The sequence below is a fragment of the Pedobacter glucosidilyticus DSM 23534 genome (genome assembly GCF_000425145.1).
Lineage (GTDB): Bacteria > Bacteroidota > Bacteroidia > Sphingobacteriales > Sphingobacteriaceae > Pseudopedobacter > Pseudopedobacter glucosidilyticus.
Genome location: NZ_AULF01000030.1, coordinates 1 through 57,671 on the forward strand (window position 1 = coordinate 1; position 57,671 = coordinate 57,671).

The 57,671-nt window shown below is 33.3% G+C and carries 52 protein-coding genes (1 of these 52 running past the window's edge); 25 read left to right on the top strand and 27 right to left on the bottom strand.

Going from position 1 to position 57,671, the window contains the following annotated elements:
• Nucleotides 1-963: 963 nt before the first annotated feature.
• The 12 genes from H510_RS18650 to H510_RS0110070 form a co-directional block, all read right to left on the bottom strand.
• Entirely contained in the window at nt 964-1,503 is a 540-nt protein-coding gene (locus H510_RS18650) for an RNA polymerase sigma factor (protein ID WP_036692535.1), read from the bottom strand.
• Between the two features lie 226 nt (nt 1,504-1,729).
• Nucleotides 1,730-2,305 carry an RNA polymerase sigma-70 factor gene (locus H510_RS0110015; RefSeq protein ID WP_026904200.1) on the bottom strand — a complete coding sequence of 192 codons (576 nt, stop codon included), beginning with the start codon at nt 2,303-2,305 and terminating at the stop codon, nt 1,730-1,732.
• Between the two features lie 356 nt (nt 2,306-2,661).
• Complete coding sequence (locus H510_RS0110020; protein WP_026904201.1) at nt 2,662-3,855, bottom strand: porin; 1,194 nt, start codon at nt 3,853-3,855, stop codon at nt 2,662-2,664.
• 138 nt (nt 3,856-3,993) lie between these two features.
• Nucleotides 3,994-5,319, bottom strand: a complete 1,326-nt coding sequence (locus H510_RS0110025) for an MFS transporter (RefSeq protein ID WP_026904202.1) — start codon at nt 5,317-5,319, stop codon at nt 3,994-3,996.
• A 154-nt stretch (nt 5,320-5,473) separates the two neighbouring features.
• Nucleotides 5,474-6,361, bottom strand: a complete 888-nt coding sequence (locus H510_RS0110030) for a glycerophosphodiester phosphodiesterase family protein (protein WP_026904203.1) — start codon at nt 6,359-6,361, stop codon at nt 5,474-5,476.
• Nucleotides 6,362-6,390: 29 nt separating this feature from the next.
• Nucleotides 6,391-7,530: a glycerophosphodiester phosphodiesterase family protein gene (locus tag H510_RS19605; protein ID WP_162143070.1), complete on the bottom strand. Its 1,140-nt coding sequence runs from the start codon at nt 7,528-7,530 to the stop codon at nt 6,391-6,393.
• 80 nt (nt 7,531-7,610) lie between these two features.
• A complete protein-coding gene (locus H510_RS0110040; RefSeq protein ID WP_036692536.1) occupies nt 7,611-8,966 on the bottom strand; it encodes a RagB/SusD family nutrient uptake outer membrane protein in 1,356 nt (451 codons plus the stop codon).
• 17 nt (nt 8,967-8,983) lie between these two features.
• Complete coding sequence (locus H510_RS0110045) at nt 8,984-12,436, bottom strand: TonB-dependent receptor (RefSeq protein WP_155977933.1); 3,453 nt, start codon at nt 12,434-12,436, stop codon at nt 8,984-8,986.
• A gap of 112 nt (nt 12,437-12,548) precedes the next feature.
• A complete protein-coding gene (locus H510_RS18660) occupies nt 12,549-13,688 on the bottom strand; it encodes a FecR family protein (RefSeq protein ID WP_036692538.1) in 1,140 nt (379 codons plus the stop codon).
• A gap of 184 nt (nt 13,689-13,872) precedes the next feature.
• Complete coding sequence (locus H510_RS0110055) at nt 13,873-15,153, bottom strand: T9SS type A sorting domain-containing protein (RefSeq protein WP_026904206.1); 1,281 nt, start codon at nt 15,151-15,153, stop codon at nt 13,873-13,875.
• Between the two features lie 476 nt (nt 15,154-15,629).
• The gene (locus H510_RS18665; protein WP_051291148.1) at nt 15,630-16,184 is read right to left on the bottom strand and encodes an RNA polymerase sigma factor; all 555 of its coding nucleotides are present in this window, start codon (nt 16,182-16,184) and stop codon (nt 15,630-15,632) included.
• A gap of 235 nt (nt 16,185-16,419) precedes the next feature.
• A complete protein-coding gene (locus H510_RS0110070; RefSeq protein WP_026904208.1) occupies nt 16,420-17,583 on the bottom strand; it encodes a THUMP domain-containing class I SAM-dependent RNA methyltransferase in 1,164 nt (387 codons plus the stop codon).
• A 65-nt stretch (nt 17,584-17,648) separates the two neighbouring features.
• On the opposite strand from H510_RS0110070, the gene H510_RS0110075 reads away from it, so the two are divergent.
• The 6 genes from H510_RS0110075 (at nt 17,649) to H510_RS0110100 (ending at nt 24,484) form a co-directional block, all read left to right on the top strand.
• Entirely contained in the window at nt 17,649-18,020 is a 372-nt protein-coding gene (locus H510_RS0110075; protein WP_026904209.1) for a DUF3127 domain-containing protein, read from the top strand.
• A gap of 366 nt (nt 18,021-18,386) precedes the next feature.
• Nucleotides 18,387-19,184, top strand: coding sequence for a hypothetical protein (locus tag H510_RS0110080; RefSeq protein WP_026904210.1), 798 nt, complete (start codon nt 18,387-18,389; stop codon nt 19,182-19,184).
• A gap of 17 nt (nt 19,185-19,201) precedes the next feature.
• Entirely contained in the window at nt 19,202-19,912 is a 711-nt protein-coding gene (locus H510_RS0110085; protein ID WP_155977936.1) for a hypothetical protein, read from the top strand.
• 134 nt (nt 19,913-20,046) lie between these two features.
• Nucleotides 20,047-21,918 carry a sensor histidine kinase gene (locus H510_RS0110090; protein ID WP_026904212.1) on the top strand — a complete coding sequence of 624 codons (1,872 nt, stop codon included), beginning with the start codon at nt 20,047-20,049 and terminating at the stop codon, nt 21,916-21,918.
• Between the two features lie 10 nt (nt 21,919-21,928).
• Complete coding sequence (locus H510_RS0110095) at nt 21,929-22,627, top strand: response regulator transcription factor (RefSeq protein WP_026904213.1); 699 nt, start codon at nt 21,929-21,931, stop codon at nt 22,625-22,627.
• A gap of 36 nt (nt 22,628-22,663) precedes the next feature.
• Nucleotides 22,664-24,484, top strand: coding sequence for a DUF4153 domain-containing protein (locus H510_RS0110100; protein ID WP_026904214.1), 1,821 nt, complete (start codon nt 22,664-22,666; stop codon nt 24,482-24,484).
• A gap of 65 nt (nt 24,485-24,549) precedes the next feature.
• Here H510_RS0110100 and rplS read toward each other — a convergent pair whose 3' ends face one another.
• The 3 genes from rplS to rimM all read right to left on the bottom strand — a co-directional run bounded on the left by rplS (nt 24,550) and on the right by rimM (nt 26,392).
• A complete protein-coding gene (gene rplS / locus H510_RS0110105; RefSeq protein WP_026904215.1) occupies nt 24,550-24,897 on the bottom strand; it encodes a 50S ribosomal protein L19 in 348 nt (115 codons plus the stop codon).
• A gap of 286 nt (nt 24,898-25,183) precedes the next feature.
• On the bottom strand, nt 25,184-25,858 hold the full coding sequence (gene trmD, locus H510_RS0110110) for a tRNA (guanosine(37)-N1)-methyltransferase TrmD (RefSeq protein WP_026904216.1): 675 nt from the start codon (nt 25,856-25,858) through the stop codon (nt 25,184-25,186).
• A gap of 6 nt (nt 25,859-25,864) precedes the next feature.
• Nucleotides 25,865-26,392: a ribosome maturation factor RimM gene (gene rimM / locus H510_RS0110115; protein ID WP_026904217.1), complete on the bottom strand. Its 528-nt coding sequence runs from the start codon at nt 26,390-26,392 to the stop codon at nt 25,865-25,867.
• Between the two features lie 98 nt (nt 26,393-26,490).
• On the opposite strand from rimM, the gene H510_RS0110120 reads away from it, so the two are divergent.
• Complete coding sequence (locus H510_RS0110120; RefSeq protein ID WP_081659252.1) at nt 26,491-27,549, top strand: alkaline phosphatase family protein; 1,059 nt, start codon at nt 26,491-26,493, stop codon at nt 27,547-27,549.
• A 38-nt stretch (nt 27,550-27,587) separates the two neighbouring features.
• Here the strand turns inward: H510_RS0110120 and msrA are convergent, their stop codons facing one another.
• Together msrA and H510_RS0110130 are read right to left on the bottom strand one after the other, a co-directional pair.
• Nucleotides 27,588-28,238: a peptide-methionine (S)-S-oxide reductase MsrA gene (msrA, locus tag H510_RS0110125; protein WP_026904219.1), complete on the bottom strand. Its 651-nt coding sequence runs from the start codon at nt 28,236-28,238 to the stop codon at nt 27,588-27,590.
• A 65-nt stretch (nt 28,239-28,303) separates the two neighbouring features.
• Nucleotides 28,304-29,845 carry a YifB family Mg chelatase-like AAA ATPase gene (locus tag H510_RS0110130; RefSeq protein ID WP_026904220.1) on the bottom strand — a complete coding sequence of 514 codons (1,542 nt, stop codon included), beginning with the start codon at nt 29,843-29,845 and terminating at the stop codon, nt 28,304-28,306.
• Nucleotides 29,846-30,330: 485 nt separating this feature from the next.
• On the opposite strand from H510_RS0110130, the gene H510_RS0110135 reads away from it, so the two are divergent.
• Genes H510_RS0110135 through ybeY form a run of 3 tightly spaced genes read left to right on the top strand, consistent with a single transcriptional unit; the run spans nt 30,331 to nt 34,521 of the window.
• Nucleotides 30,331-33,621: a DUF4175 family protein gene (locus H510_RS0110135; RefSeq protein WP_036692551.1), complete on the top strand. Its 3,291-nt coding sequence runs from the start codon at nt 30,331-30,333 to the stop codon at nt 33,619-33,621.
• 2 nt (nt 33,622-33,623) lie between these two features.
• The gene (locus H510_RS0110140; RefSeq protein ID WP_245584817.1) at nt 33,624-34,052 is read left to right on the top strand and encodes an ATP-binding protein; all 429 of its coding nucleotides are present in this window, start codon (nt 33,624-33,626) and stop codon (nt 34,050-34,052) included.
• 28 nt (nt 34,053-34,080) lie between these two features.
• Nucleotides 34,081-34,521, top strand: coding sequence for an rRNA maturation RNase YbeY (gene ybeY / locus H510_RS0110145; protein ID WP_026904223.1), 441 nt, complete (start codon nt 34,081-34,083; stop codon nt 34,519-34,521).
• Between the two features lie 27 nt (nt 34,522-34,548).
• Here the strand turns inward: ybeY and H510_RS0110150 are convergent, their stop codons facing one another.
• Nucleotides 34,549-35,262 carry a pirin family protein gene (locus H510_RS0110150; RefSeq protein ID WP_026904224.1) on the bottom strand — a complete coding sequence of 238 codons (714 nt, stop codon included), beginning with the start codon at nt 35,260-35,262 and terminating at the stop codon, nt 34,549-34,551.
• A gap of 116 nt (nt 35,263-35,378) precedes the next feature.
• On the opposite strand from H510_RS0110150, the gene H510_RS0110155 reads away from it, so the two are divergent.
• The 4 genes from H510_RS0110155 (at nt 35,379) to H510_RS0110170 (ending at nt 41,585) form a co-directional block, all read left to right on the top strand.
• The gene (locus H510_RS0110155) at nt 35,379-36,035 is read left to right on the top strand and encodes an NAD(P)H-binding protein (RefSeq protein ID WP_026904225.1); all 657 of its coding nucleotides are present in this window, start codon (nt 35,379-35,381) and stop codon (nt 36,033-36,035) included.
• Nucleotides 36,032-37,897: an ABC transporter ATP-binding protein gene (locus H510_RS0110160; protein ID WP_026904226.1), complete on the top strand. Its 1,866-nt coding sequence runs from the start codon at nt 36,032-36,034 to the stop codon at nt 37,895-37,897. Before H510_RS0110155 ends, H510_RS0110160 begins: the two co-directional genes overlap by 4 nt.
• A gap of 75 nt (nt 37,898-37,972) precedes the next feature.
• The gene (mnmG, locus tag H510_RS0110165; protein WP_026904227.1) at nt 37,973-39,835 is read left to right on the top strand and encodes a tRNA uridine-5-carboxymethylaminomethyl(34) synthesis enzyme MnmG; all 1,863 of its coding nucleotides are present in this window, start codon (nt 37,973-37,975) and stop codon (nt 39,833-39,835) included.
• Between the two features lie 121 nt (nt 39,836-39,956).
• Entirely contained in the window at nt 39,957-41,585 is a 1,629-nt protein-coding gene (locus H510_RS0110170) for an Ig-like domain-containing protein (RefSeq protein ID WP_026904228.1), read from the top strand.
• Here H510_RS0110170 and H510_RS0110175 read toward each other — a convergent pair.
• Both H510_RS0110175 and nadB read right to left on the bottom strand, forming a co-directional pair.
• Nucleotides 41,569-42,090 carry a gamma carbonic anhydrase family protein gene (locus tag H510_RS0110175; protein WP_026904229.1) on the bottom strand — a complete coding sequence of 174 codons (522 nt, stop codon included), beginning with the start codon at nt 42,088-42,090 and terminating at the stop codon, nt 41,569-41,571. The genes H510_RS0110170 and H510_RS0110175 overlap by 17 nt on opposite strands.
• Nucleotides 42,090-43,679: an L-aspartate oxidase gene (nadB, locus tag H510_RS0110180; protein WP_026904230.1), complete on the bottom strand. Its 1,590-nt coding sequence runs from the start codon at nt 43,677-43,679 to the stop codon at nt 42,090-42,092. The genes H510_RS0110175 and nadB overlap by 1 nt, the downstream gene beginning before the upstream one ends.
• Before the next feature lie 452 nt (nt 43,680-44,131).
• Between nadB and nadA the strand changes: the two genes are divergently transcribed.
• From nadA to H510_RS18670, 4 genes are all read left to right on the top strand, one after another.
• Nucleotides 44,132-45,124 carry a quinolinate synthase NadA gene (gene nadA, locus H510_RS0110185; RefSeq protein ID WP_026904231.1) on the top strand — a complete coding sequence of 331 codons (993 nt, stop codon included), beginning with the start codon at nt 44,132-44,134 and terminating at the stop codon, nt 45,122-45,124.
• Between the two features lie 62 nt (nt 45,125-45,186).
• Nucleotides 45,187-46,665, top strand: a complete 1,479-nt coding sequence (locus tag H510_RS0110190; RefSeq protein WP_081659253.1) for a S41 family peptidase — start codon at nt 45,187-45,189, stop codon at nt 46,663-46,665.
• 49 nt (nt 46,666-46,714) lie between these two features.
• On the top strand, nt 46,715-47,764 hold the full coding sequence (thiL, locus tag H510_RS0110195) for a thiamine-phosphate kinase (RefSeq protein WP_026904233.1): 1,050 nt from the start codon (nt 46,715-46,717) through the stop codon (nt 47,762-47,764).
• Nucleotides 47,764-48,288, top strand: a complete 525-nt coding sequence (locus H510_RS18670; protein WP_081659254.1) for a GNAT family N-acetyltransferase — start codon at nt 47,764-47,766, stop codon at nt 48,286-48,288. The genes thiL and H510_RS18670 overlap by 1 nt, the downstream gene beginning before the upstream one ends.
• Here H510_RS18670 and H510_RS0110205 read toward each other — a convergent pair.
• The 3 genes from H510_RS0110205 to H510_RS0110215 form a co-directional block, all read right to left on the bottom strand.
• Nucleotides 48,285-49,520 (bottom strand): M16 family metallopeptidase, encoded by a 1,236-nt coding sequence (locus H510_RS0110205; RefSeq protein ID WP_026904234.1) that lies wholly within the window; start codon nt 49,518-49,520, stop codon nt 48,285-48,287. The genes H510_RS18670 and H510_RS0110205 overlap by 4 nt on opposite strands.
• A gap of 85 nt (nt 49,521-49,605) precedes the next feature.
• A complete protein-coding gene (locus H510_RS0110210) occupies nt 49,606-49,794 on the bottom strand; it encodes a hypothetical protein (protein WP_026904235.1) in 189 nt (62 codons plus the stop codon).
• A 48-nt stretch (nt 49,795-49,842) separates the two neighbouring features.
• Complete coding sequence (locus H510_RS0110215; RefSeq protein ID WP_026904236.1) at nt 49,843-50,301, bottom strand: MaoC family dehydratase; 459 nt, start codon at nt 50,299-50,301, stop codon at nt 49,843-49,845.
• Nucleotides 50,302-50,420: 119 nt separating this feature from the next.
• Between H510_RS0110215 and hpt the strand changes: the two genes are divergently transcribed.
• Complete coding sequence (hpt, locus tag H510_RS0110220; RefSeq protein ID WP_026904237.1) at nt 50,421-50,966, top strand: hypoxanthine phosphoribosyltransferase; 546 nt, start codon at nt 50,421-50,423, stop codon at nt 50,964-50,966.
• On the opposite strand, the gene H510_RS0110225 is transcribed toward hpt, so the two are convergent.
• Nucleotides 50,961-51,305, bottom strand: a complete 345-nt coding sequence (locus H510_RS0110225) for a DUF5615 family PIN-like protein (protein ID WP_245584818.1) — start codon at nt 51,303-51,305, stop codon at nt 50,961-50,963. The two genes, hpt and H510_RS0110225, sit on opposite strands and share 6 nt — an antisense overlap.
• Nucleotides 51,306-51,319: 14 nt before the next feature.
• Entirely contained in the window at nt 51,320-51,550 is a 231-nt protein-coding gene (locus H510_RS0110230) for a DUF433 domain-containing protein (RefSeq protein ID WP_026904239.1), read from the bottom strand.
• Nucleotides 51,551-51,702: 152 nt separating this feature from the next.
• Between H510_RS0110230 and aspS the strand changes: the two genes are divergently transcribed.
• Nucleotides 51,703-53,490, top strand: a complete 1,788-nt coding sequence (aspS, locus tag H510_RS0110235; RefSeq protein WP_026904240.1) for an aspartate--tRNA ligase — start codon at nt 51,703-51,705, stop codon at nt 53,488-53,490.
• Between the two features lie 37 nt (nt 53,491-53,527).
• Here the strand turns inward: aspS and H510_RS0110240 are convergent, their stop codons facing one another.
• On the bottom strand, nt 53,528-54,640 hold the full coding sequence (locus tag H510_RS0110240) for a DUF4407 domain-containing protein (RefSeq protein ID WP_026904241.1): 1,113 nt from the start codon (nt 54,638-54,640) through the stop codon (nt 53,528-53,530).
• A gap of 192 nt (nt 54,641-54,832) precedes the next feature.
• Between H510_RS0110240 and H510_RS0110245 the strand changes: the two genes are divergently transcribed.
• The 5 genes from H510_RS0110245 to H510_RS0110265 all read left to right on the top strand — a co-directional run bounded on the left by H510_RS0110245 (nt 54,833) and on the right by H510_RS0110265 (nt 57,571).
• Nucleotides 54,833-55,147 (top strand): rhodanese-like domain-containing protein, encoded by a 315-nt coding sequence (locus H510_RS0110245; RefSeq protein WP_026904242.1) that lies wholly within the window; start codon nt 54,833-54,835, stop codon nt 55,145-55,147.
• Nucleotides 55,148-55,149: 2 nt separating this feature from the next.
• Nucleotides 55,150-55,380, top strand: coding sequence for a DUF6358 family protein (locus H510_RS0110250; protein ID WP_026904243.1), 231 nt, complete (start codon nt 55,150-55,152; stop codon nt 55,378-55,380).
• 76 nt (nt 55,381-55,456) lie between these two features.
• Nucleotides 55,457-56,653, top strand: a complete 1,197-nt coding sequence (locus H510_RS0110255; protein WP_026904244.1) for a sensor histidine kinase — start codon at nt 55,457-55,459, stop codon at nt 56,651-56,653.
• A complete protein-coding gene (locus H510_RS0110260) occupies nt 56,637-57,149 on the top strand; it encodes a DinB family protein (protein ID WP_026904245.1) in 513 nt (170 codons plus the stop codon). Before H510_RS0110255 ends, H510_RS0110260 begins: the two co-directional genes overlap by 17 nt.
• Nucleotides 57,146-57,571 (top strand): hotdog fold thioesterase, encoded by a 426-nt coding sequence (locus H510_RS0110265; RefSeq protein ID WP_081659255.1) that lies wholly within the window; start codon nt 57,146-57,148, stop codon nt 57,569-57,571. The genes H510_RS0110260 and H510_RS0110265 overlap by 4 nt, the downstream gene beginning before the upstream one ends.
• Here the strand turns inward: H510_RS0110265 and H510_RS0110270 are convergent, their stop codons facing one another.
• Nucleotides 57,572-57,671 carry the 3' end of a DUF6249 domain-containing protein gene (locus H510_RS0110270; protein WP_036692567.1) on the bottom strand. It continues 266 nt past the right edge of the window, so 100 of the gene's 366 nt are visible here — the last part of the coding sequence; its start codon lies beyond the right edge, outside the window — the gene reads right to left on this strand; it ends in the stop codon at nt 57,572-57,574.

The following is a 57,671-nucleotide window of genomic DNA, read 5'->3' on the forward strand; positions in this document are numbered from 1 at the left end:
TTCCCGATAGGAGGATGTGAATGTTCGGAAATTACGTACGGGCTGTTCTTCTACAGAAACAAAAACTTTCTCGCTGCCGATATCTATACCAGCGCTGTTTGGATAGATTTTACTTAAACTACTCATACAAATAAGCGGCCTTTTTAAAAACCTTGAGCCTAGGGCATCTTAAAAAAGGATATTGCTACCATGCGGGATATCATAAGATTCACCAATATTGTTTAATATCATGCCCTAAAACAAAGCTCAACAACAGGCTATAGCACTATTAGAACGACTGTTATGCTGCTCTTGGTTTTTTGCCGCTGCAAAGTTAACGTCATTTCATATTGATTTATATGAAATATATTAGACCTCAAGATGACGTTTTTTTCCAGATATTAAAAATTAGGCATTTGCGCTCATGGCTCTCCGGCCTTATAGCAGGCCAGGCCTAGTTACTTTTTTCCGCAAAAAGTAACCAAAAACTCTCCGCTACGCCGCTTGCTTCTTAAGGTTCTGCGAAGGCTAGTTCTGTAGATACCGCAACCGCCAAGGCGGAATTGGGCGTAAACGGTGGGTATTGCTGGGGGCTTTATTATCAAAATACCCGAACACCTCATTTCCATATTGATTTTATAAAATATATTAATCTCAGGTTACGATTAAAGGACGGTCTATGAAGATTTGGAGAAGTCCAATAAATCTTGGTGTAGAAGCTTTAATAAATCACAGCCAAGCAATCCGCAGAAGTGGTAGGCAATTTAATTAGCTTCTACCTTTCACACGGCTTGGATTGAGCTCATTAAGGTTTTTTGAGGCTTATCGAACAAATATTCATCAGCCTTGAATTTTGCTTCTTTTTTTCAAGAAAAAGAAGAAGGCCATTGCCTGGCTAAGGCAGGAAAGCCATTGAGCGTAATGGCAAAATTCACATTAGTTTATTTATCGGTTTAAATAACAGCTTCCTCTAAAAATTTATTTTTACCCCACTTTCTGCCTCAAATAAGAAAATGCTTTTGTAATATGTGCTTCCACGCACTTTAAAGAAACATCTAAATGCGCTGCTATTTGCTTGTTCGAAAATCCATCCTCTTTGCTTAACAAAAATGTTTGCTTGCATTTGGGTGGTAAATTTTCAATTTCCCGCTTAACCAGGTATAATAATCTTTCTGAATGGCTTTCTTCTTCTTCTTGTACAGTAGTAGCTAAAGCATCAAAATATATTTTATCTAAAGCTAATGCCGATTTTCTTTTTCGGTACTGATCAATAAACTCGTAATATACGCATCGGTATAAATAGCTGTTCACTATAAAATCATCTTTAAGCTTGTGTCTTTGATTCCAAAACTTCATATATACATTTTGTACAATGTCTTCAGATAACTCTCTATTCTTTGTTAAATTCAACACGTACCTTAAAAGCTTTTTACGGTAGGTTTCTACCAAATAAGCATAAGCTTTCGGCTCAGACTTTTTTAAAGATTGTATTAATTCTTTGTCATTTGTAAATTTTGTATCCATATCAAGTCATAAATGGTTTTATTGAATTTATTTGAGAGACATTAAGACATTAGATATTTTAAAGGATAAAATTATTGTTGTATGATGTACTTACAGCCAACGAGACTTTAGTATGACCATAATTAAGTTTATAAAACATGGTTTTCGCTTATACATGGATACGACAGGAAAAGAGAGGCATAGGGTACCATTATTTAAAAAATAATTAAAACCCGCCGTGAATTGGTTAAAAAAGGTTGGTATATAACCTGGTTATTATCAGTATAAGAGGGCCTAAGTCTTTTCTAAGCAGTTCTTTTAAAACTTTCATGGCTTTTACCATGTTTTTCTTTACGGCACTTTGGGTGATACCTAATACTTTAGCAGCTTCCCGGTATGTCTTCCCCTCTACCCTGCAAAGTTTAAAAACAGCTCCGTTTTGGGTAGTGAGTTTCTCTAGGTAATAATTAAATAGCTTTTGATATTCCAGATCAGTAATATCCTCTTCTATTGACCTTTGCAGATTATCATATTCCCGGTAAAGAGTTTCTCTTAATTGCTCCTCTTTACTTAATTTTCTTAAATAATTGAGGGCTCTATTTTTTGCAGATGTAAATAAATAGGCTTCTATATTATTTATAGTAATTTCCTGATTTTCTCTTTCTACTAAGTTTAAAAACAAATCCTGAGTAATATCTTCTGCTACATCTGTTAATTTTACATAGCTTGTTATGAAACCTAAAATTGCCTGATAGTAATCCTTGTATAGATCCTGGAAATCTTGCCTGATATCAGATAGTTGAAGTGTTAAGCTTTCATCCATAATTCCTACAATTTTACTATAGAAATTGTAAAATAGCAGGCACTAATAATTCTAATATGGTATGTTTTGATTCCAATTATTGAATATCTATATCAGAAACAATTACTTAGGCATACCTTAATTGAGTAGTATAAGCACCAATGCTTTGCTTACATTATTGGGCCCTCAAATAAAAAATTTTTAAAAACGTTAAGCTGCATAGCTTTAAGTGTTTGGTAATAACTAAAAATTTATCATTATTGATACTTAATTTTCATCCCTATAATTAACAACTTGAATTAATGAGTCATTTAGTTTAGATAAATAATTTATCTTGAAAGAGACTTTGTTGTAAAGATGGTGTTATGCTATTTTAATTATATGCCTAACTCTATCTGAAATACAGCACCCCAAAAGTTTCTGTCATTTTGTAAACTGTAATCTCCATCAATGGTATTATAACTGATGTTTAACTGCGCCTTTACACGATGACCACGTAGATATTTTGTTAACCCCAGTTCTATAACTTCTTTACGATCCTCTAAAAGGGACAATCTTTCTGACGGATTTAAAATAGAATAACGAATAGCTGTTTCTATATCATTCTTAAAAATGTAAGACGCTTGCTGATTAATTCCCTCCCCCTCATAAGCATAGCTTAAATCTCCTGTATTATCATAGGTAAACGGATCATCTGTTTTCCGACTAATATACTCCATAGCATAGGCAAAACCTTGATATTTGACTATAGCATCTGCTATAAAAGTACTCATATCTACACCCGAATACAGATCTCTTCCTAACTGCCCACCTGTATTAGTTGTTGATTTGTTAAAAGAATATCCGGCAGCTAAACTCAATTTTATTTTTTCTTCTCTTTCCAGATCTCCCTCAGAATAATCGCCTCCATTGGTAAAATTACCAAATGGCAACCATTCTGCCCTAGTTGTATAAGCTAAGCCTTTGTCTGTAGTATTTACTGATCTTCCTTCCCCGGTAGATACAGCTCCTTTAAGGTGATACACTGTTTGCCCTATTTTGTTGCTATAATATGCTTTTAAGCCAAAATCTCTGTCTAAGGTTAAAGCAGCATTTACGATAGATCGTTCTGCAAATTGTAATTGCCCCGATGAATTAACGCGTTGCCTATTACCAGGTAATTTATTTTGACCAAATGCGACATAAAAATTATCACTAAAATTATAAAAGATAACAGCATCTCTTACAATATTGGCAACACCTGTGTTTTCAAAATCTTGATCTCCTTTTGAAAAAGATAATTGAACGCTGTAACCCAACTTTTCTCCTAAAATATAACCATCGCCACGTAAACGCAACCTTCTTACTCGGGCATCCCATTCGTTAATACCAAATTTATCAGCAGAAACAGTAGAAAAACCAACCCGGTTTTGCATCCTAAAACGAAAATTCATGTAAAAAAGAGAGTCTTTTGATTGATACTGAATACCCTCAAATTCTACAGGGCGTTCGTCGCTCTCGGTTTGAGACTTGCATGTTAAAACTATTGCAAAATTTAAAAGGAATACAAAAAATAATGATTTGTTGAACATAGTATATGATTAAAACTTGATTAAAAAAACTTCTGAACAATGAAATAAAGGATGATTCAAAACTTGACTATCAAAATTTTTTAAACAATGTTTATGGATTATAATTTTTTAAGTATTAAAGTATCTCCTATATGATTACTATTTCTCACTTACTTTAACATTCCAGATGAACAAGCATAACACAAAGGATAAGACTGCAGAACCTATCCAAAACAACATTAGACCATTAAAATCATAGACAACTTTACCATTTACCAAATGCTTTCCCTGTTCTATCAGTATGCCGCTTGTAATGTCTTGCAAGCCAGCACCTAAATAACTTGCTATACCTACTACACCTATAGCTGCTCCGCTTACACTTTTTGGAACAATATCTACAGCCATTAAGCCGGCTAGGTAGCAGATAAGTACACCAATAGAAAATCCAAAAACAATCATGGCCGCAACCTCAGCCCACTCATATCCTGCTGGTAACCATAAAAATGTGGCTAAGGATGCGGCGTTTAATACACCAAACAAAAGTGCTGGGGCGTTTCGTTTTCCTTTAAAAACTTTATCACTTAACCAGCCGGAGAAAATATTACCAAAAATTCCACTGATAGAACTCACAGAAATGATAGAACTTGCTACCAGCTCGTTATACTGCCTATGTTCTTGAAGAAAAAATATACCCCAACTGGTTACTGCATAACGCCCAACATACATAAAAGCACTAGAAAAGGCCAAAACCCAAATAGCTGGATTTTTTAATACCGATAATTGCATAAACCCAATTTCTTTTTTGGCAACGGGTACAATAATAGGGGCTAAACCCTTAGATTCAGGACTGTCATGTAAAAAAAGTAAAATAAGTACAACACCTAGAAAGCCTGCTCCGGCAGCACTAATAAAGCCCCATTGCCACCCTAAATAGGAAACTACTAAAGCGGTAAATACATAAGTAAAAGCTTCACCTATATTATGGCTAGCACTGAAAAAACCATAATAAGTCCCTCGCTCTTTATTATTAAACCATCTGGATAATGAAACTATAGAAGGTGGTGCGCCCATACTTTGAAACCAACCATTTAATGCCCATAGTACAGCAAAAAATATAAAGCTATCAACAAAGCCTAAGCTAAAGTTGATGATTGCAGAAATGAATAATCCAAAAGCCATAAAGGTTTTGATATTACTTCTATCCACTAAAAAACCATTTACAAACTTACCTACTGCATAAGCTACAAACAGGGCCGAACCTATAATGCCTAGTTGTGTTTCAGTAAGGATCTGATGATCTACCAAAGGTTTTTTCATCACATTAAGGCTTAAACGGCAAACATAATACAAGCCGTAACCAAAAGTAGCTGAAAGGAATACCTGTGTTCTTATTTTTTTGTATCGTTTATCTACCTCCGATTTATCCATAGTAGGGTCAAGACCTAGCTTTGGAGCAGGAGCAAAAAAGTTGAATAACTTATGCATTAAAGATTAATATTAAAATGAATAACAGATAATTAATAGAAAAATGTTATGCCCAAGCCATACGTTACCAGCTTAAAATAACAGGCTTGAGCTAACACAACCAACTATTAATATGATTAACAGCAATTAGTTAAATAAGTAAACAGTAATAATTTTACTTGTTTATTTTCTTTAAATACTGTTTTAACTCTATAGGTCTATCACTTTGAATGATATTTGCCCCCTTAGCAACTAACCAGCCCCAAGTTTCATCAGGCTTGTTTTCTTCTACAGCAATATCATCATCGTGTCCTCCACAGTGTTCTGGCCATAAAGAGTTAAACCAAATCGGATGTCTTTTTTTAAACTCTGGTACTTTTGAAAGCAGAGGAGAAGTATCATTATCGAATATGATTTGGATAATTGTCCTTTTACGGTTTTTATAAGTATCAATAATCTTTTCAGCCTCTGGGTTCTTAGGGTTTATAATCAGTTGTAAGGTAAGTTCCTCTGGAATATTTTGATGTTTAATTAACAAACTATCATAAGGAAGTCCATAAATATTATAGATGGTTTGTTCCAACATCTTCTGCTTTTTTAGCTCAAGGATAACCTCATCAAAATATTCATAACCCTTATCAATATCGATAATAATTTTATCCTTTGCAGTAACTAACATTTCTTCCAATGTTGGGATAATATGTCTTGTAGGATGCCCCGTTCCACTTAGTAAATAGAATTTACGTATCTCCTCTAAGGTAAAATCTTGTGGTTTACCCTTTCCATTAGTAGTTCTATTAATGGTCTTATCATGCATGATGATAAGCTTACCATCTTTAGTTTTTGCTAAGTCAAATTCAGCAACATCAATATCTCTATCAATACAATTTTTTAAGCTCTGTACGGAGTTTTCTGGAGAGTTTCTCCAATCACCTCGATGAGCTGCAACTAATACTTTTTCAGTTTTCTTTCTAAAAATTTCGTTCAATTTTTCTTGAGGTGTTTGTGCGTTTACCCCCAATTGTATAAATAGGAGAAGAGCAACCCATATATTTTTCTTCATAATTCTTATTAAAAGTTGTGTGCAATAACTCATGGTAACCAAATGTTTTTAGCTTGTAGATAGGAGATGATTTCTAAAGGATAATCTGATTGAATGAGTGAAATTTGATTATCTAATAATCTGTCTACCACAGTATCAGAACCTTGTATAGGTGGAGATGTAGGGCTATTTACATAGGCATTTGCCCATAATTTTATACCATTGTTAGTTGGCCAATTAGTAAAGCTAGGAGATAAGGTACCAGATGACATGTGCCAAATAGCTGCTTTAGGGTTCATATTAAAAGCATTATTATAATCTGTTATTGACCCCGCACCTAACAATACAATTACTTCACTATCCATTTCTAATAAAGCTTTTGCTACTTGTGGCGATTCTGTGTAAATCATCACCATATTAACCATATTTAAAGCGGCAACAGTATTGTAAATTCTATTGTAGTATTCCATGGAAGTATCCCATGATGCATCTATATCTACATAAATCTTTCCTTTGGCTGCTTCTAACGACTCTTTTAGGGTTGGTATTACATAATTAGTTGGTGTACCCTTAAATAATAATTTCAGTTGTCTTAGTTCTGAAAATGTTCTTTGAGAAACATTATAATTGGCATTAGCTGTTCTTGCTGTGGTTGCATCATGCATCAATATCAACTCTTTATCTAATGTAAGCCTGACATCTAATTCAACAATATTAATTTGATTTAAAATAGCATCATTGATAGCTTCAATAGAATTCTCCGGAAAGTTTTTATGATAAGCCCGGTGTGCAGCTATCATAACTTTTGGATATAATTGAGCGATTTTCTCTTTCAAACCTATGAGGTTTCCATAATTAGGTGCTGTTGCGTTTTTTACTAATATTCTTTTAGAAAAAGTTGCCGTTTTTCCAGAATTATTTTTTACGGTCAGCTTTACTAAATAGCTACCTGCAAGAGAAAAACTATGATTTACTGTTTTCTCTGTTTTTATTGGAGAACCATCTGCAAAATCCCATTCCCAAGATACTATATTACTTTCTGTATCGGTTGTGCTACCTATAAACGTAACCGAACTATTTACTGTGGTCTGGTTTACACTGATAGAAAAGCTTGCATCAATTTCAGCAACAGGAGGAGTAATAACTCCACCATCATCTGATTTTGAGCATTGCACAAAGGCAATGCTCAAAAAAATAAGGTATAATCTTATGAAAAGTGAGTTTTTCATATTCCAAACTTCAAAAATCTTTATTTAAATAAAATTTGACATTAGTCATAACCAATATTCTGCCCATATTTAGCAAGATCTATTTCTACTTGTGGTATAGGATAAAACAACAAATAATTCCTACCAGCTAATGAAGGTAATAGGTCTAGTCGGTTAGTTCTTTTTATATCATACCATCTGTAGCCCTCTCCATAAAACTCTCTTTGTCTTTCGTCTAAAATCAAATTTTGAAAATCAGTAGCATTCAAAGCGGCTATGCTACCAGTTACAGGGGCAACGGTATATCTAGCTGTAAAATATGGTGCTAATGCAGTTTCTGCGGCAGAACCAACACCTAAAGCTTCTGCTTTAATCAATAGCATCTCAGAAAACCTACTCACCATAATGGGTGTAAAATCCGCATTTGATGTACTTACCAATTGCTGCCCGTTTCTACCATTAGGATATTTTATAAGTCGTGTATTATCATTAGAAAACACAGCTGTTCTTCGTTTGTCGCCCGTACGTAATGGATTGATAGCATTTGCATATAAATTAGCATGAAGGTTTATCGTAGGAGAATACTCCCATGTAGGATCTACATCATTAACCCTTTGATAAAAGACTTTACGATTATTAGAATTGTTATTAACAAATGCAAAAATGACTTCTCTGCTAGGAGTATTAGCAATAAAATTTGATGCGTATCCGTTAGCATCTGTTGCTAATGAAAAACTTGAAGTTGTAACAGTACCATAGGTAATTACCCTATCTGAATAAATTACGGCATTAGGTTTATCATTAGTAGCTAAATAAACTCTTGCTAATAAGGCTTGTGCTGCTTGCTTAGATACAAAAAACTTATTTGAAAAATTTGGTAATAAATTTTCTGCTGCAATTAAATCATCAATAATTTGCTGCCAAACCTGTGCTTCTGTAGAGCGTTGTACAACATCAAAAGTTCTACTGGTCAATAAAGGAACACCACCCCAACGAGTTACCAGTTGGTAATACATTAAAGCTCTGAAATATAAAGCTTCTCCTCTGAAAGTTTGTAAGTTCCCCGTTTGATTTGGAGACTTATCTAAAGTCTCTAATAAAAAGTTGATGTCTGCAATACGATTATAGGCGTTTCTCCATAAACTTAAAACACTAGGATCTGATGGATTCATGTTTACAGGGTCTACTAAGCTAAAACCTGGTCCACCTCTAAAATTATCAGCTCTTATATCAAAATCAAATGTAAAATTAAAAATACCGGTTTCAACCGAAGCATATACACCATTACGCAATTTACCGATATCAGAATCTGTTAATTGGTCCTGGCTGATAGCATCTCTAGGTAGTATTTTATCTAAATTGTTTGAACAACTACTTGACAAAAATGCTATTACGATTATTAAAATATATTTCTTCATCTTAGAATTTTTTATAGTTAAAATTTAACATTAAGGCCAAATAAAAACGTTCTTAGGGTTGGTTGTAAACCAAAATCAACACCGTAGTTAGAACTTCCTGGGCTATTATCAAAAGATTGCTCTGGGTCATATCCTGAATAATTAGTAATCGTAAATAGGTTGTCAACAGAAGCAAAAACTCTTACACCATTAATGTATTTACTCTTAAAAACTTTACTAGGAATATTGTAAGCAAGAGTTACTGTTTTAAATTTCAGATATGATGCATCTTCTAAAAAACGAGTACTGGTTAAGAAATTATATCCTGCATTACCATAACCGCTATGAACTCCTCTTCTAACAGGTCTTGGAGTAGTATTACTTGTGCCTGGCCCGTTCCAGTAATTAGTGGCCACTTCTCTTCTAATACCAAAAAATTGCTCCACAGAAGTACCATCTAGTAATCTGGTGTTTCCAAAGGCATTTCCTAGATGGTCTGTTCCCTCCGTACCATTTACCCCTCTCCAAGAGGCCATTACTTTATTGCCCAAAGAAAATTGTCCAAATACACTTAAATCAAATCCTTTGTACGATAGTTCAGAGGTAAAACCACCATATAAATCTGGTATGGCCTTCCCTACATTTAAACGATCTGCTTCTGTAATGTCATTATCACCATTAACATCTCTGTAAATTACGTCACCAGCTCTAACACCTTTATTAAATAAAGCTGTTGGAACATCAGCATCATTCTGGTAAATTCCTGTTTGTTCGTAAATGAAATAGGTACTAATAGGCTGTCCAACAATTAATGCTTTCATTTGCCCACCATATAAACCACTACCATCAGAAGGTACAATTAAGAAATCAGTACCATCTATTAAAGAAACTAACCTGTTTTTAATCAATGAAATATTACCACCAAGTTGCCATTTAACTGCTTTATTGATAATCTTCCCTAATGCAGAGAACTCTAAACCTTTGTTCTCCATTACACCAATATTTGAATTAATACTGGTATAACCTGAGGTTGCTTGTATAGGTCTTTGGTATAACAAATCAGTAGTTCTTTGTTGAAAGACATCAAAAGTAAACGATAGCCTATCATTTAAAATGCTAGCATCAAGACCTAGATTTGCTTGTTTTGCTTTCTCCCAAGTTAATGGCTGGGCTATTTGATTTAAAGAAAAGCCTGAAGAACCATTATAAGAATTATTAGCACCAGCTCTTACTAAAGATCTTGCAGCAAAGTCCCCTACACCAGAAATACTACCTGTTACACCATAACTGGCTCTTAGTTTTAATTCATTAAAAAAGTTTTGTTTTTCCATGAAACCTTCTTTATGAATTAACCATGCCGCAGAAATAGCAGGAAAGGTTCCATATCTTTGGTCTTCAGAGAATTTAGAAGCTCCATCTATTCTTAAACTGGCATTTAACATATATTTTCCTTTATAAGCTAAATTCAACCTACTGATGTAAGATTCTAATGCAAAACCACCATAGTCAAATCCACTAGCATAAATATTCGGACCAGTATTAACCAAGCCGAAACTGCTGGAAGGGAAAGCATCATTTCTGTAATTATCACTCCTTACTCCAAAATCTTCACTTATTGATTTTTCGAAAGAATGTCCTGCAAGAACAGTATATTCTAAATCTCTAAAGTTATTATTGTACTGAAATAGGTTTTCTACAACATATCTCAATCTGGTATCTTTACTTTGTTCAATGGCACCCCAATCAGCAGATTGAGCTCTTGCCACCATTCTTTCTGTAATGCTTTTTTTCTCTTCAAATAAAGTCCCAAAAGCTCTTATTGAAGGGGTATATTTAAACCCTTTAAAAGGTTTGATATCTAAGCTTACTGAGCCAATTCCTTCATATCTTTTAGAATTCCATTTCTCCTCATTAATAAGCATTAATGGATTGTGTCTTAACAAAAGTGTCCCGTTAACCTTATAATCACCAGTTGCGGTAAAAGGGCTATACCAAGGTTGTTCTTCTCTGGCAGTTCTCAGAACTTTTAAGCCAGAACCTTCTTCTTCTATTAAATCACGGTCTGTTAAGACTAAAGATAAATTGGTATTTAGCTGTATAAACGAATTTATTTTATGATTTACTTTTAAACGATAAGAGTACTGGTCGTATTCGCTTGTTTTTATAATCCCTTCTTGATTGAATATCCCAAATGAAGTAAAGAAAGTAGTTTTATCATTTCCTCCACTTACCGATAAATTATAATTAGAAGTTTTTGCACTTGGTCTTTGTATTACTTTTGTCCAATCAGTCTCTTCTATTTCATTTGCCGGAGGTCTGTAAAATGTTAAAGAAGTTCCTCGCTGTCTATTAAAGTTATCTACAGCAACTTGCATTACATTTGCATATTCTTCTGAATTAGCCATCGGAATATCATGAGCTATGGTGCCACTACCGTTTCTAACATCTAATTCAATAGATGTTTTTCCGGCCTTTCCAGCTTTGGTAGTAATAAGTACAACCCCACTATTCGCTCTACTTCCGTAAATTGAAGCTGCTGATGCATCTTTAAGTACTTCCATTGATTCAATATCATTGGGGTTTATGTTGGGATAGCCTCCTTCGTTTGGCACACCATCTACTACAAATAGAGGTGCACTATTACCACTAATTGAACCTACACCGCGAATTAACACAACCGGTCTAGCTCCCGGAATGCCAGAAGCGCTAGAGACATTGATACCACTTGCTCTACCTTGTAACATTTTTACAGGATTGTATCCTGCTCCTTGATCAACCGTATTCATTTTTACAGTTGAAACCGCAGAAGATACTTGTTGTCTGCTTTGTGTACCATAACCAACAACTACTACCTCGTTAAGCCCTTTTGTATCTTGCTCCATCGTTATGGATAATGTACTTTGACCATTATATACTAACTCTTTACTAACAAAGCCCAAATAAGAAAAAATCAAAATATCACCATCTTGCACTTGCAGAGAAAATTTACCTTCTGCATTTGTGGTAGTACCTTTTGTACTACCTTTTATGGATACAGAAACACCAATTAAAGGATTCTTAATTTCGTCTAAAACTGTTCCTGTTAAATCTATAAATTTAGATTGCTGGATATTAATTGCCTTTTTTAAGGTAGGTTTAACAATAATAGTCTGACTTTTAATATCAAAACTAAAAGGTTGATTCTTAAAACAAATTTCTAAAGCTGCTTTGACATCAACAGAGGATACATTTATAGTTACAGTTTTAGCATTTTTTAAAACTTCTGCATCGTATATAAAATTAAAGTTAGTTTGCTTTCTGATTTCATTAAAAATCTTTTCTAACTCAACACCCTTTTCCTTTAATGTTACTTTTTGAGCGTAACTACTGGAGAAGGCACTTACTTGTAAGGTTGCTACGATTAAAAAAGCGAGAGTAAGCTTCATTGTTTTAACAATAATTTCTGGTATACAGAATAAGTTTCTGTATACAAATGGTATGTAAAAATTCATACATTTGAATTGTTTAAGGTTATATCTTTAATTTAATTTACAATTGATTAGGTTTTTGCCTTAACATTTTCCGGAGGTGTTGCCGCACCTCTGGATTTTTAGGCTTCATATTTTAATTCATCACGATAATCCTCCTTCCTTGAATTTCAAATTTGACAGACCCTGTTGCCGCTAATACATCAAGTAGTTCATTCACATTATTGAACTTTGAAATTTTGCCACCAAGTTTCTTTTGTGGAATACCACTTTTATATACTACCTCTACATCGTACCAGCGTGATACTTTACGCATGATACTTTCTAAAGGTTCTTCATTAAACATAAAATAGCCCTCTTTCCAAGCTATGACTTCCTCAATATCAACCCGATTTACATTCAATTGATTATTAACAGAAGTCATTCTTGCTTGATCACCAGGTGTTAATAATTTACTTTGTAATGTTTGGGTATTAGCTAGTCTTATGCTGCCTTCTATCAAAGTTGTTTTTGTGATTTTTTCATCGATATAAGCGTTAATATTAAATTGCGTTCCCAAAACTTCTACCATTTGGTTACCATAACTCACCCGAAAAGGCCGTTTAGGATCTTTACTGATTTCACAATAAACCTCGCCGCTTATTTCTATCTTTCTCTGTTTTGAATCAAACCTAGTAGGGAACTTAATAGAAGAAGCTGCATTTAACCAGATTTTTGATCCATCTTCCAAAATCAGTTTATATTGCCCGCCTCTGGGGGTACTGATGGTATTATAGGTTATAGCTTCGGATGTAGAAGAGGCCGCACCCGCTTTATAAACCAGCGCTCCTTCCTTTGAATTGTACACCATTAAACCTGCTTCTTTAGAAAGCAGTTCATTATTTTGCTCTTTAAGAATTATTTTCTCTCCATTTGCTAAAGTTAAAACTGCTTTGTCTTCACCCGGAGTAATGATATTTGCTCTTGCAATTTCTGGCTGCTTAGATTTTTCATTTTGAGTATAATTAGATACAAAATAGAAACTTGCAATAGATATCATTAAAATAAAGCTCGCTGCAACACCAACCAAACGATAGCGTTTTTTACGAAGAGAAACTACTTTTGCTTGTTTGGCTTTTTCCATGTTTTGAAGCAGATGCTGATCCATGGTTTCGGCCATTACCTCACAAAATTCTTCATCATCCATTAAATGAAATAATAAATCTAGTTCTTGCTTTGAAGCTGTGGAGGCCACATACCTTTCAACTAATTGTTGATAGAAGGTTCTTTGGTTCATATATATTTGGTTATTGTATATAAGACAAAAAAATCGGCTTGTAGGGTACCCCTATTTTTGAAAAATAAATTTAAATTCGTGAAAGACAACCTGACATTCTAAATTGAATAATTCAGTTATGATTAAAAGCAAATTGAAGGTGGCTTCAATTTGCTTTTAATATAAAAAAAGTAAGTTTAAAATATTATTTAACGAACTTCTCGCTAAAAATGGTTTTATTATCATTAACAATCTTTAGCAGGTAAGTCCCTGATGGAAGCGTACTTAATGACAAAATTGTATCATTAGAATTTACGACTTGTGTTTTAATTTTAGCTCCTATCAGATTGTAAAGTTCAACACTATTTATACCATTAGGCATTCCATAAATGTTTATTTCATCTGTAAAAGGGTTAGGACCAGCTTTTATAAATACCGTATTACCTTTTGCATGAATAACTTCGCTATATTCGAAGTCTCCATTCAAATCCACAGATTTCAACTTAAAGTAAGCATCTCCATCATGGGCATAAGAAAAAGTATATTTAGAATTATTGCCTTTACCTTTTACAGTACCCACCTCATTAAAATCAACACCATTTTTGCCGTATAGTACTACATATTTATCAAAATCTATCTCTGTAGCAGCAGTCCAGCTTAGTTCAGTAGTGTTTAATTTTCTTTTGGAAGAAAAACTGGAGAGTTTAACTGGTGTAACAATTGCTTTTGGTGTAACACTTGCCCAAGTATTTCCCAATCGCAAATCATCCAAATACATTGGGTTAGTACCATTTGTTCCGCTACCACCCGTACCACATCGTAATATAAAACTGGCTACATTGGTTATGGCGCCACCCGCAACATTGGAGAAAGTTGGAGTTGGAGCAGAACCGGACTCGAAAGTTGGTGAAGAAGGATTAACCCACACATTCATAACGTTTGTACCAGGTGTATACTCTATGACCACCATAGTAGTGACACCCGGTGAAAAATTTTGAGCGGTTGTATTGGCAGCCAGAGGAGGTACTGTACCACTACTACCGCCATGAAAACCCAATTCATAAGTAACCCCATCGGCATTGGTAAGCACCCAAAGTGTACCGGCAAAATTACCCCCCGCAGCAGTGTTGCCAAAACCTACACTATACCTGCTATTGGCAGTGTTAAATTGTAAACTAGCCACTCTCATTAAAAAGGATGCATATACAGTACCAGTTTGATTAGCAATGGATAAAGGCTGGGTATTCGTACCTGTAGTACCACCAAAAAGAAGGGAATTGGTAGAAGCCCCGCTATTGTCTAATCCGGCGTAGTTAAGATTAACTGTGTTATCTACCGTTGCTAAGGCTCCGGATGCACCCCAGCCACCCTGAGTGCCCAATACACCTGTTGGGTAGTTAAAAGGCTCGTAGTAGGGCAGTGATTTTTGAGCCTGAGCAAAATGAACAGACACTAAAAATATGATAAATATTAAAAAAAATTTCATAATTATAAAAGGTTAATGATTTAAATATTGATTATTTACAAACAAGGCATAGGTATCAAGCTTGAGCCTATGCCTTGCTCAGTTCAACTAAAAAGCTTAAAAAAGCTATTGAAAACAGCATGTATACTGGGTATACAGAATAAATCTGCACTTAATTGGTATGTAGAAATCATACATTTTGCGGTGTTTAAAGGTTATAGCTTTGATTAATTTACAATTGATTAGGTTTGCCTTTAATTATTTCCGGAGGTGTTGCCGCACTTCTAGATTTTAGGCATAGGTATATCTTAATTCATAAAATCATCCTCCTTTCTTATAGTTTGAACCTTAAAAAGCAATAGCCGAATAAAATCAACTAATTCTGAAAGATTTTTTGTTAAATAAATAATTGGTTATTGTGTATAAGACAAAAAAAATAGGGCTAAGGGTACCCCTCTCCAAAAAATATTTTTAAGAATTGTCTGTTTGAAGAATTATTATAATTTGAATATAAAAAATAGCAAAAGCCCGAAATCTTTTTTTAGCAATAGCTTTAAGATCTTCATGGATTTTACCATGTGTTTTTTTACTGCACTTTGAGAAATGCCCAGCTCCTCGGCAGCTTCCTGATAGGACTTTCCTTTATCTCTGCAAAGTTTAAAAACTGCACTATTTTGTGGAGAAAGCTTTTCCAAATAATGATTTAGCAGTTTTTGATACTCCAAATCGGCGATATCTTCTTCTAAAGAACCATGTAATGTTTCATATTCCTTGTAAAGTGCATCTTTAATTTGAGCCTCTTTACTTACTTTTTTTAGATAATTTAAAGCTCTATTTTTTGCTGAAGTGAAAAGATAAGCTTTAATGTTTTCTACTTCTTTATATTCCTTTTCTATAATGTTTAGAAATAAATCCTGAGTAATGTCTTCTGCTATGTCAGCCAATTTTACATAACTTAATACAAAGCCCAAGATTGCCTCATAGTGATCCCTATAAAGATTATGAAAATCCTGTTTGATATTGCTAATATGGTCTATTGGTCTTTCTTCCATAATATTTGGCAATTATACCTTACCCACTTGCCAACTACATTTGATTATAAACGATGCTGATAATCTTTAATTTATTTAGAAAAAAATTAGCTCTTAATTTATTAAATAAGACATTTAGGTTTTTAACAACTAATATAATATTAAATCTAAGTTGATTTGATACATTAAAAAATATTTATCAAACTTATATTAAAATATCAGCTTTATTGTAAAATAGCTATTAAGTTTTAGTTAATCATCTCCTACTCCCATCATACAATTCATATTCTAACAACCTACAATCTAGCTTACCATTGTAAAATTCTATCCTTCGTGATGCTCTTAAACCTATTTTTTTGGCTAAATCTGGGTTTCCAGTAAAAATATAACCAGTATAACCTTTACATTCTTTTTTCATGAAATCGCCAATTCTAGCGTAAGTAGCTTCTAGTTTGCTGTGTACACCTAAACGCTCGCCATACTCGGGGTTAAACATAATCACCCCAGCTTCATCCTGAGGGATTCTGGTATCGGCAAAATCGCAAGCGTAAAACTCAATCAATTGGTCTACACCCGCTGTTTTAGCATTCTTTTTACTGATGTCTATAGCATCCTCAGAAATATCTGTAGCAATAATTTTTAAATCTTGGTTTTTAACCACTTGGTCTTTTAGCCTTCTTCTCTCTGTAAAGAAAACTTCTTCTTCATAGCCTAAAATGTGCATAAAACCATAATTCATACGTAACAATCCTGGCGTTCTGCCGGTTGCAATGAGGGCTGCCTCTATAGCTAAAGTTCCAGAACCGCACATAGGGTTTATAAAAGGAGATTTAAAATCCCATTGTGTAGCTAAAATGGTTGAGGCCGCAAGCGCTTCTAACATAGGCGCTTTGCCAGGTATTTTTCTATAACTGTGTTTAGCTAAAGTTTCTCCAGATGTGTCTAAAAAGATTTCTGCCTTTTCATTTTTCCAATATAAATGCACTACAGTTTTGGTGTAATCCGGACCAGAATTTGGTCTTATTTTGTGCACAGATTTAATCCTGTCTGCAATAGCATCTTTAACTTTTAAATTAGCAAACAAAGGTGTGGTGATGGTAGAATTATCCACATTTGACGTTACAGAGAAATAACCTCCAAAATCTATCAATTTCTCCCACGCTATAGCAGTAACTTTTTGGTAAAGCTCTTCACCATTTTCAGCATCAAATTCTTGAAGGCTATAAAGCACCTGACTGGCGCATCTGAGGTTGAGATTCAGCCTGATACAATCATTTAAACTCACTTTAAGCTCTAGCCCGGTAGAAAAAATTCTTACAGGTTTAAAACCTAAATTTTTTACTTCTAATTCAAGATAAGGCGATAATCTTTTGTTACAGGTTATGATAACCTTTGATGGGGTGTTGAAAACTTGATGCATAAGAATGCGCAATTTAATGATAAAAATATAGAGATTTGATTTTAGTTATTTAAAAACCTGTTGAAATGGAGATAAAAGGAAAAGTTCATGAAGTATCTGAAGTCATGAACGTTACTGATACATTTAGAAAAAGAGAGCTTGTTATAGAATTTGCCGAAAACCCTCAGTACCCGGAATACGTAAAATTTGAAGCCATACAAGACAGGGTTTCATTAATGGATAATCTTAAAATTGGTGATGATGTTGAAGTTTCTTTCAACTTGAAAGGAAGACCTTGGACAGACAAAACCGGTAAAAAACAATATTTCAATACTTTACAAGTTTGGAAAGTAAATGTATTAGGTGCTGATGCAGGTGCTCCTGCTCAAACACCACCATTTGCAGCACCAGTTGATATTAGTGCAGCACCAGAGGCGGACGACGATTTGCCGTTTTAAAGAGCCTATTTTCTGATTACAATGCGATAAAAAGCGGCACCAATCCCAAAGGTGACCGCTTTTTTTGGCTTCATCTCTAAACAGTAACAAAACTTCGACTTCTTTTTTGTGCACCAATAATTACTCCCATCTTATTCAGCATACTATTTCTTATTCTGAATTCTGATTATCGTTTTCTTTATAGCCAAGAAAAAAATGATTAGAAAGATAAACATTCAAATAGTTAAGATTTTGTTTCTAAGCATAAAAATTTCGGGTTAATATAAGTGAGACGAGCTTAAGGCAGAAGCTCAAATTAATTTTATTGATAAAATATTTTATTTTTTCATTTAATTATTTTATTTTTCAATATTCTATCTATGAATTATGAAGAAAATTTTATTTGTAGCATTAATAGCTCTATTGTTTTTTAGCTGTAGGAAAGATAATTCTGTATTATTGAATACCAATATCACTCAATGCTTAATTACAAATTCTCTTTCAACGGATGGTAAATATAGCGCAGAGGTTAAATATCAAGATGGCCTTGCAACTGAAAATATAATTAAAGAAAATGGTGTTATCAGCACCGCATGGTATACAACTGTAGAATCTCCTAAGCAGCTTATTATTTATAGCGATAGTAAATTACCCGAAAATGCTAAAACAAGAATTTATTTAAATGAATTTGGTAGTTTAGCTAAAGAAGTAGCACTAGAACTCAATCCTAATGGTACTCTTTCTGAAGATACTACGCAAAAAAGACTGTTTACTTACAACAGCAATAAATTACTAACCAAAATTATAACAAGTATAAATGATGAATATGCTGTGTTTGATATAAGTTATGATTCTAAAAGCCGACTAGAAAAAATAACTATAAGTGACGGAAATGGATTGGTTTTTATTATCTACGATAATTTTATCCATGATGATCACAAAAAAACAGATAACCTTACAACAATTGCACTGTTTGATTCTTTTTCTGCGCTTTATTTACCTTCTTTAAACAGTACTTATGTTAAATCATATCGGATATTTTATCCAGATATACCAGAACTAACTCTCTTAACATCAAATGAATTTAAATTTTCTAATCAAAAATTATCTCAAATAAAAAGTACTATAACATTGCTTGGTGTAGCTAATGTTTCTACAGTAAACGTAACACTCAATTGTAAGTAATTTCCTACAAAAATCTAATGAACAAATACTTATTAATGCTACTTTTTGTAGTAGTTCTACCTAAATTAACTACAGCACAAATTTATATTAACGGTGGCAACCCAAGCAGGTATGGCGCTAATTCATATAATGGTAGTTCTATAAGTTTAGCTTATGGCACTGTAATTTGGTTTGATGGAGCTTATACCCGACTTGAGGGTTATAGTCTGCCACTTGAACCTTTTTACAACCCTGAAAACCAAAGAGTAATAGAAAAATTAAATGTTGCATCAGGTGTATCAATTGGCTTTGAGACTAATCTTTCCAGAAGGTTATCTTTGTATACTTCGATTTTCACAGGATTTATGTCTACAGGAAGTACACTTAATGAGGCATTACTTGTTAGTGATGATAAATCTACACTTTCACAAATCGCTACTTATTTTCAACTAATATTAAGCAGCCCAGAAAAAAGATTAAAAATAAATTGGCTTATTGGTCCAGAGTTGCTGTATGCAAGAAAAAGACTTATTGTAGAAGATTATGTTACCCCAGAAAATCAAGAACCTAAACAATATAACGAAGACCTTAAAATTATAGAAGGTGCTTTGGTAACAGGTTTTGGATTATCTTATGATATTTCTAAATCTTTTATCCTTTTTAATAATAGTAGTGTAGGATTAGCCTTCCCTGGTAAAGGTTTTAAAGCAAACTTTACTTCTATTGGTATAAAGTATAAATTCCAGTAGTCCATACAACTCAACTTTAATAAAATATACTTCATAAACTTGCCCAATTCAAAGAGATTTAAATCTACCATTGCTTGTTAAATAATGTTAAACCACCTCAATATTAAAGCATTGGTGTTTATATTTGATTTGAGATGAAGCGTAAAAGTATATCGGTTATTATTGGTTTAATGAGTTTTGCATTGTTGGGAGTAATGGCTATGCAATATTATTTCTTAAAAGAATCTTATCAATTAAAAACTCAAATTTTTGATAGTGCGGTAAATGATGCTTTAAAAAGTGTGGCTTATAAATTAGAAAAAAATGAAGCCGCTGCTTTTTTAGCTCAAAAAGCTGCAAACGAGAAAAAATTAAGAGAAATTAATAGGTTAAATCAAGATTTGAAATTTAGCCAAAACATCAGGACATCAAAAAATATCGACCGAAATCCGCAAATTAAAGAAAATCCATCCTTAGCTTTTATCAGGCAACTTAAAAAAAATCAAGAAAAATCTGACAGTATTTTTAGGGTAAGAGATAGCATTTTAAGAAATAAATACCCTAATATTTTAGTATATAATGGCCCGGCGCAACAAGAAACTCCAGATAATGTAATTGCCGGCGTAAGATTTGATTTTGAGGAAGTTACAGACGAATTTGGTGTCAGACAAAATCTGGTTAAACAAGTTTATACAGAGCGATTACCTTCCAGAAAAAGACCCAAAAGAGGTAACGTTGTAGTAGATTCTATCAAACAATATGTTATTGTTGACCCTGTATTAGGCCCTGTTGTTCGTACCATTGGTAAACCTAATTACTTATCAGAAATTAGTGAAACCGAGCTTGCAGCAGCAGAGAAACCCATCCATAGCAAAGAAAAAGTAAAAGATGTTAAGCTATACTTAGACTCGGTACAAAAAATCAGCAACAAAAAGGAGATTTTAAATGATTTAGCTTCAGAGTTTCAGCAAGCAAATGTACCTCTGCATAAACGTATTAAACCAGAATTGCTAGACTCTTTGCTATTGATAGAGTTGGCCAATAACGGCATCATGCTCAAGTACAATTATAAAATAAGCTCCAACAAAAGCTCCAGAATTTTATTCAGAAATGCCTCGGATAATAGAATGGATTTTGAGCCAGAAAACACCTACAAGGCCGCACTTTTTCCAAAAGATATGGTACGTGAAGGCGGTTACTTGATGGTAAGTTTTCCAGAAAAAAATAGTCTTATCCTTAAAAATATGAACTCTATTTTAGCCTCATCCATAGGTTTATTGTTGATTTTGACCGGAAGCTTCGCTTATACCATTTTTTCTATCTTAAGACAGAAAAAGATTTCTGAGATGAAGACAGATTTCATTAACAACATGACTCATGAATTTAAAACTCCGGTAGCCACCATCATGATTGCCAGTGAAGCTTTAAGAGACCCCGACGTTAATGAAGACCGCAAACGCGTAAATAAGTTGGCAAGCATTATTTATGATGAAAATATACGTCTTGGAGACCATATTGAAAGGGTACTTAATATTGCCCGTATAGAAAAAGACGATTTAAAAATAGAGCGTAAAGAAGTTAATATTCATGATTTAATTCATGCCGTTTCTGATAGTATGAACTTGCAACTACAAAAGAGAAATGCTATTGTAAACATGAACCTTATAGCCACAAAATCAACCATCATGGGCGATGAGCTACACCTTTCTAATGTATTTTATAACCTTATTGATAACGCCATAAAGTACAGTAAAGAAGCTCCAGAGATTACCATCAACACTACTAATACCCAAACAGATTTTATAATTACCGTTACTGATAAAGGAATTGGCATGGGAAGAGACCAGCAAAAGAAAATTTTTGAGCAATTTTACCGTATACCAACAGGTAACTTACATGACGTAAAAGGTTTCGGACTAGGCTTAAGCTATGTAAATAACATGGTGAAAAGAATGGGCGGAACTATAAAAGTGAAAAGCGAAAAAGATAAAGGCTCGGAATTTGAGCTCAAATTTCCATTAGCATAATACCATATAAATGAGTGCAAAAAAAATTCTTTTAGTAGAAGACGATCCTAACTTGGGGATGATTTTAGAAGACTACCTTTCTTTAAAAGGAAAGTTTGAGGTTACCCTTTGTGATGATGGAGATGAGGGCTTAAAAGCATTTACATCTTCAACTTATGATATTTGTATCCTGGATGTGATGATGCCTAAAAAAGACGGATTCACGCTGGCAAAAGACATCAGAAAGATAAACAAACACATACCTATTATTTTTGCCACAGCCAAAGGTATGATGGAAGATAAAACCGAAGCTTTTGGTTTGGGTGGTGATGATTATATTACCAAACCTTTTAAAATAGAAGAGCTTTTATTACGCATTAATGCCCTCTTAAAAAGAGCCGGCAACCAGGAAAAAGCTGAAGAAGAGAAACCTAAAATCTTCACCATTGGCAAGTATACCTTTGATTACCAGCATCAAATTATTATAAATGGTGATGAGCAACAAAAGCTAAGCACCAAAGAAGCGGAACTGTTAAGGTTATTATGCCTTAAAATGAATGATGTTTTAACCCGTGAAGAAGCACTTTTACAAATTTGGCATGATGATAATTACTTTAACGGCCGCAGTATGGATGTTTTCCTAAGCAAATTGCGTAAATATCTTAAAGAAGATGCCAGAGTAGAAATCATCAACGTACATGGAAAAGGTTATAAACTCTTGGTAAATTAGTAAGTAAAAGCTAATTTCATAAGAAATATTTTACTTATGAAGTTTCCTTCACTCAAACAACTTGGTTATACTGCGCTGGCTGTATTAAAAAGATTCCCTATCCCTATACTTTTTGCAGTTTTAGGAACCAGTTCTTTAATTGCGCTTACCGTAAAAGATCTTAACAATACTTATAACGAAGAACTTGTAAAAGGCGCTTACATAGGCAATTTAGGTCTCGCACTTACCTTAGCTTTTGCATTATTTGCAGAAAAGCGTAAACTTAAAAATCCCATTAAAATAGGCGTTAATATAGCGCTTATAGCTTTCCTGCTTTCTTTAAGTTTTATCTTAAATCCTTTTGAAAAAGAAGCGCATATTTTAATGCTAGTCATTCTTGCATTTGCTTTTCATTTATTGGTTTCTGTCGCTGCTTTCCATAAAGCAGAAGAAAATCAAGCTTTTTGGCAACTTAACAAAAGTTTATTTCTACGTTTTTTAACATCTGCCCTGTACAGTGCGGTATTATTTATTGGGATAAGCATTGCCTTATTAAGCATTGAAGAATTGTTTAAAGTAAATTGGGATGATAAAATCTACTTACGTCTGTGGCTCATCATCGCAGGTGTATTTAATACCCTATTTTTTCTATCCGGCATTCCTAAATCTTTAGAAACACTTCAAGAAGAACAATCTTATCCAAAAGGGCTGAAAATTTTCACACAGTATGTGTTAATCCCTTTGGCAAGCATTTATTTAGTCATATTACTGGCTTATGAAGGTAAAATATTGTTAGAGTGGCATTTACCTAATGGTTTTGTTTCGGTATTAATTTTAGGTTATGCTGTTTTTGGGATGCTTTCTTTATTGCTAGTTCATCCACTCAGAAGTTTAGAAGAAAACAAATGGATAAAACTCTTTAGTAAGACCTTTTATCTGTTTTTAATTCCCTTAATTATACTTTTAGTACTCGCAGTTTATACCAGAGTATCTGATTATGGCATAACAGAAAGCAGATATATTTTAATTGTACTTACCCTTTGGTTAAGCTTTATCACCTTTTATTTCTTAATAAAAGGACAAGAACATATTAGGATAATTCCTATCAGTTTATGTGTGTTAGCACTTATAATCTCCTTTGGACCATGGGGTTTACAAAGTGTTTCTAAAAACTCGCAACAAAAAATATTAAGCACTCTTTTAGCCACTAAACCTAATAAAGAAAGAGACCAGCAAATCAGAAACATTGTTGATTATTTAAATGATTATCATGGTATAATGGCTTTACAGCCTTTTACTAAAGCATCGCTTAGCGATATTAAAACTTTTTTTAAGAATAGCCATAAAAAAGACTCCTTGAGTCAGTTTCAAAGTTATCAAGCTAAAGAAAACACCAAAGATTCTGTATTAAAGTTATTAGGACTTAATCCGCTTTATAACCCCACAATGAAAGGCAATTTTTACAACTTTGCTAATAAAGAAAAAGAAGTTTTAAGTATTGAAAAAGCAAGTATTTTGGTAACTATAGAAAACCAGTCTTCTTTTAGAGACAACCTATGCAAAGAAATAACTGCCTTTGGAAAAGCTTTTAAAATTTGTAAAGAGAAAGAACAAGAACTGTATCTGGTCTTAGGAAAAGAAAAGCTATCTCTACAACTTTATAAAATAGGAAAGCAATTGCTAAAAAAGAGCTATCCTATTACTGATAAAAATTACAATACTTTTCAAGTACCAAATAAAGATTTAACACTTACCCAGCACTGGAAAGGATTAAACATCACCACCAGAATAGAAGAAATGGGTATTGAGGAAGAAAAGCAAGAAACAAACATTATACATTATAAGGTTTATTTGCTGATAACGCCACAAACTCTATAAAAAAAGTGCATAAAAAAAGCCTTTCAGGAAATATTCTTGAAAGGCTTTTTTTTATTTTGAAAAAATTAAACTCTTTTAGATTTGATACGAGCTGCTTTACCAGTAAGCTCACGTAAGTAGAATAATTTTGCTCTACGAACTTTACCAACGTTATTAACTTCGATTTTATCGATGTTTGGAGAATTTACAGGAAATATACGCTCTACACCTACACCATTAGACATTTTTCTTACGGTAAAGGTTTCTGTAGAACCAGCACTATTTCTCTGGATAACTACACCTTGATAAACCTGAATACGCTCTTTATTTCCTTCACGAATTTTATAGTGAACGCTGATGGTATCTCCAGATTTAAATGCAGGTAACTGTTTTTTCTCTACAACCTGCTCTTCTACAAATTTTACTAAATCCATGATTTTATGCTGTTAAATTACGATTGAGATAAATACCAACCGCACCGAAATTTCGGAGTGCAATATTAGGGATAATTTTTGATAATAAAAAACATAATTAAAATTTTCCACAATTAACATCTTATCTACATCCGCAGGCAATACCAACTGTAGATGAGCCTGTTAGCTTGTTTTCTATTTAAAATCGAGCTTATTTATTTGAAGATTTGCAATTTATTTAATCTCAAAAAAAGAAAAAATAATTAATTTTTGAGTTCATCAATTAAAAAAAGCTTCCATTCTAAGCTTACTCCAACAAATCTGGTCTGCGTTTTTTAGTGCGTTCTAAAGCTTGTTCATAACGCCATTGTTCTATTTTAGCTTGGTCTCCACTTAATAAAATATCAGGTACTTTATAACCCTTCCAATCTGCCGGTCTGGAGTACACTGGAGCGTCTAACAACTCGCCTTGAAAAGAATCAGATAAAGCCGATGTTTCATCTGATAAAACGCCAGGTATTAATCTTACCACAGCATCAACAATTAAAGCAGCTGGCAGCTCGCCACCAGAAAGCACAAAATCTCCAACAGAAATCTCTCTGGTTACAAATACATCTCTAATTCTTTGGTCTATCCCTTTATAATGGCCACAAAGAATCATGATATTTCCTTTAATAGAAAGCTCGTTGGCTATTTCTTGTTTAAAAGTAACGCCATCGGGTGTCATAAAAATAATCTCATCATAAACCCTTTCTGCCTGTAATTTCTCTATACAAGCAGCAAAAGGCTCAATCTGCATCACCATACCACTACCACCACCGTAAGGATAATCATCAATACTTTTATGCTTATTGCTTGCGTAGTCTCTTAAATTATGAATATGAATTTCTGCCAGACCTTTTTTTTGTGCCCTTTGCATAATAGAGTGTGCAAACGGACTGTCTAGTAAAGCCGGTAAAACGGTTATGATATCAAATCTCATAGTTCATTAATCTTGAAGGTAAACATCCAACAAACCATCCGGAAGTTCGATATTTAAGACCTTATTGTCCATATCAATACCCAATATTAAATCCTCAGATAAAGGAAACAATACTTCTTTTTCCTGATACATAACCGTAGCTAAAAACTGCTGTGGATATGCTCTCACCTCTAAAATTTCTCCCAATTCACCCTCTTGTTCATCAATAACTGTAAAACCTTTTAAATCTTTAAAAGTAAACTCTTCTTTACTCTTTTTAGGCATCAGCCTTTTAGCAAGAAAAATTTTCTTCTTTGCCAAGGGCTGCGCTTTATCAATATGATTAATATCTTCAAACAAAAAGTAACCTAATTGCTTTTGCGATAGTTTAAACTGCGAAACAAAATAAGGTACCATTTTGCCTCCAATTTCTATATAAACAGATTTTAGTTTTAGCTTCTCAGGATTATCATAACTAAACGAAACTTGAAGCTCGCCTTTTAAACCGTGGGTTTTGGTAATAAAACCTATTTCTACATAATCGCCCGTACTCATGCTTTTTAATTATAATCTCCTGCAAAAGTAAAGTTTTTATGACGAGTTGATTTATAATCGTTTCATTAATTCATTCTTCTGTTTTTTCATTATTATTGATGATGCCTAAAAAGATTTTATTATCCTTTCTGATGTTTTTCCATTTTGCTGCTATTGCGCAAACAGAAAGCAAAGTTATTTTAGTTACTATTGATGGTTTACGCTGGCAAGAATTGTTTAGAGGCGCAGATTCTTCGCTTATTTATAGCAGGTATAACAACCAAAAAGATTATTTATTTAAAAAATTTTGGCATAAAGATGTACACAAAAGAAGAGCTTTATTGATGCCTTTTATGTGGAGTGAGATTGCCAAAAATGGTCAAATTATTGGGAACCGAGATTTAAAAAGTTATGTAGCGGTAAGTAATCCATCAAAGATTTCATACCCGGGTTATGCCGAGCTTTTTTCTGGTTTTGTGGATAGCAATATCACCAATAATAATAGGGTTTATAATAAAAACCCTAATGTGCTAAGATGGATAAACCAACAAGAAGATTTTAAAGGTAAAGTAGCTTCTTTTTCCTCTTGGGATGTCTTCAATTATATTTTAGATGATTCTGCTCAGGATTTTATAATAAACGCTGGTGTAGAAGATTTAAAGCTTCCCGATATGGATGAAAGTTTTAAAGCCTTAAATGAGATGCAGCATTTAGCCCCTCCCTTTATATCTGATAAAGTAAGACTAGATGTAATTACTTACCAATTGGCTAAGCAATATGTAAAGTTTTATAAGCCCAAATTTTTACATATTGGTTTTGATGAAACAGATGATATGGCTCACGCTGCCGATTATAAATTTTATATAGAGCAGACTCGTAAAAGCGATGATATGATTGCAGATTTATGGAATTACCTACAAAACGATGATTTTTACAAGAACCAAACCACGTTAGTGATTACGACAGACCACGGTCGCGGCGAAAAACCATTTGGCAATTGGACCAGTCATGGTAAAAGCATCTCCGGCTCAGAACAGGTTTGGATAGCAGCCATTGGTTCATCTATATCAGCAAAAGGCGAAGTAAAAAATACCGAAGAAATTTTCACCAGACAAATAGCGGGTACGCTGGCTAAACTTTTAGGATTAAACCTCAATAAAGACTATGTTTTTAAATAAATGAGGCGAGAAAAATCCCGCCTCATTTTCCACCCTCATCAATACCCCTTCTTCAATTTTCCTTTATATGTTTTCTTAAACTTCTCGAACCTTGGAATAGAAACCGCTCTTACATAAGATTGGTTTGGGTTATGTTCTATAAAATCTTGATGGTATTCTTCTGCCCTGTAAAAAGCCTTTAAAGTTGCAAGTTCTGTTACAATAGGCTTGCTAAACCTGTTGCTACTGCTTATTTTCTTAATAGCATTCATGGCGATATTTTTCTCGGCATCGGTTTGATAAAACAAAACCGAACGGTAAGAAGAACCCCTATCTGGGCCTTGTTGGTTTGGCGTGGTAGGGTCATGTGAAGAGAAAAATACTTCTACCAATTCTTCATAAGTGATGATTTTTGGATTATAATAAACCAAAACAGTTTCTGCATGGCCTGTAGTTTCAGTATTTACCAACTCGTATGTTGGATTAACAGCAGTACCTCCTGCATAGCCAGAAACAGCGGAGTCTACACCAACAACAGCTTCAAAAATATGTTCAGAACACCAAAAACAGCCCGATGCAAAAGCAGCTATAGCTTTACCTTTTGGAGCTACTAACTTAACAGCATTGTTTTTACGCACTTGTCCGTTAGTATTGCAAGAAATAATTAATAAAGCAAAAATGCTGGCACTTAATATTTTAACAAATTTCATGATCTTACAATTTTAATCATAAACGAAATTTAAGATAAAATGATTGTAAGTTTTAAGTCATGCTTTTAGCCAGCCCAATTTTCTCTATCCAAACTTCTAAAATGTATAGCTTCTGCTAAATGCTCTATCCCAATTTCATCGCTACCAGCAAGGTCTGCAATAGTGCGGGCTACTTTCAAAATTCTATCATAAGCTCGGGCAGATAAGCCTAATTTTTCCATAGCTGTTTTTAGCAATTGCTGCCCAGCATCAGAAACTACACAAATAGCTCTTACCATTTGCGGACTCATTTCTGCATTTGCATTGATACCTGGGTACTCTTTAAACCTTTCTGTTTGCATTAAACGGGCTTTGATCACCCTTTCTCTAATCAACTCGCTTGGTTCTGATTTTCTTTCTGATGCAAGTTCATCAAAATTTACTGGCGTAACTTCTACATGCAAATCTATACGATCTAACAAAGGGCCACTTACTTTACTAAGATACTTTTGTACCACACCAGGGCCACAAACACATTCCTTTTCGGGATGATTGTAATAACCACATGGGCAAGGGTTCATGGCAGCTATCAACATAAAACTAGAGGGATAATCTACAGACATTCTGGCTCGGGCTACCGTTACACGCCTTTCTTCTAAAGGCTGGCGCATAACTTCTAAAACAGTTCTTTTAAACTCTGGCAATTCATCCAAAAACAAAACACCATTATGCGCCAAAGAGATTTCGCCAGGCTGAGGGTTGCTTCCGCCACCTACCAAAGCTACATCTGAAACCGTATGGTGGGGCGAGCGGAATGGTCTTGTGGTAATTAAAGCATCGGAAGCAGAAAGCTTACCCGCTACCGAGTGTATTTTTGTTGTTTCTAAGGCTTCATACAAATTTAAAGGAGGTAAAATGGTAGGTAAACGTTTAGCTAACATGGTTTTACCTGCACCCGGCGGACCAATTAAAATAGCGTTATGCCCACCAGCAGCTGCAATTTCTAAAGATCTTTTGATGTTTTCTTGTCCTCTTACATCGGCAAAATCGGCATCGTAATTATTAATAGCTTTAAAAAACTCGTCTCGGGTATCCACAACTGTTAAAGGTGGCTTTTTGCTATTCTTAAAGAAATCTACAATTTCAGAGAGATGACTAACCCCATAAACTTCTAGTTTACTCACAATGGCGGCTTCTCTGGCATTTTGTATAGGTAAAATAAAACCTTTGATATTTTCTCTTTGAGCGTTTATAGCTATAGGTAAAGCACCTTTTATAGGTTTTACTTGTCCATCTAAAGAAAGTTCGCCCATGATCAGGTAATTTTCTAAATCCTCTTCATCAATTTGCCCAGAAGCGGCCAAAATACCTGTTGCTATGGTTAAATCGTAAGCAGAGCCTTCTTTGCGAATATCGGCAGGTGCCATATTCACCACAATTTTTTGACGTGGCATACGAAAACCGCTATTTGTTAGAGCGCTTTCTATTCTCAATAAGCTTTCTCTAACGGCATTATCTGGCAAACCTACAATTAAATAAGCGGCTTTACCCCCAGAAATATTTACTTCTATGGTGATGGTTTGGGCTTCTACCCCATACACAGCACTCCCAAATGTTTTTACAGGCATACATAAAAATTTATCGGAAAATTATAATTTATTACTTAAAAATCATAGATAAAGATATTTAAAATTAGCCTAGTCGAGTTTTAAAATAATAAAAGTTCAACATTTTTAGAGAAATGGCAGCTAAATATCATTTTCACTAAAAAATAAAAAACTATCCTTAATTAAAAGTTTTTTATTAATTTAGTTGATAAATACTCTTGCAAAAATTCTAGTTTCTATTTTATCTACTACAGCAACCTTATAGCAAGGTTATAGAAACCTTATAGCAACCTTATAGCAGGTGTTAAGTATATCTACCCTATATTCAGGCATACCTATACTTAACTTTATCTTAAACATATTATAGAGAAACATTAGATTAGCAGTAAACTATCTTAAAGCACAATAAGCTTTTTAAGTGAGTTACAAATTTTTGTGCCATAATAAAATCATTATTAAACGGTTAAATGTTATATTTCCAATGTGCTTAATATTTCTTCATTTTTATGGATTACGCTGACTTTCTAAAAAAGATAGACGATTTCATCAGGAAATATTACCTCAATAAAATTATTAGAGGTATGATATGGCTTTGCGCTATATTTTTAGCAGTTTTTTTACTGGTTATTACGGCAGAATATTACAGTTATTTTAATCCACTTACCAAAACAATTCTTTTTTACCTATTCTTGATTAGTCAGCTAACTTTAGCCTGGTTTTTAGTTGGTAAATACTTGTTAAAATATTTAAAGCTTGGTGCTTTTATTAATCATGAACAAGCATCAATCATCATAGGTAATCATTTTCCTGATGTAAAAGACAAACTCCTCAATACCCTACAACTACAAAAAGTTTTAAGCACTAACCCAGAACATGAAGCTTTAATTTTAGCCAGCATCAACCAAAGGGTACAGCAATTACAACCTATTCCTTTTGTATCTGCTATAAAAATCAGTGAAAACAAGAAATATCTACGTTATGCTATTGTTCCGGCTATGGTAATGCTGGTTTTGGCATTTACTACACCCGCTATTATAACCGATGGTACTACAAGAATTATCAAGCACAACCAACGTTTTATTAAGAAGGCTCCTTTCGGTTTCGAGATTTTAAACAAGAACTTATCTGGTGTACAAGGTGAAGATTTTCAGCTTCAAATTAAGCTTAGCGGAACAGAAATACCTCAGGAAGTTTATATAGAAGATGGCTTTAACAGCTTTAAATTGACACAAAAAGATATCATCCATTTTAACCATACTTTTAAGAATTTACAAGAGGATGTAAGTTTCAGATTTAAAGCTGGCGAATTTTATTCTGATACTTATACTTTAAAAATCAGTAAAAAACCAAGTATTACTGACATCAAGCTATCTTTAACTTATCCGGCTTACCTAAAAAAGCAAAACGAAGTTTTAGAAAATCCCGGAGATATGAGTTTACCAGAAGGAACAGTTGTAAAATGGTTAATTGGTGCAGAAAACACGACTACGCTAAACTTCCTTTATTTAAAAAATAATATCAGGTTAACACCTCAAAAAGAAAACCAGTTTAGCTATCAACTTAAGCTTACAAAAAGTGCTTTATATAGCTTAAAACCCCAGAATAATTGGGTTATACAAGATGCTTTAAATTATCATATCGAGGTTTTACCTGATGCTTTTCCTCAAATTGAGGCTACAGAAAAACCCGATTCGCTGAATAGCCAAGTACTATATTTTATTGGAAAAGCTAGTGATGATTATGGTTTAAATAGCCTAAGTTTTCATTATAAAATTACCGCTTCTAATGATAAAAGTAGGTTAGGAAAACAGTTTAAAGCACCTATAAAACTTCAAAAAGGAAGTTTAGAGAGTAGCTTCTTTTATTTCTGGCCTATTAGTAATACAGGTATAAAGGCTGGCGAAGAAATTAGCTATTATTTTGAAGTTGCTGATAATGACGGTATAAACGGACCTAAAACCAGTAGAACAAGTTTAAAAACATACCGACTTTTAAGTAAAACTGAGCTGATAGAAAAAGTAGAAGAAGGCACCCAAAATGTTAAGCAAAAAATTTCTGACGCTATAAAACAGGCTCAGAAAATTCAGGATGAAGCTAAAAAGTTGAACCAAGATTTACTAAACAGTAAAGGAATAGATTATCAGCAACAAAAGCAAGCGCAAGAATTGCTTGATAAGCAACAGAGGTTAGAAGAGTTGCTTAAAGAAATAAGTAAAGAAAATCAGAAGAATTTACTAGAGCGTAATCAGCTTGATAATAACAAAGAGCTTTTAGAAAAGCAAAAACAGATACAAAATCTTTTTGATAATGTATTGGATGAGAAAACTAAATCTTTATTGAAAGAAATTCAGAAAATGCTTGAAAAACAGCTTAATGAAATTCCTAATCAGGAGTTAAAGCAGTTACAAAGTGATGAAAAATCTCTAAAAAAAGAATTAGACCGTATTCTGGAGTTATACAAACAACTAGAAGTTGAACAAAAAATAAATCAAGCTATTGATCAACTAGAAGAGCTTGCAAAAAAACAAAACGAAAATGTTAATAAACCCGATTTAAATCAGCAAAAAGACATAAAAAAAGATTTTAATACACTAAAAGAAAATTTAAAAGAAATAGCAGAAAAAAATCAGCTTCTAGAGCAGCCAGAAAATTTTGACCAACAAAAAGAACAACAACAAGCTATTGAAAAGAAACTTCAGGAGGCAGAAGAGCAGTTAACACAAAACCGTAAGCAAAAAGCTAACGAAGCGCAGAAAGAAGCCGCTTCCGAAATGCAAGAAATGGCTAATAAGCTTAAAGAAATGCAAAATGAAGAAGAAACTGAAGAAAACCAAGTTGATGCGCAAGCTCTAAGACAAATTTTGCAAAACTTGCTAAAAACCTCTTTCGACCAAGAGAAATTGATGCTAGATATTAAGAATACCAATATCAACGACCCACGATTTAATGAAATTGGCCAAAAGCAAAGAAATATAAAAGATAATTTAAAACTTGTGGAGGATAGCTTGTATAGTTTAAGCAAAAGGGTACCACAAATATCTGCCACAGTTAATAAAGAAGTAACTCAAATTAACCAGCAAATTGCAGACGCTTTACAAAACCTTACTGAGCGGAAAATTGCTGAGGTAAACAGAAACCAACAATATGCTTTAACGGCTATCAATAACTTATCTTTAATGTTGAGCGAAGCCTTGCAACAGCTACAAAATGCCATGAAAAATGCTAAATCTGGCGGTAAAGGCAAGCCTAAACCAGGGATGTCTCAACTATCCAAGATGCAGCAGGAACTCAATAAAAATATGCAAAAAGCAAAAGAGCAAATGCAGCAGCAAGGCATACCGCAAGGCCAAAAAGGCAATAAACAAATGAGCCAGCAGTTTTCTGAAATGGCACAGCAACAACAAATGATTAGGCAGGCTTTACAAGAGCTTAATCAGCAACTGAATAAAGACGGAAAAGGGAAATTAGGAAATCTGGAAAAAATCATGAAAGACATGGAACAAACAGAAACCGATCTCGTAAACAAACGTATTACACAAGAGGCGATAAATAGACAACAAGACATACAAACAAGGCTTTTAGAGGCAGAAAAAGCGGAAAGAGAAAGAGAGCAAGACACACAAAAGGAAAGCAAAGCAGGTAAACAATTTGCGCCAAATTATAATTTAGTACTTAAAGAGTATGAAAAAATAAAAGAAAATGAAGCTGAAATGCTAAAAACTGTATCTCCAGCGTTAAATAATTTTTATAAATCAAAAATTAGTGATTACTTTAAAAAATTAAATAAGAGGAAATAATCATGAGTAATCTTTCAGGGATAATGGATAAAGGACTCTATTCTCTTCAACTTCCGTCAAATGAGAATAGTGTAGCAGTAGTTGAAAATTTTGTTGATGATCTTGTATCTACTTTAAATATAGGGGATGATGTTTACGCTAATTTAATGACTTGTCTTAATGAAGCGGTTACAAACGCCATTTTTCATGGTAATAAGCAAAATCCAAATAAATTGGTTTACTTAAATCTTGAAATTATCAATCAGAAAAGATTGGTTTTTACCATAGCAGACCAAGGCGAAGGTTTTAATTTTAATAACCTGCCAGACCCAACAGCGCCAGAAAATTTAGAAAATTTAAGCGGTAGAGGTGTTTTTATCATGAAGCAGCTGGCAGACCAATGTATTTTTAATACAAAAGGCAACGAAGTAGAGCTACATTTTAAGTTCTAATCTTCATCTTTGCATAAACAAAGATTTAATGAAAAAACTGCCCATAAATTTTTTTGAAGAAGACATCGTCCATCATCTTAAACAGAAAAACGCAGTTAGAAGCTGGATAAATGCTACCATAGAAGAAGAGAAACATCAGTTACAAGAACTCAATTTTATATTTTGTTCTGATAATTATTTGTTAAACATCAATAAGCAATACTTAAACCACGATACCTTTACAGATATCATCACCTTTGATCATAGTGAAGTAAAAGGAATTATTTATGGTGATATTTTCATAAGTATTGACAGAGTTAAAGAAAACGCCAAAACTTTTAAGGTTGCTGTAAGCGATGAATTACACCGTATTATCATACACGGTACATTGCACCTTTTAGGTTACCCCGATAAGAAAAAAGAAGAAAAAGCTAAGATGACTAAGATGGAAGACTTTTATTTGGCTAAGAGAGGGTTTATAAAGGGTTAAACCCAAAAGCTTAACCCATTATCATCATTAAGCCATTGGCACTTCTATAACCAAAAGCTTAGTATCTACATGAGCTTTTACAGCTACTGATGTTGTATCACAAATACCAATAGCGTCTCTGTTATCTAAAACTTGCTCTGCTACACCTAATTTGCCTTGTAATACAAAAATATATACGCCGGTATTATCTCCATGCGATTTATATTCTAGCTCTTTACCGGCATCTAAATTAGCTAAAGAGAACCAAGCATCTTGGTTAATCCAAACAGCTTGCTCGTTTTCTTGATTAGGAGAAACAACTGTTAAAAACTGATTATGCTTATCCTCTTCCCGAAAGGATTTTTGATCATACCTAGGCTGAATGTTATATTCCTTTGGAAAAACCCAAATCTGTAAAAATTTTACCGCCTCTATTTTACTCCCATTAAATTCTGCATGCTTGATACCTGTTCCGGCACTCATAATTTGTACGTCGCCAGTTTTAATTACAGCATCATTTCCCATACTATCTTGATGGTTTAAAGAACCAAAAAGCGGAATACTTACAATTTCCATGTTTTCATGACCATGCATACCAAATCCCATTCCAGGCTCTACATAATCATCATTTAAAACCCTTAATAAACCAAAACTCATTTTATTTGGGTCTTGATAATCGCCAAAACTAAAAGAATGGTAGCTTTTTAACCAGCTAATTTGTTTCGCTCCTCTATCAGAAGCTTTGTGTATAATCGTTTTCATGATGAAATATTTTTAAATGTTACGTGTCTTTTTTATATAAAATATTACATGTTTAAACATACAATATTTATTCCAAAGATACAAATGCGTACTTTTGCAGATTGATTTTAGATAAAATGAGTAGAAAAGCAATTATTATTGGCGCAAGCGGACTTATTGGCAGTGAATTACTGTCGGTATTACTGCATAGTAGCGCCTATACAGAAGTAATTGCGCTTGGAAGAAAACCCTTAAACATCCAAAATCAAAAACTAAAAGAAATTATTACAGATTTTTCTAACCTTTCGGAGATAAAAGACAAAATTAAGGCTGATGCTATTTTTTGTTGTATAGGCACCACAAGAGCCAAAACACCAGACTTAAATAATTACAGAAAAATTGATCACGATATCCCTATTCAAATAGCAAAAATTGCTGTAGAAAATCAGGTTCAACAATATCATCTGGTTTCGGCTTTGGGTGCTAACGCTAAATCATCAAATTTTTATAGCAAAATAAAGGGCGAAACAGAGGATGATTTAAAAGCGTTAAACATCCCTGCCATACACATTTATCAACCATCCCTTTTGAGAGGAAATAGAAAAGAAAAACGAGTGGCAGAGAAAATAGCTTTAGTATTGATGAAGGTTATAGACCCCCTACTAATAGGCCCTCTAAAAAAATATAGAAGTATTAAAACATTGGTTATTGCGTTAGCCATGTATCAACAATCATTAAAAGAGGATCAGGGAATTTTCACCTATCCATCAGATATCATAAAAGAAATAGTGTGAGTATAGTATCAGCAGAACAATTAGGCCATGCCTTTAACGATTATTGGCTTTTCAGAAATTTAACTTTTGGCATACAGCAAGGACAAAGAGTAGCTTTAGTAGGTATTAACGGAGCCGGAAAATCTACCTTATTGAAATTGCTAGCAGAAAGAATATTACCTAGCGAAGGAAAAGTTGTTAAAGCAAAGGATATCAGATTTGGTTATTTAGAACAAGATCCAAAATTTAGTGCCGATGCCAGTATCAGCGATTTTATTTTCAGTTTAGATAATAGGCAGCAACAAATTATTAGAGAGTACGAAGAACTTTTAGAAGAAGAAAACCCAGATTTAGATAAGATAAACGAACTTACAGAAGAATTAAGCAATCTTGATGCTTGGGAATATGAACATCAAATCAAAACTATTCTAGGTCGACTAGGCATTCATGATTTACATCAGAAAATATCTAACCTTTCTGGTGGGCAAAAAAAGAGGTTAAGTTTAGCTAAGTTATTGATAGATGAACCCGATGTTTATGTATTAGATGAACCAACGAACCATTTAGATATTGATACTATTGAGTGGTTAGAGAGTTTCTTAAATACTGGTGGTAAAACTATTTTAATGGTTACCCACGACCGTTATTTTTTAGATAATGTTTGTAATGAAATTATAGAATTAGATAAGGGACAAGTTTTTTCATACAAAGGTAAATACGCTTATTATTTAGAAAAAAAATCAGAAAAAGATGCCTCTGACCAAGCTACTTTAGCCAAAAACAGAAACCTCTTGAAAAAAGAGTTAGAATGGATGAGGAGGCAGCCACAAGCAAGGGCTACAAAATCTAAAGCCAGAATAGATGCTTTTTATGATTTAGAAGAGCGTTCTAAAGGTAATGGACCAAAAGAACAAGTAAAATTAGAAGTAAAAGTAAGCAGACAAGGAAATCAGATTCTAGAGATAGCACATATTCGTAAGACATTTAATGAAGTTGCCATTATTGAAGATTTTTCTTATACTTTTAAAAAGGGAGATAAAATTGGTTTAACAGGAAAGAATGGAACCGGAAAATCTACCTTTTTAAATTTAATTACTGGAGAGCTAACAGCCGATGCAGGAACCATTAAAAAAGGTGAAACCACTGTTTTTGGATATTACCATCAATCCGGATTAAGCTTTCAGCAAGATGAACGTGTTATTGATGTTGTAAAGAATATTGCCGAGTATATAACCTTAGCAGATGGCAGTGTAATTACAGCTTCTCAATTGCTTACACTTTTCTTATTCCCTCCTAAGAAACAACATGGCTTTGTAAGCTTATTAAGCGGCGGCGAAAAGAAAAGGTTACACTTAATGAAGGTGTTAATTAAAAATCCAAATTTCTTAATTCTGGATGAGCCAACAAATGATTTAGATATTGATACTTTAAATGTATTAGAAGAATTTTTAGAAAACTATCCGGGTGTTTTAATTTTAGTTTCACACGATAGATATTTAGTAGATAAATTAACCGAGCAGCTTTTTATCTTAGAAGGTAATGGCAAAATCAGAATATATAATGGTAATTATTCTTCTTACCGAGAAGAGCAAGAAATGCTTAAACAAATAGAAAAAGAGCAAGCAAAGAAACAACAAGTTAAAATAGATAGTCCTGCTCCTGCTAAAGAAAAAGCTAAACTTTCTTATAAAGAGAAGCAAGAACTTGAAGCCTTAAATAAAGAGATTGAAGCTTTAGAACAAACCATCCAGAAATTAACAAATGACTTGAATAACATTTCTAGTCCTGATGAGATTATCAAAACTTCACATTTGATTGAAGAAAAACAAAACGAGTTAGATGAAAAATCTATGCGTTGGTTAGAATTATCAGAACTTGCGTAACAAAACAACACTCATGTTCCACGTGGAACATGAAGATAAAAAAGAAGAAATTGTTTCACGTGAAACATTAAATATATGTTTGAAAAATACGATGTAATTATAGTTGGAGCCGGACATGCCGGATGCGAAGCGGCAACAGCTGCAGCAAACCTAGGCTCTAAAACACTCTTGATTACCATGAATATGGGGACAATAGCTCAAATGAGCTGTAATCCAGCTATGGGGGGTGTGGCTAAAGGACAAATAGTGAGAGAAATAGATGCTATGGGAGGCAAATCAGGCATCATTGCTGATAAATCAACCATACAGTTTAGAATGCTTAACCGTTCTAAAGGGCCCGCAATGTGGTCTCCACGTACTCAAAACGATAGGATGCGTTTTGCCAAAGAATGGAGACTAACACTTGAAAGCACTCCAAATTTGGATTTTTGGCAAGATATGGCAAGCGGTATCATCGTCAAAAATGATAAAGTTTGTGGTGTTAAAACATCTTTAGGAATAGAAATAGAAGCGGAAGCTGTAGTACTAACTAATGGTACTTTTCTTAATGGTGTTATCCACATAGGTGAGAAAAAAATGGGTGGCGGCAGAACAGGAGAAAAATCTGCTACAGGCATCACAGAACAATTGGTAGAATTAGGTTTCGAGGCTGGCAGAATGAAAACCGGAACACCACCAAGAGTTGATGGTAGGTCTTTAGATTACTCTAAAATGGAAGAACAGTGGGGCGATGAAGAAAGAGGTAAATTCTCTTTTACGGATACGCCTACTCCAACAGAACAGAGGTGTTGCTGGATAACCTATACCAATAGCGAAGTACATGAAACCTTAAAACTAGGTTTTGAAAAATCTCCTATGTTTACTGGAAGAATTAAAGGTTTAGGCCCTAGATACTGCCCTTCTATTGAAGATAAAATAAATCGCTTTGCAGAAAGAGAAAGACACCAAATATTTGTAGAACCAGAAGGATGGAATACAGTAGAAATATACGTGAATGGCTTCTCTACATCTTTACCAGAAGACATCCAACACAAAGCATTAAGATTAATACCGGGCTTTGAAAACGCAAAAATGTTTAGACCAGGCTATGCCATAGAATATGATTTCTTCCCTCCTACACAATTAAGTTTAACCCTAGAAACAAAACTGGTTAAAAATCTATTCTTTGCTGGCCAAATAAATGGAACAACTGGATATGAAGAAGCGGCAGCACAAGGATTTGTTGCAGGTATAAACGCACACCAAAAAGTGCATGATAAACATGAGCTGATTCTGAAAAGATCAGAATCATATATAGGTGTTTTAATAGATGATTTAGTAACCAAAGGAACTGAAGAGCCTTATAGAATGTTTACTTCTAGAGCAGAGCATAGATTACTTTTAAGGCAAGATAATGCAGATGAAAGACTCTCTCCTATTGGTCATCAACTAGGGCTAATATCCGAAGAACGTTTAAATATTGTAAAAGAAAAAATTAATAATGCACAAAGCATTATAGAACTAGCCAAAGAAATTAAAATAGATAAAGAAATTGCCAATCCAATATTAGAAGAATTAGGAACAAGTGCTATTAGCCAAAGCTATAAATTACACAATCTACTAGGCCGACCTCAGCTTGAAATGAAAGACCTTAGAAGAATGAGTAAACACTTTGATGAGGCACTAAACAAATACAATAAAGAAACTATTGAACAAGCCGAAATAAAAATCAAATACGAGAGTTATTTTGATAAAGAAATGGAGATTGTAGAGAAAATGAAAAAGATGGAAGACAAGGAAATCAATCCGGAATTTAATTATCATTCGTTAAATTCTATCTCCAAAGAGGCAAGAGAAAAATTGATGAAAATAAAACCAAGAACTTTAGGGCAAGCATCAAGAATTTCTGGTGTATCACCTTCGGATATATCAGTTTTAATGGTTCACATGAATAAGTAATTGATAATCAATATTTTAAATAAATAAAACGTAGATTTTAAAATATTCGATATAAACGACTTTTTTAAAATTTTAATGATAATCTTCATGAAAATGATAAAATGTCTTAAATCGCATAAAAATGCTTTCAAATAAAAAGGTAGTAAAAAATATCCATTTTGTTATTCTTTTATGGGTAACTCTATTTATTCAGGCTTGCGCAAGTATGCAACCTCCGCAAGGTGGACCAAAAGACGAACAGGCTCCAAAAGTTTTAAAAGAAACGCCTAAAAATCTATCTACTAATTTTATCAATAAAAGAATACTTATAGAATTTGACGAATACTTTAAACTGAATAATGAATATACAGAGATAGCTATTTCACCAGCTCAGGAAATTCCTCCTGTATATAAAATTAAACAGAAAAGTTTAGAAATTGAGTTAAAAGATACTTTGGAAGCCAATACCACTTATACTATAAATTTCGGAAATGCCATAACTGATGTTAATGAAAGTAACAAGTTGGTAAATTACAGTTATGTTTTTTCTACAGGTTCACAAATAGATTCCTTACAAATATCTGGTAAAGTTTTAAGTTCTGATGATAACCTTCCATTTAAAGGGGCAACCGTTTTTATTTTTCCTATTGAACGAGATACTTTGTTTGGCAAAAAAAGACCAGCTATTTTTACTACTACTGATTCATCTGGTGTATTTTCTATCAAAAATTTAAAAGAAGCTACTTACAAACTCTATGCTTTAAAAGAAGAATCAGGAGATAGAATATATAACTCACCTAAAGAAGAAATAGCCTTTGTAGGCGAGCCCATAAAACTTAATAAAGACACTGGAAATATCGTTTTAAAACTGTTTAAAGAAATACCTGAAAAATTTAGAGTACTTGACAAAAAGATAGAAAGTGATGGCAGAATAACCCTTATTTACAATAAAGGAATCAAAAATCCATCACTTAAATTTCTAGACAATACCATTAAAAATCCTATTGTATCATACTCAAAAAACGCCGATACCACTTTAATATGGTTAAGAGAACTAACTTTTGACTCACTTAAAATAGTAGTTAACGAAGAAAATAAAATCCTGGATACCATCAAACTAACTCGGAATAAAAAAGAGAATTATACCCGAAATATAAAGTTTGATAACAATCTATTATCAGGTAAGATAAAACCCGGTACATCTTTAGAATTAACTTCTAACCTCCCTTTGGCTAGTATCAATAAATCTTTAGTACAACTCATGGTAGACTCTGTAGCACAAACAAATTTTAATTTTGAAATTATTGATGCTAACAATAGAGTTGTTAAAGTAAATTATCCTTGGCGTATTAAAAAGCGTTATAATTTAACGTTTAAAGAGAATGCTATTACAGATATTTATGGCAGTAAAAATAAAGAAATAAACCTTGAAATTGAGTTAGATGAAATAGAGAACTATGGAAATTTAACTTTAAACATAGATAGAGCTGATAGCAGTAAAAGTTATATCATACAGCTATTAAATGAAAAAAAGCAAATCTTAAAAGAATCTCCCATCAATGTAAATACCTTACTAAATTATAATACCATTAGTAATGGTAAATACTTTATCAAAGTTATTGAAGACGCCAATAAAAACGAAATCTATGATACTGGGAGTGTTAAAAATAATACACAACCAGAAAAGGTTTGGCTTTATGATAAAGAACTCATTATCAGACCTAACTGGGATAGGGAAGAAAAAATTACTATACCTAAAGAGTTTCCTTAAACCAACTAGAATATAAAATATAATTGTTTGGTAACTTATCTAATAAAGTCTTTTGCTCATTTGTTAAAGGCTTTATTTTTTTTGCTGGCATACCTGCATATAAATAACCTGATTCGCAAACTGTGCTCTCCAAAACAACAGCGCCTGCAGCAATAATCACATATTCTTCTACTACAGCATGGTCCATTACAATGGCACCCATCCCTATCAAAACTTTATCTTTTAAAGTACAACCATGTACCAAAGCATTATGACCAATAGAAACTTGATTACCAATAGTAGTTGAAGCTTTTAAATAAGTAGCATGGATAACAGCACCATCTTGTATGTTAGTATCATTTCCTATAGAAATACTATTAACATCTCCTCTTATAACCGCATTAAACCAAACAGAACAATTATTACCCATGTTAACATCGCCAACAATAGTAGCATTTGGAGCAATAAAACAATTGGTACCCCACTTGGGTGATTTTCCTAAAACTGGTAATATTAACGGTTCCATTATAATATCGTATCTTTTAATTCATGAGCATGCTGAGGATAATCAGTTGTATAATGTAAACCTCTACTTTCTTTACGCTCTGTTGCTGATTTTATAACAATATAAGCTACTTGAATAAGGTTTCTTAATTCGCACAACTTTACAGATAACTTTGTTTTTTTATAGAATTCTTCGGTTTCTTCGTATAAAAGACGTAACCTTCTCATGGCTCTTTCTAACCTAAAATCCGAACGAACAATACCTACATAATCGCTCATCATCTTTTGCATCTCGCGGATATTATGTGTAACCAAGATATCCTCGTTAGAAAGTTGTGTGTTTTGATCATTCCAATCTGGAATATTTGAAGGAATGATAAACTCGTTTAACTTGTCTTTAGCATCTAAATAAATTCTATGAGCATATACCAATGCCTCTAGTAAAGAATTAGAAGCCAATCGATTAGCACCATGCAAACCAGTAGAAGTAACCTCGCCACAAGCATATAACCCTTTTATAGATGACCTTCCAAACTCATCAACCAAAACACCACCACACATATAATGGCAAGCTGGCGTAACGGGTATCATATCTTTGGTCATATCAATACCAATAGATAAACATTTGGCATAGATATTTGGAAAATGAGAAAGTAAATCTTCCTTTTTACGATGTCTGATATCCAGATAAACAAAGTCATCACCAGACTTTTTCATCTCCGCATCAATAGCTCTGGCAACAATATCACGAGGAGCTAAAGAACCACGCTCATCGTATTCATACATAAATTCTTCGCCGTTTCTTCTTTTTAAAACCCCGCCAAAACCTCTTACAGCTTCAGAAATTAAAAAAGATGGATACTCACCAGGATTATACAAAGCAGTTGGATGAAACTGAATAAATTCCATATTTCTAACTTTCGCTTTAGCTCTATAAGCCATAGCTATACCGTCACCAGTGGCAATAGTTGGATTGGTTGTAGAACTATAAATATGACCAGCACCACCAGCAGCTAATACCGTAATTTTTGATGTAATCTTTTCGATAGTATTATCAGCTGTATTTAAAGCATAAATACCATAACACTCGATATTATCAGAATGTCTATTAACAAACTCACCTGTATGATGTTGAGTAATTAAATCTACTGCAAAATAATGTGTAAGTATTTCTATATTAGGGTTTTGATGAATTTCTTCTAACAAAGAACGTTCAATCTCAAAACCTGTTATATCCTTATAATGTAATACACGATGTTCTGAATGACCACCTTCTTTGGCTAAATCATAAAAACCTGTTTTATTCTTATCAAACTTGGCTCCATATTCAATAATTTCTGAAATTCTATCTGGACCCTCAGTAACAACAATCTCTACAATATTTTTATCGCACAAACCGTCACCAGCAATTAAAGTATCATTAATATGCTTTTCAAAAGAATCTTCCTTTTTATCCACAACTACAGCCACACCACCCTGGGCATACTTAGTGTTAGATTCATCTTCATTAGACTTTGTAACTATCAGAACTTTACCATGTTTTGCAGCCTTAAGGGCAAAACTTAAACCAGCAATACCAGATCCTATAACCAGGAAATCAACATTTCTCATATTAAAATGGCTATGTTTTAAACAAGCCTTAGTTTTATGTGTATAAAAGTAAAAAAGATGTTAGTTTAATGTATGTAATAAATTAAAAGTATTTCAAAATGTTAACAAAGTAACTAAAACTGAAAGTCAATATTAAATTACCATTTACTTACTGCTAACAAATCAACACTTATTAACGTTTTAAATTTACTTAATAATAAACAGAATAATTTTATAAACTTTTTTTTGATATTTATAATATAACTGATAATCAATAAGATAAATACTAATAGATGTTAATAAATTGTTAGTAGTATTATCATAAATCAAAAAACAAGATGAATATCCTTAAAGATATACACCAAACTAACACCTTAATAAACAATAAGAATTTTATTTATAAATAATTAGTTATTATTAGAAAGTGGAGAAACCATTATTTTGAAATTTATACCTTTGGATAAGGAAAAAAAATGAACGTACTAGAAGAAATTAACATAAAAGGTTTTGTTGATGAATATATTGACCCAACCTTAGATTTATTCGCGGAGATAGAGCGATTAAAAAAAGAAAAAAATGCAGTAATTCTGGCTCATTATTACCAAGATGCTGATATACAAGATATTGCGGATTATATTGGTGATAGTTTAGGCTTATCACAAGAAGCTGCTAAAACAGATGCTGCTATAATCGTATTTGCAGGTGTACATTTTATGGCAGAAACAGCCAAAATATTATCACCAAACAAAAAAGTATTGTTACCAGATAGTAAAGCTGGTTGTTCTTTATCAGATAGCTGCCCACCTCATTTATTTAAAAAGTTTAAAGAGAAATATCCAGACCATTTGGTTATTACTTATGTAAACTGTACAGCAGAATTAAAAGCTTTAAGTGATATTGTTTGTACATCTAGCAACGCAGTGCAAATTGTTGAAAGCTTACCAAAAGATCAGAAAATCATATTCGGTCCGGATAAAAACTTGGGTGCTTACGTGATGAAGAAAACAGGTAGAGATATGGTTTTGTGGAATGGTGCTTGTATGGTACATGAGATTTTTGCTCATGAGAAAATTACAAAATTAAAGGAACGTCATCCGCAAGCTAAATTTATTGCACACCCAGAATGTGAAGATCATATTTTGGCTATGGCTGATTATATAGGCTCTACTACAGGATTATTAAATTATACCATTAAGAATGATGCAAAAGAGTTTATTGTAGCTACAGAATCAGGAATTATCCACCAGATGGCTAAAGCAAACCCTGATAAAACTTTTATTCCGGCACCACCAAATAATACTTGTGCTTGTAATGATTGTCCGCATATGAAGCGTAATACTTTAGAAAAATTGTATTTGTGTTTAAAAAACGAATTACCTGAAGTAGATGTTCCACGTGAAATTATAGAAAGAGCAAGATTACCTATTGAAAGAATGCTAGATATATCGGCTAAATTAGGTCTTTAAATAATAAAATAGCGTCAATAGCAGAAATGTTATTGACGCTTTCTCTCTCTATTTAAAATTATATGATGAAAATCTTGAAATTATTCATGCTATCTGTAATAGTTTTAATGGTTTCTTGCACATCTAAAAAAAAATATAACCAAGCTTTAAGTGTTAAACACCCAGTTGAAGCATTAAAAAAGGATTATCAAATTTTAAAAACATCCTTACTAGAAGCCCACCCGGGTATTTATTGGTATATAGATAGTGTTGTTTTAGCACAAAAGTTTGATAGTGTAGAAAACCTGCTGCATAAACCTTTAACTTCTTTGGAGTTTTATAGATATGTTGCTCCTTTAATAACAGAAATTAAATGCGGACATACGCGTTTGGTTTATCCTAACAAAAAATATACTATAGCAGAAAAACAGATTTTAAAAGCAAAAGGAGTTCATCCTTTTAATCAATTTAAAATAGCTTTAGATGATGATAAAGTGTGGATTAAATCTGTAAAAGATTCCTCAAATCATACGCTTAAACCTAAAATGGAAGTTTTAAGTGTTGATGATTATCCGATAGATAGTATCATTAAAAAAGCAAATCAACTATTTAGTTCTGATGGTTTTAATAAAACCTTAAATCCATACATCATAGAAAATAATTTTGGATATTACTATCAATTAAATTTTAAAAAAAGTGATACCATCTGCTTAAAAATTAAAGAAGATACGCTGGTAAAAGATATTACTTTAGGTTTTAGTAAAATTAAATCATCATCAAAAAAAGCAAATAAAAAACCAGCTTATTTAGGTAAAGATACTGATGGTAAACCCATATTAGATTTACAAATTGATAGCTTAAATAAAACAGCTATTTTAAAAGTAGGCAGCTTTAGTTTTGAGCAAGCTAATTTCAGTAAGTTTTATCGCCAGTCATTTAAAAAGCTTAAAGAACAAAAAATTAACCATCTAATTCTTGATTTAAGAGGAAATTCTGGTGGTAGATTAAGCGCATGCAATAAATTATTTAGGTACTTATATGATAAACCAGCCATATTTAACCAAAGGGTTGAGGTTAAAGAAAGGTATATATCAACCCGTAAATATTTTCAAAATTCATGGTTTTATAATTTCCCTTTTCCACATTTAACCATAAAAAAGGATAGTTTAGGTTATTATACTCCCTTAAGAACCCATAAATATTTAGAGCCTAAAAAGAGTGTTTACAAATATGATTTATATGTATTGATCAATGGTTTATCATACTCTGCAACTTCTTTATTGGCAGCAAACTTACAAGGTGTAAAACGAGGAATTTTTATTGGCGAGGAAACAGGTGGCGCTTATAACCAATGTACAGCAGGTATAATACCGTATGTTAACCTACCAAATACAAAAGTTAAATTGCGTTTACCATTAAAAGTTATGAAGCCAAATACATCTCAAAGTATAGTAGGAAGAGGTGTTTTTCCACATCATGAGGTACATTCTAATTTATTAGATGAGCTAGAAGGAAAAGATAAACAGCTAGAAAAAGCTTTACAGCTGATAAAGAGTAGGTAAAACTTAATGAGTAATTTTTTGCACTTTTGTATTTCAAAAGGATTTAAGCATGTTCGAGAATACGCAAAAGACAGAAATAGCAAATTTAGGAGAGTTTGGTTTAATAGACCATTTAACAAAAAATATAAAATTAAACCTTGATACCACTATTAAAGGCGCTGGTGATGATGCGGCTGTTCTAGATTTTAAAGATAAAAAGACCTTAATTTCTACCGATTTACTTCTAGAAAACATACATTTTGATTTAGCTTTTACACCTTTAAAACACTTAGGTTATAAAGCTATTCAAGTTAACTTAAGTGATATTTATGCCATGAACGGGATGGCATCGCATGTAACCGTATCATTAGGTTTTTCTAGCAAATTTCCATTAGAGGCTATAGAAGAATTATATGCTGGGATGTTACTAGCCTGTCAAAAATATAACATTGATTTAATTGGTGGCGATACCACTTCCTCCAGACAAGGTTTAGTTATCAGCGTTACCAGTATAGGTTATGCTGATGAAAGTGATATTGTTTACCGTAATGGCGCACAAGAAGGAGATTTAATTTGTGTTTCTGGCGATTTAGGTGGCGCTTATGTAGGTTTGCAATTGTTAGAAAGAGAGAAACAAGTATTCTTAGCAAATCCTAAAATTCAGCCCGATTTAGAAGGTAAAGATTACATTATAGAACGTCAGTTAAAACCAGAAGCAAGATTAGATATTGTTGATTTATTGAAGAAGATGGAAATTAAACCAACTTCTATGATAGACATATCAGACGGTTTAGCTTCTGAGATATTACATATTACCAAACAATCTAAAAAGGGTTGTAAGTTGTATGAAGAGAAATTTCCGATAGACCCACAAACTGTAGAAATGGCTAGAGATTTTGGTTTAGATCCAACTGTTTGTGCTTTAAATGGCGGTGAAGATTATGAACTATTATTTACCATTAAACAAGCAGATTACGACCGCTTAAAACACGATGTTGATATTTCTGTCATTGGTTATATCACAGAAGAAAACGCTGGTAATTACTTAATCACTAGGTCTGGAAACGCACATGAATTGAAAGCTCAAGGTTGGAATGCTTTTAAATCTACAGAAAGCTGATGATGTTTATTAGAAAAGGTTCTTTAACAGATAAAGAAGCACTTTTTAATTTGTATCTGGATGTTTCTAAAAACCCCAATGGCATTGCCAGAGCGCCAGAAGAAATTGATATCCTTTTTATTGATGATGTTTTTAACAATATCATTAAAAAAGAAGGTTTATTATTCTTAGGCGAAGAAAGAAAAACAGAAAAAGTTATTGCTGCAATTCATGCCCATAAATATGGTATAGGAATATTTGATCATGTTTTAACCCATTTAACCATTTTGATACATCCGGATTATCAACAACAGGGATTAGGAACTGAACTTTTTCAAAGGTTTTTAAGTGAGATAGAAAAGCACCGACCAGATGTTAAAAGAGTAGAATTAGAATCAAGAGCATCTAACAAAAAAGCCTTAAGAATTTATCAAAAACTAGGTTTTAAACATGAGGGTATATTACATCAAAAAACAAGAAATATAGATGGCTCTTTTGAGGATAGCTATGTTTTTGCTTGGGAGAATAAAAACTTCTTGTACTAATTTTCTTCCTCTGGTTTAAACATCAAAAGGTTTAACAAATTGGGGTTAAAAACTTCATTGGCTATTTCTAAAATTTCTGATGCACTAACAGCATTTAATTTAGCAAACACCTCTTCTAAAGAATCTACCTTATTAAAATCTATTAAACTTTTTGCCATAGAGATTAAAACACCCATACGGTTTTCTTCTCCTAAAGCAATCTGACCAATAAATTTTTGTTTAGCTTGTTGTAATTGCAGCGTACCTAATTTTTGTTCTCGTAGTTTCTTTAGTTCTTTATGTACAAGTTTTAAAGCTTTATTTGCTTTTTCCTCATCGGTACCAAAGTAAATAGAGAAAATACCTGAATCACTAAAAGCGGTGTAATTAGACTCAATAGTGTAAGCAATGCCGTACTTTTCTCTTATTTCTAAATTCAATCTCGAACTCATCCCGTTACCGCCAAGAAGATTATTTAACAGTAATAAACCATGTTTTTTATCATCATGAAAAGAATAAGCATGACTACCTAAAATACAATGTGCTTGGTTAATAGGTTTAGCAATGATAAGCTCTTGTTTAGGATTTGGAATCGGTTTTAAACGCTGTTTTTCTTTTCTGTTTTCTGGGATGATACCGAAATATTTATCGCATAAAGCCCAAACTTTTGATGTTTTATAATTTCCGCTAACAGCAAAAACTATTTCATGCGTATTATAGGTTCTAGTTATAAAATTTAAAATATCTGATTTTTTAAATGCGGATACAGAATCTTTAGTTCCTAAAATATTTTCGCCAAGCGGATTTCCTTTAAATAATAAGCTCTCAAAATCATCATTTATAGCCTCTTCTGGCTGGTCTTCGTAGCTTAATATTTCATCAATAATAACCCCTTTTTCTTTTTCCATTTCTATTTCCGGAAACATAGAGAAAAAGGCAATATCTTGTAATAAGTCTACAGAGCGCTCTAAATGTTCATGTAAAAAGGATGCATGTAAGCAAGTATATTCTTTAGTTGTATAGGCGTTTAAATCTGCTCCAACAACTTCTAAACGATTTAAAATCTGATTAGTATTACGTTTTTTAGTGCCTTTAAATAGTAAATGCTCAATAAAATGAGCTAGGCCAGGTTTACCTTCTTCTTCATCTCTCGCTCCAGCATTAATAATTAAACAACAATGCCCAATAGGCGAAACTGTTGGTTTAAATAATATCCTAATGCCGTTTTTTAATCTGTAAACTTCGTGATCCATAAAAGAACCGCAAAGATAATTAATAAATAGAGCAATTAATTTCTAAATAAAAACAGCATTTGAATTTCAAATGCTGTTAAAGTACTTAAATAGAATCTGTAGGATTAGTAGTACCACTGCCACTTGGGGCAGTTATAGTAGAATCTGTTCCAGACGGATTAGTAATGTCTGTAGAATCTGTTGTATTTGTTGAGTCTTTGGTAGAGCTACATCCCGTAGCTATGGCTCCAACTATTGCAAAGCCCATTACCAGTTTAAAAAAATTGCTTTTCATATCTTCAATAATTTAATAGATATGAATACTAATCTAATTTAATGCCAATTATATAAAATGATATAGGAAAACAGCTTCTCCCATAAAAGCAGGTTTCTTTTGGTCTTTAATTTCTAAGGTTATACCAATAGTTGCTTTGGTTACACCACGTAAATTAGCGATTTCAACTAATTTAACCACTAATCTTACTTCGCTATTTACAGTTACAGCTTGTGCAAAACGTAATTTTTCTATCCCGTAATTGATTTCCATTTTTAGATTTTGGATATCAACAATTTGTTTCCATAAGTATGGTATTAAAGATAAAGTAAGATAACCATGGGCAATTGTTGCCTTAAACGGACTTTCTGTTTTTGCTCTTTCTGTATCGGTATGTATCCATTGATGGTCTAAAGTAGCATCAGAGAATAAGTTTATTTGCTCTTGGGTGATGGTATGATAATCAGAAAAACCTAGTTCTTTTCCTAAATGAGACGCAAACTCGTCGTGGCTCTTAATTACTAACATAGTATTATATTTTAGATAAATAAAATTTGAATATACAGATTATATAAAATCTAACAGATGAATTATAAAACAATAATAAATGCTTTTTTAAAATTAAATTTGTTGAAACAAGCCACATCATGAATTTAACCATAGACGATAAAATCTTCGAGCCTTTTATAGATGCTAACATGATAGAAAAGCGTGTGCGCTTATTAGGTATACAAATGAATGTTGATTATGAAGAGAAGGTGCCTATTTTTATTGGGGTTTTAAATGGTAGCTTTTTATTCATGGCAGATTTGATGAAAGAAATCAACATCAGTTGTGAGATGGCTTTTGTAAAGGTTTCATCTTACCATGGAGAAACACAATCTTCTGGTAATATCATAGAAGAGTATCCTTTAAGTATCGATATAGAAAATAGAGATATCATTATTGTAGAAGATATTATTGATACCGGAAGAACCTTAAATTATTTGATAGAAAAGTTTAAAACCAAAAATCCGGCAAGCATTAAAGTTGCCAGTTTGTTGTTAAAGCCCGATGCTTTACAAGTTAAAATTGATGAGATAGCATACATTGGCTTTGAAATAGCTAACGACTTTGTGGTAGGTTATGGTTTAGATTATAAAGGACTAGGAAGAAACACGAAGGATATTTACAGGTTGTGTAGTGAGTTATAATGGAAGAACTCTTATTCTCATTTTATAATCGTCTATAATAATCATTGCGCCTTTCTCTAACCAATTATTATACTCTTTTATAGTAGATATAACTTTTTCACTTAAATGTTTAACAGTTACATTTTGAGTCCTAACCTGTATGATACTTGGTTTTTCAGCTTTATTTAAGGCTAATGCTGTACCAAAATCTAAATCATGGGTAAAAATAATATAATCATTAACCTTGGCCCACTTTATCAATTCTACATCTTGAGCATCAAATTTTCCAACACTAGACCAATGTACAGCGTGTATATTTTTTAAATTGAATTCATGAACCCATTGAGGGGATAAATTCATATCTATCAAGATTTTCATGCAGTAGCAAGAGGGGCTTCAAATTCTTCAGAACGCCATGCCGCATAAGCAAGAGCTTCTTTTAAATCTTCTTCAACCAAGTAAGGATACATCTCTAAAACATCTTTAAAAGAAAGGCCAGACGCCAAAAGACCGATGAGTGTACCTACAGTAACCCTTAAACCTTTAATGCAGGGCTTTCCGCCCATAACGTTAGGATCTAAAACTATTCTTGTTAAATTTTTCATTTGTTTAGAATTTCATAAGTAAATATACGAAATATAAAATTGCTCAAAAACCTCCTTAAACTCTTATATTTTCACTTTAGAAGCTCTAATAAAGCAAACACTTTAATAAGATTTTTTATCTTCGTGTCCTACATTAAAATAAATCAAAGAAAATGCATAGAACTCATACGTGTGGCGAATTAACGATTGCCGATTTGGGAACTCAGGTTGTGTTAAGTGGTTGGGTGCAAAAATCCAGAGACTTAGGAGGCATGACTTTTATTGATGTTAGAGATAGATACGGTATTACCCAATTGGTTTTTAATGCTGATGATAATGCCGAAATGAGAGCAAAAGCCCGCGAATTAGGGAGAGAATTTGTAATAAAAGTTAGCGGTACTGTAATAGAGAGAACCAATAAAAACCCTAAAATAGCTACCGGAGATATTGAAATTAAAGTTTCTGAATTAGAAATTTTAAATGCTGCAAAGCTCCCTCCTTTTATGATTGAGGATGAGACAGACGGTGGAGATGAGTTAAGAATGAAATATCGTTACCTGGATTTAAGAAGAAATCCAGTACGTAATAACCTAGTGTTGCGCCATAAAATGGCTCAAGAAATCAGAAGATATTTAGATGCCCAAAACTTTTTAGAAGTAGAAACACCTGTTTTAATTAAGTCTACTCCAGAAGGCGCCAGAGATTTTGTGGTACCAAGTCGTATGAATCCGGGTGAGTTTTATGCTTTACCACAATCTCCACAAACCTTTAAGCAATTGTTAATGGTTTCTGGTTTTGATAGGTATTTCCAAATTGTAAAATGTTTTAGAGATGAGGATTTAAGAGCCGATAGACAGCCGGAGTTTACCCAAATAGACTGTGAAATGGCATTTATCGAGCAAGAAGATATCCTAAACTTATTTGAAGGCTTGGTGCGCCACATGTTTAAAAACGTAAAAAATCTGGATATTCAAGATTTCCCAAGAATGTCTTATGATGATGCTATGCGTTTATATGGTTCTGATAAGCCAGATACCCGTTTTGGGATGCAATTTGTAGAGTTAAAAAACAATGCTTTATCTTTAGAAGAGGCTCCTCTCCTTTGGAGAGGAGGGGGTGAGGCTTCTTTCCCTGTTTTTGATAACGCTGGTTTAGTTGTTGGTATAAATGCAAAAGGTTGTGCTTCTTACACGCGTAAGCAAATAGATGAACTAACAGACTTTGTAAAACGCCCGCAAATTGGCGCTACAGGCTTAATTTACATGCGCCATAACGAGGATGGTACCTTAAAATCATCAGTAGATAAATTCTTTAACGAGGAAGAACTACAAAAATGGGCAGTAGCATTTGCTACAGATCCTGGCGATTTAGTATTAATTCTGGCAGGAGAAAACCCTGATAGAGTACGTAAACAGTTAAACGAGTTACGTTTAGAGATAGGTAACCGCTTAGGTTTAAGAGATAAAAATAAATTTGCACCACTTTGGGTATTAGATTTTCCTTTATTAGAGTGGGACGAAGAAACAGAGCGTTACCACGCTATGCACCATCCTTTTACATCACCAAAACCAGATGATATATCTAAACTAAATACAGACCCAGCAGCGGTTAGAGCCAATGCTTACGATTTAGTAATCAATGGTACCGAAATTGGCGGTGGCTCTATCCGTATTCACGATAGAGAATTACAATCACTCATGTTTAAGCATTTAGGATTTAGGCCAGAAGAAGCTCAAAAACAATTTGGTTTCTTAATGGAAGCCTTTGAATATGGCGCTCCTCCGCATGGTGGTATTGCTTTCGGTTTTGATAGATTAGTATCCATCTTCGCTGGTTTAGACACTATACGTGATGTTATTGCATTCCCTAAAAATAATTCGGGAAGAGATGTTATGATAGACTCCCCTTCTACCATAGATGATAAACAAAAGATAGAGTTGCACATCAAAACAACGGTATAACATAAAAAAGGAGAACTAAACAGTTCTCCTTTTTCTTTTAGCTATTATCTTCTAAATCCTTCTTCACTCTCCGTTCTATCAAAATTTTCTTTTTGCCTATTTCGGCATTGTTTAAAGTATCCAAAGTATTATCGGTTACAATAATTTCGTGGTCTTTTTCCTTTTCGCTGTTGTGTATGGCTACGCTTTCTATATTTTGTAGGGCAACATCGTAAGGACCTTTATCAGACATTAATTTCACAAAAACAGGCAAACATTCTAGCAAGATGAATAAAAAAGAGATAAAAGATATGGCCAAATAAGTATCCACATCTCTGCTACCGTCGGGATTAAAAGAAAGCTGCCCAAGCGCATAATTTCTATCTGCAAAGCCCGCAACATTAGCCAAACTATCCAGTTGTTTTTCGTTAAAAAGTAAAGTGCTATTTAAGCCCTCCATTTCTTTACGCCGGTTGATAATATCGTCTATACGCTGTATATCATTTCTTACTTGTATCAAACGAGCTTCTTTTTGGTCTATTACAGCTTGTTTTTGCTTTGCGTAAGTACCAAATCCTGTTACACCACTGGTTTGATTGGTTTTATCGCCAAAAACCTCTTGATTCAAAATATATCTAGAACGATTGATATCTTTCTCTAAAGAATCTTTCTCTGATTTTAGCTCTTCAAACTTCGCAAGCTCAATACTATATTTATCAGAGAAGGCTCTGTTTAAAGTATCAATTTTAGAGCGTTGCCCATTTAAATAACTGGTTTTAAGTTTTTGTCTAATTTCTTTATCAAAAATTTTTAGCTCCAAAGGTCTAGATATCACAATACCAATCATGATAGCTAGTAATATTCTGGGTAAAGCCTGTAAAATTTGTTGGTTAGCGTCTCCTGTTTTTTTGATACTAGCTACTATGTAGCGGTCCATATTAAAAATAGCTAAGCCCCAAATTATACCAAATAACATCGCAAATAAAACAGCGGCACTACTCCCAGAAAAAACAAAATACATGGCGTAACCGCCAGATAAACAAGCAAATAAGGCGGTAAAGAATATGGTTGCACCAATACCAACGTATTTATTATGTTCTGTAGGATATTTTTTAAGTGTTTCTATGTGTGCGCCAGAGCAAAACCAAAAGAAATCGGTTATTTTTTTCATCTTATAATTATCAATAAATCGTTTTCTCTAATAGCAAAATTTATGCTCAAAATAAACAAGCTATAAACGCTTATAAGACATGTTTAGGTATAAGCATGTTACAACATAAAAGTTTATAAAGGGTAAACTTTTATTATTAAGTTTTAAAACCTGCTATTTTTACTATTTTTGATAAGCATAAAGTATTTTATTATGAACGAAATAACCGTAGCAGAGCTAAAAAAATGGAGAGATGAAGGTAAAGAATTTCAATTAATTGATGTTCGCGAACCTTTTGAATATGAAATGTCTAATATCGAGGGAGAAAATATTCCGCTGGCCAGCGTTGTGTTAGAGGCCGATAAAATATCAAAAGACATTCCTGTAGTTATGCAATGCCGTAGTGGTGCCAGAAGCGCTGCTGCTTTAAACCAATTGCAAAACCTAGGTTATACCAATCTTTACAATTTAAAAGGTGGTATTTTAGCTTGGGCTGCAGAAATTGAACCTGGCATGAAAGTATATTAATCATGTTTAAAAAGGTATTATTTAACGTTATTTTAAACTTAATCATTATTTGCTCTGCTATTGGAGCTGTAATGGCTTTTAAGGCCGGTAATTATTTCTTGCCCATACTTCTATTAGCAGCATTTGGCTTAAGCTTATACTATAAAATTAAGTTGATGAAACAGGTACGGGAAGAAATGAAACTAAAGGCAGAAGAAAAGCTTAAAAATAAAAACCCTAAAAAGCGCTCTTAAGGCGCTTTTTTCATAACAAATCTTTTTGCTAAATAAGAGAACCAATTTTAAGGCGTTTTTGTAATTTGGTATAAATATGAATCCTTACGAAAGAAAACGTCGCTGGAAATATCTCCTACTTTTTTTCGCAATAGTTATTGCTGTTTCTTCGCTTTGGTATACTGATTTTTTGGTGCAAAATATTGCAAAATCAGAACGTACCCGGGCCGAGCTTTGGGCGCAAAGTCTTAAGCGGATGTTTGAAACCGATAACGATGAGATGATGAACTTCCTTTTCACCATAAGGGATAGCTTACCTGTACCCGCAATTGTTACTAACGAGAAAGATTCTATCATTACCTACCAAGGCTTAGACACTGTTAAAACGTATTTTCAGATAGAAAGTAATAAAAAATACGACCCAAAGTATTTTCTAAAAGAGCTACGGGAAATGAAAAATCAGCACAACCCTATCCCAGTAGAGTTTTATGGGAAAAAGAATCTCATTTACTATAAGGATAGCGATTTGCTAAGTCAGCTTAAAGTTTTCCCTTATATCCAACTCAGTTTAATTGCAGTTTTTCTGATGCTGGCATACTTTGCCTTTAATTCGGCAAGAAAATCAGAACAAAACCAGGTTTGGGTTGGTTTAGCAAAAGAAACAGCGCATCAGTTAGGCACACCCATATCTTCTTTAATGGCTTGGGTAGAGCTTTTAAAAGAAAGGTTTAAAGCCGATGATTCTTTGATACTAGAAATGGAAAATGATGTTAGAAGACTAGAGGTTGTGGCCGATAGATTTTCTAAAATCGGCTCTAAGCCTATCTTAAGTAGTCATTCTGTTTATGAAGTTGTTAAAGATTTTGTTGATTATTTTAAAGTTAGGGTATCAGATAAAATTACTTTTGAGGTAAACGGAGACGAGCAGTTAGAAGCTCTTATCAATGTACCTTTGTTTGATTGGGTGATAGAAAACATCCTGAAAAACGCAGTAAATGCTATTGATGGGAAGGGTATCATCAGCATCACTATCAAAGAAAATATTGTTAAAGAACAAATTATTATAGACATCACAGACACAGGTAAAGGTATCCCACGCTCGAAGTTTGATACCGTTTTTCAGCCAGGTTTTACAACTAGAAAGAGAGGCTGGGGCTTAGGTTTATCATTAACCAAAAGAATGATAGAAAACTACCACGGCGGGCAGGTTTTTGTAAAAGAATCTGAACTGGGTAAAGGCACTACCTTTAGAATTATACTTAAAAGCAGCATAAATTATGTACCAACCATTTAGTAACGAATACGCTCCATATTACGAAGGATACATCAAATTAGTATCTGGCCAAAATATCCTTAGAAAACTAAAAAACCAATTGAATGAGGTTGATGATTTCTTGGCAGAAATACCAGCAGAAAAACATGACTACGCTTACGCTGATGGTAAATGGACCGTTAAAGAAGTTGTTGCCCATTTAATAGATACAGAAAGGGTGATGGCTTACCGAGCTATGCGTTTCTCAAGAAATGATTTTACCCCACTACCGGGTTTTGATCAGGATTTATACATGCAAAATGTTGATGTAAGCAAACGTTCTTTTAGTGATTTGGTAGATGAATTATTGCTTATGAGACAGGCTAACCTCTATTTTTTCAAATCATTAACAGAAGAAGATTACAAGAAAAAAGGCGTAGCAAGTGAAAGAGAAGTAAGTGTTGGTGCTTTATTATTTATTATGGCAGGCCATATAGAACATCATTTTAGAGTATTAAAAGAAAAGTATTTAAAATGATTTGGTTTAAAAGTTACACTCCAGAAGAATTAAACAGCAGGCCAAAAAATCATATTGGTGCTTTGCTAGGGATTAGTTTTACCCATATTGGTGATAATTTTTTAGAAGCTACCATGCCGGTTGATGAACGTACCCACCAGCCGGTAGGTATTTTACATGGAGGTGCTTCGGTGGTGCTTGCAGAAACTTTGGGAAGTGTAGCTAGTAACTTGGTTTTAAATCCCGAAGAAAAAATGGGTGTAGGTTTAGAAGTAAATGCTAATCATTTACGTCCTGTTAAATCTGGATACGTAAAAGGTGTTTGTACGCCAATACACATTGGCGCAAAAACACATATTTGGGATATTAAAATTTACGATGAAAGAGGTAAAATGAGCTGCATCAGCAGGCTAACGGTAGCTGTAGTTCCGGCTGTTAAATAGCTAAAGCTTTTGCTGCTTCTCTTTTTTCTCTATCGTATAAGAAATAAATAGACCCAAACCACCAAAAAGCGTAATTAAGGAGAAATAAATAGCCTCGTTT

Coding starts and splice junctions, on each gene's coding strand:
- H510_RS18650 (WP_036692535.1), bottom strand. CDS start 1,503: ATGGATACAAAATTTACAAATGACAAAGAATTAATACAATCTTTAAAA.
- H510_RS0110015 (WP_026904200.1), bottom strand. CDS start 2,305: ATGGATGAAAGCTTAACACTTCAACTATCTGATATCAGGCAAGATTTC.
- H510_RS0110020 (WP_026904201.1), bottom strand. CDS start 3,855: ATGTTCAACAAATCATTATTTTTTGTATTCCTTTTAAATTTTGCAATA.
- H510_RS0110025 (WP_026904202.1), bottom strand. CDS start 5,319: ATGCATAAGTTATTCAACTTTTTTGCTCCTGCTCCAAAGCTAGGTCTT.
- H510_RS0110030 (WP_026904203.1), bottom strand. CDS start 6,361: ATGAAGAAAAATATATGGGTTGCTCTTCTCCTATTTATACAATTGGGG.
- H510_RS0110040 (WP_036692536.1), bottom strand. CDS start 8,966: ATGAAGAAATATATTTTAATAATCGTAATAGCATTTTTGTCAAGTAGT.
- H510_RS0110045 (WP_155977933.1), bottom strand. CDS start 12,436: ATGAATTTTTACATACCATTTGTATACAGAAACTTATTCTGTATACCA.
- H510_RS18660 (WP_036692538.1), bottom strand. CDS start 13,688: ATGAACCAAAGAACCTTCTATCAACAATTAGTTGAAAGGTATGTGGCC.
- H510_RS0110055 (WP_026904206.1), bottom strand. CDS start 15,153: ATGAAATTTTTTTTAATATTTATCATATTTTTAGTGTCTGTTCATTTT.
- H510_RS18665 (WP_051291148.1), bottom strand. CDS start 16,184: ATGGAAGAAAGACCAATAGACCATATTAGCAATATCAAACAGGATTTT.
- H510_RS0110070 (WP_026904208.1), bottom strand. CDS start 17,583: ATGCATCAAGTTTTCAACACCCCATCAAAGGTTATCATAACCTGTAAC.
- H510_RS0110075 (WP_026904209.1), top strand. CDS start 17,649: ATGGAGATAAAAGGAAAAGTTCATGAAGTATCTGAAGTCATGAACGTT.
- H510_RS0110080 (WP_026904210.1), top strand. CDS start 18,387: ATGAAGAAAATTTTATTTGTAGCATTAATAGCTCTATTGTTTTTTAGC.
- H510_RS0110085 (WP_155977936.1), top strand. CDS start 19,202: ATGAACAAATACTTATTAATGCTACTTTTTGTAGTAGTTCTACCTAAA.
- H510_RS0110090 (WP_026904212.1), top strand. CDS start 20,047: ATGAAGCGTAAAAGTATATCGGTTATTATTGGTTTAATGAGTTTTGCA.
- H510_RS0110095 (WP_026904213.1), top strand. CDS start 21,929: ATGAGTGCAAAAAAAATTCTTTTAGTAGAAGACGATCCTAACTTGGGG.
- H510_RS0110100 (WP_026904214.1), top strand. CDS start 22,664: ATGAAGTTTCCTTCACTCAAACAACTTGGTTATACTGCGCTGGCTGTA.
- rplS (WP_026904215.1), bottom strand. CDS start 24,897: ATGGATTTAGTAAAATTTGTAGAAGAGCAGGTTGTAGAGAAAAAACAG.
- trmD (WP_026904216.1), bottom strand. CDS start 25,858: ATGAGATTTGATATCATAACCGTTTTACCGGCTTTACTAGACAGTCCG.
- rimM (WP_026904217.1), bottom strand. CDS start 26,392: ATGAGTACGGGCGATTATGTAGAAATAGGTTTTATTACCAAAACCCAC.
- H510_RS0110120 (WP_081659252.1), top strand. CDS start 26,491: ATGATGCCTAAAAAGATTTTATTATCCTTTCTGATGTTTTTCCATTTT.
- msrA (WP_026904219.1), bottom strand. CDS start 28,238: ATGAAATTTGTTAAAATATTAAGTGCCAGCATTTTTGCTTTATTAATT.
- H510_RS0110130 (WP_026904220.1), bottom strand. CDS start 29,845: ATGCCTGTAAAAACATTTGGGAGTGCTGTGTATGGGGTAGAAGCCCAA.
- H510_RS0110135 (WP_036692551.1), top strand. CDS start 30,331: ATGGATTACGCTGACTTTCTAAAAAAGATAGACGATTTCATCAGGAAA.
- H510_RS0110140 (WP_245584817.1), top strand. CDS start 33,624: ATGAGTAATCTTTCAGGGATAATGGATAAAGGACTCTATTCTCTTCAA.
- ybeY (WP_026904223.1), top strand. CDS start 34,081: ATGAAAAAACTGCCCATAAATTTTTTTGAAGAAGACATCGTCCATCAT.
- H510_RS0110150 (WP_026904224.1), bottom strand. CDS start 35,262: ATGAAAACGATTATACACAAAGCTTCTGATAGAGGAGCGAAACAAATT.
- H510_RS0110155 (WP_026904225.1), top strand. CDS start 35,379: ATGAGTAGAAAAGCAATTATTATTGGCGCAAGCGGACTTATTGGCAGT.
- mnmG (WP_026904227.1), top strand. CDS start 37,973: ATGTTTGAAAAATACGATGTAATTATAGTTGGAGCCGGACATGCCGGA.
- H510_RS0110170 (WP_026904228.1), top strand. CDS start 39,957: ATGCTTTCAAATAAAAAGGTAGTAAAAAATATCCATTTTGTTATTCTT.
- H510_RS0110175 (WP_026904229.1), bottom strand. CDS start 42,090: ATGGAACCGTTAATATTACCAGTTTTAGGAAAATCACCCAAGTGGGGT.
- nadB (WP_026904230.1), bottom strand. CDS start 43,679: ATGAGAAATGTTGATTTCCTGGTTATAGGATCTGGTATTGCTGGTTTA.
- nadA (WP_026904231.1), top strand. CDS start 44,132: ATGAACGTACTAGAAGAAATTAACATAAAAGGTTTTGTTGATGAATAT.
- H510_RS0110190 (WP_081659253.1), top strand. CDS start 45,187: ATGATGAAAATCTTGAAATTATTCATGCTATCTGTAATAGTTTTAATG.
- thiL (WP_026904233.1), top strand. CDS start 46,715: ATGTTCGAGAATACGCAAAAGACAGAAATAGCAAATTTAGGAGAGTTT.
- H510_RS18670 (WP_081659254.1), top strand. CDS start 47,764: ATGATGTTTATTAGAAAAGGTTCTTTAACAGATAAAGAAGCACTTTTT.
- H510_RS0110205 (WP_026904234.1), bottom strand. CDS start 49,520: ATGGATCACGAAGTTTACAGATTAAAAAACGGCATTAGGATATTATTT.
- H510_RS0110210 (WP_026904235.1), bottom strand. CDS start 49,794: ATGAAAAGCAATTTTTTTAAACTGGTAATGGGCTTTGCAATAGTTGGA.
- H510_RS0110215 (WP_026904236.1), bottom strand. CDS start 50,301: ATGTTAGTAATTAAGAGCCACGACGAGTTTGCGTCTCATTTAGGAAAA.
- hpt (WP_026904237.1), top strand. CDS start 50,421: ATGAATTTAACCATAGACGATAAAATCTTCGAGCCTTTTATAGATGCT.
- H510_RS0110225 (WP_245584818.1), bottom strand. CDS start 51,305: ATGAATTTATCCCCTCAATGGGTTCATGAATTCAATTTAAAAAATATA.
- H510_RS0110230 (WP_026904239.1), bottom strand. CDS start 51,550: ATGAAAAATTTAACAAGAATAGTTTTAGATCCTAACGTTATGGGCGGA.
- aspS (WP_026904240.1), top strand. CDS start 51,703: ATGCATAGAACTCATACGTGTGGCGAATTAACGATTGCCGATTTGGGA.
- H510_RS0110240 (WP_026904241.1), bottom strand. CDS start 54,640: ATGAAAAAAATAACCGATTTCTTTTGGTTTTGCTCTGGCGCACACATA.
- H510_RS0110245 (WP_026904242.1), top strand. CDS start 54,833: ATGAACGAAATAACCGTAGCAGAGCTAAAAAAATGGAGAGATGAAGGT.
- H510_RS0110250 (WP_026904243.1), top strand. CDS start 55,150: ATGTTTAAAAAGGTATTATTTAACGTTATTTTAAACTTAATCATTATT.
- H510_RS0110255 (WP_026904244.1), top strand. CDS start 55,457: ATGAATCCTTACGAAAGAAAACGTCGCTGGAAATATCTCCTACTTTTT.
- H510_RS0110260 (WP_026904245.1), top strand. CDS start 56,637: ATGTACCAACCATTTAGTAACGAATACGCTCCATATTACGAAGGATAC.
- H510_RS0110265 (WP_081659255.1), top strand. CDS start 57,146: ATGATTTGGTTTAAAAGTTACACTCCAGAAGAATTAAACAGCAGGCCA.